This window comes from Nocardia sp. CWNU-33, assembly GCF_046764895.1.
GTDB lineage: Bacteria > Actinomycetota > Actinomycetes > Mycobacteriales > Mycobacteriaceae > Nocardia.
The window spans coordinates 228,146-284,366 of record NZ_JBKOQN010000009.1 but is presented as its reverse complement, the minus strand read 5'-3'; the positions used below and the strand labels follow the sequence as shown (position 1 = coordinate 284,366).

General features: G+C 67.0%; 60 protein-coding genes (2 of these 60 cut by a window edge). 28 read left to right on the top strand and 32 right to left on the bottom strand.

Annotation, left to right across the window (positions count from 1 at the left end):
• Positions 1-492, bottom strand: partial view of an MBL fold metallo-hydrolase gene (locus ACLMAL_RS15480; RefSeq protein WP_411999719.1) — the 5' portion only. 153 nt of this gene lie to the left of the window's left edge; 492 of the gene's 645 nt are visible here — the first part of the coding sequence; the start codon lies at positions 490-492; its stop codon lies beyond the left edge, outside the window.
• A gap of 90 nt (positions 493-582) precedes the next feature.
• Here ACLMAL_RS15480 and ACLMAL_RS15475 point away from each other — a divergent pair, with 90 nt between their 5' ends.
• Both ACLMAL_RS15475 and ACLMAL_RS15470 read left to right on the top strand, forming a co-directional pair.
• Positions 583-2,562, top strand: coding sequence for a TPM domain-containing protein (locus ACLMAL_RS15475; protein WP_411999683.1), 1,980 nt, complete (start codon positions 583-585; stop codon positions 2,560-2,562).
• A gap of 69 nt (positions 2,563-2,631) precedes the next feature.
• Positions 2,632-3,456 (top strand): MerR family transcriptional regulator, encoded by an 825-nt coding sequence (locus ACLMAL_RS15470; protein WP_411999682.1) that lies wholly within the window; start codon positions 2,632-2,634, stop codon positions 3,454-3,456.
• A gap of 118 nt (positions 3,457-3,574) precedes the next feature.
• Here the strand turns inward: ACLMAL_RS15470 and ACLMAL_RS15465 are convergent, their stop codons facing one another.
• Entirely contained in the window at positions 3,575-5,023 is a 1,449-nt protein-coding gene (locus ACLMAL_RS15465) for a molybdopterin-dependent oxidoreductase (protein ID WP_411999681.1), read from the bottom strand.
• Positions 5,024-5,295: 272 nt separating this feature from the next.
• Here ACLMAL_RS15465 and ACLMAL_RS15460 point away from each other — a divergent pair, with 272 nt between their 5' ends.
• Both ACLMAL_RS15460 and ACLMAL_RS15455 read left to right on the top strand, forming a co-directional pair.
• Positions 5,296-5,778: a hypothetical protein gene (locus ACLMAL_RS15460; RefSeq protein WP_411999680.1), complete on the top strand. Its 483-nt coding sequence runs from the start codon at positions 5,296-5,298 to the stop codon at positions 5,776-5,778.
• Between the two features lie 182 nt (positions 5,779-5,960).
• Positions 5,961-7,970, top strand: a complete 2,010-nt coding sequence (locus ACLMAL_RS15455) for a polyprenyl synthetase family protein (RefSeq protein ID WP_411999679.1) — start codon at positions 5,961-5,963, stop codon at positions 7,968-7,970.
• Between the two features lie 511 nt (positions 7,971-8,481).
• On the opposite strand, the gene ACLMAL_RS15450 is transcribed toward ACLMAL_RS15455, so the two are convergent.
• Positions 8,482-9,417, bottom strand: a complete 936-nt coding sequence (locus tag ACLMAL_RS15450) for a GlxA family transcriptional regulator (protein ID WP_411999678.1) — start codon at positions 9,415-9,417, stop codon at positions 8,482-8,484.
• A gap of 71 nt (positions 9,418-9,488) precedes the next feature.
• Here ACLMAL_RS15450 and ACLMAL_RS15445 point away from each other — a divergent pair, with 71 nt between their 5' ends.
• Both ACLMAL_RS15445 and ACLMAL_RS15440 read left to right on the top strand, forming a co-directional pair.
• Positions 9,489-9,824 carry a cupin domain-containing protein gene (locus tag ACLMAL_RS15445; RefSeq protein WP_328410712.1) on the top strand — a complete coding sequence of 112 codons (336 nt, stop codon included), beginning with the start codon at positions 9,489-9,491 and terminating at the stop codon, positions 9,822-9,824.
• Positions 9,825-9,929: 105 nt separating this feature from the next.
• Complete coding sequence (locus tag ACLMAL_RS15440; RefSeq protein ID WP_411999677.1) at positions 9,930-10,727, top strand: helix-turn-helix domain-containing protein; 798 nt, start codon at positions 9,930-9,932, stop codon at positions 10,725-10,727.
• Here the strand turns inward: ACLMAL_RS15440 and ACLMAL_RS15435 are convergent.
• Entirely contained in the window at positions 10,627-11,907 is a 1,281-nt protein-coding gene (locus tag ACLMAL_RS15435; protein ID WP_411999676.1) for a phthiocerol/phthiodiolone dimycocerosyl transferase family protein, read from the bottom strand. The two genes, ACLMAL_RS15440 and ACLMAL_RS15435, sit on opposite strands and share 101 nt — an antisense overlap.
• 70 nt (positions 11,908-11,977) lie before the next feature.
• Between ACLMAL_RS15435 and ACLMAL_RS15430 the strand changes: the two genes are divergently transcribed.
• Positions 11,978-12,586: a TenA family protein gene (locus ACLMAL_RS15430; protein WP_411999675.1), complete on the top strand. Its 609-nt coding sequence runs from the start codon at positions 11,978-11,980 to the stop codon at positions 12,584-12,586.
• 194 nt (positions 12,587-12,780) lie between these two features.
• On the opposite strand, the gene ACLMAL_RS15425 is transcribed toward ACLMAL_RS15430, so the two are convergent.
• Complete coding sequence (locus ACLMAL_RS15425) at positions 12,781-13,422, bottom strand: TetR/AcrR family transcriptional regulator (protein ID WP_411999674.1); 642 nt, start codon at positions 13,420-13,422, stop codon at positions 12,781-12,783.
• A 176-nt stretch (positions 13,423-13,598) separates the two neighbouring features.
• Entirely contained in the window at positions 13,599-14,375 is a 777-nt protein-coding gene (locus ACLMAL_RS15420; protein WP_411999673.1) for a TetR family transcriptional regulator, read from the bottom strand.
• Between the two features lie 91 nt (positions 14,376-14,466).
• On the opposite strand from ACLMAL_RS15420, the gene ACLMAL_RS15415 reads away from it, so the two are divergent.
• The 3 genes from ACLMAL_RS15415 (at position 14,467) to ACLMAL_RS15405 (ending at position 17,086) form a co-directional block, all read left to right on the top strand.
• Positions 14,467-15,678 (top strand): FAD-dependent monooxygenase, encoded by a 1,212-nt coding sequence (locus tag ACLMAL_RS15415; protein WP_411999672.1) that lies wholly within the window; start codon positions 14,467-14,469, stop codon positions 15,676-15,678.
• 80 nt (positions 15,679-15,758) lie between these two features.
• The gene (locus ACLMAL_RS15410) at positions 15,759-16,484 is read left to right on the top strand and encodes a DUF899 domain-containing protein (protein ID WP_411999671.1); all 726 of its coding nucleotides are present in this window, start codon (positions 15,759-15,761) and stop codon (positions 16,482-16,484) included.
• Positions 16,485-16,690: 206 nt separating this feature from the next.
• Positions 16,691-17,086, top strand: coding sequence for a DUF1707 domain-containing protein (locus ACLMAL_RS15405; RefSeq protein ID WP_411999670.1), 396 nt, complete (start codon positions 16,691-16,693; stop codon positions 17,084-17,086).
• A gap of 52 nt (positions 17,087-17,138) precedes the next feature.
• On the opposite strand, the gene ACLMAL_RS15400 is transcribed toward ACLMAL_RS15405, so the two are convergent.
• Positions 17,139-18,530, bottom strand: coding sequence for a glycine--tRNA ligase (locus ACLMAL_RS15400; protein ID WP_411999669.1), 1,392 nt, complete (start codon positions 18,528-18,530; stop codon positions 17,139-17,141).
• A 199-nt stretch (positions 18,531-18,729) separates the two neighbouring features.
• On the opposite strand from ACLMAL_RS15400, the gene ACLMAL_RS15395 reads away from it, so the two are divergent.
• Both ACLMAL_RS15395 and ACLMAL_RS15390 read left to right on the top strand, forming a co-directional pair.
• On the top strand, positions 18,730-19,080 hold the full coding sequence (locus ACLMAL_RS15395) for an ArsR/SmtB family transcription factor (RefSeq protein ID WP_328410690.1): 351 nt from the start codon (positions 18,730-18,732) through the stop codon (positions 19,078-19,080).
• 3 nt (positions 19,081-19,083) lie between these two features.
• Entirely contained in the window at positions 19,084-19,515 is a 432-nt protein-coding gene (locus ACLMAL_RS15390) for a Fur family transcriptional regulator (RefSeq protein ID WP_406237278.1), read from the top strand.
• Positions 19,516-19,629: 114 nt separating this feature from the next.
• On the opposite strand, the gene ACLMAL_RS15385 is transcribed toward ACLMAL_RS15390, so the two are convergent.
• On the bottom strand, positions 19,630-20,610 hold the full coding sequence (locus ACLMAL_RS15385; protein ID WP_411999668.1) for a hypothetical protein: 981 nt from the start codon (positions 20,608-20,610) through the stop codon (positions 19,630-19,632).
• Between the two features lie 102 nt (positions 20,611-20,712).
• Between ACLMAL_RS15385 and ACLMAL_RS15380 the strand changes: the two genes are divergently transcribed.
• Positions 20,713-21,333: a TetR/AcrR family transcriptional regulator gene (locus ACLMAL_RS15380; RefSeq protein WP_411999667.1), complete on the top strand. Its 621-nt coding sequence runs from the start codon at positions 20,713-20,715 to the stop codon at positions 21,331-21,333.
• 264 nt (positions 21,334-21,597) lie between these two features.
• On the opposite strand, the gene ACLMAL_RS15375 is transcribed toward ACLMAL_RS15380, so the two are convergent.
• The 5 genes from ACLMAL_RS15375 to ACLMAL_RS15355 form a co-directional block, all read right to left on the bottom strand.
• Positions 21,598-21,954 (bottom strand): YbjN domain-containing protein, encoded by a 357-nt coding sequence (locus ACLMAL_RS15375; RefSeq protein ID WP_328412832.1) that lies wholly within the window; start codon positions 21,952-21,954, stop codon positions 21,598-21,600.
• A gap of 85 nt (positions 21,955-22,039) precedes the next feature.
• Positions 22,040-22,870 carry an isoprenyl transferase gene (locus ACLMAL_RS15370; protein WP_328410677.1) on the bottom strand — a complete coding sequence of 277 codons (831 nt, stop codon included), beginning with the start codon at positions 22,868-22,870 and terminating at the stop codon, positions 22,040-22,042.
• Between the two features lie 137 nt (positions 22,871-23,007).
• A complete protein-coding gene (gene recO, locus ACLMAL_RS15365; protein WP_411999666.1) occupies positions 23,008-23,799 on the bottom strand; it encodes a DNA repair protein RecO in 792 nt (263 codons plus the stop codon).
• 110 nt (positions 23,800-23,909) lie between these two features.
• On the bottom strand, positions 23,910-24,512 hold the full coding sequence (locus ACLMAL_RS15360) for a TetR/AcrR family transcriptional regulator (protein ID WP_406237270.1): 603 nt from the start codon (positions 24,510-24,512) through the stop codon (positions 23,910-23,912).
• A complete protein-coding gene (locus tag ACLMAL_RS15355) occupies positions 24,499-25,365 on the bottom strand; it encodes an alpha/beta fold hydrolase (protein WP_411999665.1) in 867 nt (288 codons plus the stop codon). The genes ACLMAL_RS15360 and ACLMAL_RS15355 overlap by 14 nt, the downstream gene beginning before the upstream one ends.
• 179 nt (positions 25,366-25,544) lie before the next feature.
• Here ACLMAL_RS15355 and ACLMAL_RS15350 point away from each other — a divergent pair, with 179 nt between their 5' ends.
• A complete protein-coding gene (locus ACLMAL_RS15350) occupies positions 25,545-26,969 on the top strand; it encodes an amidase (protein ID WP_411999664.1) in 1,425 nt (474 codons plus the stop codon).
• Between the two features lie 90 nt (positions 26,970-27,059).
• On the opposite strand, the gene era is transcribed toward ACLMAL_RS15350, so the two are convergent.
• The 6 genes from era to ACLMAL_RS15320 form a co-directional block, all read right to left on the bottom strand.
• A complete protein-coding gene (era, locus tag ACLMAL_RS15345) occupies positions 27,060-27,959 on the bottom strand; it encodes a GTPase Era (RefSeq protein WP_328410667.1) in 900 nt (299 codons plus the stop codon).
• Positions 27,952-28,311 (bottom strand): cytidine deaminase, encoded by a 360-nt coding sequence (locus ACLMAL_RS15340; protein WP_328410665.1) that lies wholly within the window; start codon positions 28,309-28,311, stop codon positions 27,952-27,954. The genes era and ACLMAL_RS15340 overlap by 8 nt, the downstream gene beginning before the upstream one ends.
• Positions 28,304-29,671, bottom strand: coding sequence for a hemolysin family protein (locus ACLMAL_RS15335; protein ID WP_411999663.1), 1,368 nt, complete (start codon positions 29,669-29,671; stop codon positions 28,304-28,306). The genes ACLMAL_RS15340 and ACLMAL_RS15335 overlap by 8 nt, the downstream gene beginning before the upstream one ends.
• On the bottom strand, positions 29,668-30,222 hold the full coding sequence (ybeY, locus tag ACLMAL_RS15330) for an rRNA maturation RNase YbeY (protein ID WP_411999662.1): 555 nt from the start codon (positions 30,220-30,222) through the stop codon (positions 29,668-29,670). Before ybeY ends, ACLMAL_RS15335 begins: the two co-directional genes overlap by 4 nt.
• 124 nt (positions 30,223-30,346) lie before the next feature.
• Positions 30,347-31,408 (bottom strand): PhoH family protein, encoded by a 1,062-nt coding sequence (locus ACLMAL_RS15325; protein ID WP_411999718.1) that lies wholly within the window; start codon positions 31,406-31,408, stop codon positions 30,347-30,349.
• A gap of 153 nt (positions 31,409-31,561) precedes the next feature.
• Positions 31,562-32,467, bottom strand: a complete 906-nt coding sequence (locus ACLMAL_RS15320; protein WP_411999661.1) for a LysR family transcriptional regulator — start codon at positions 32,465-32,467, stop codon at positions 31,562-31,564.
• Positions 32,468-32,566: 99 nt separating this feature from the next.
• On the opposite strand from ACLMAL_RS15320, the gene ACLMAL_RS15315 reads away from it, so the two are divergent.
• Positions 32,567-33,814 (top strand): MFS transporter, encoded by a 1,248-nt coding sequence (locus tag ACLMAL_RS15315; protein ID WP_411999660.1) that lies wholly within the window; start codon positions 32,567-32,569, stop codon positions 33,812-33,814.
• On the opposite strand, the gene ACLMAL_RS15310 is transcribed toward ACLMAL_RS15315, so the two are convergent.
• From ACLMAL_RS15310 to ACLMAL_RS15295, 4 genes are all read right to left on the bottom strand, one after another.
• Positions 33,788-34,528 carry a 16S rRNA (uracil(1498)-N(3))-methyltransferase gene (locus tag ACLMAL_RS15310; RefSeq protein WP_411999659.1) on the bottom strand — a complete coding sequence of 247 codons (741 nt, stop codon included), beginning with the start codon at positions 34,526-34,528 and terminating at the stop codon, positions 33,788-33,790. The two genes, ACLMAL_RS15315 and ACLMAL_RS15310, sit on opposite strands and share 27 nt — an antisense overlap.
• 3 nt (positions 34,529-34,531) lie before the next feature.
• On the bottom strand, positions 34,532-35,680 hold the full coding sequence (gene dnaJ / locus ACLMAL_RS15305) for a molecular chaperone DnaJ (protein WP_328410656.1): 1,149 nt from the start codon (positions 35,678-35,680) through the stop codon (positions 34,532-34,534).
• Between the two features lie 104 nt (positions 35,681-35,784).
• Positions 35,785-36,816, bottom strand: a complete 1,032-nt coding sequence (gene hrcA, locus ACLMAL_RS15300) for a heat-inducible transcriptional repressor HrcA (RefSeq protein ID WP_411999658.1) — start codon at positions 36,814-36,816, stop codon at positions 35,785-35,787.
• Between the two features lie 491 nt (positions 36,817-37,307).
• Complete coding sequence (locus ACLMAL_RS15295; RefSeq protein WP_411999657.1) at positions 37,308-37,502, bottom strand: hypothetical protein; 195 nt, start codon at positions 37,500-37,502, stop codon at positions 37,308-37,310.
• 170 nt (positions 37,503-37,672) lie between these two features.
• Between ACLMAL_RS15295 and ACLMAL_RS15290 the strand changes: the two genes are divergently transcribed.
• Positions 37,673-38,086 (top strand): hypothetical protein, encoded by a 414-nt coding sequence (locus ACLMAL_RS15290; protein ID WP_411999656.1) that lies wholly within the window; start codon positions 37,673-37,675, stop codon positions 38,084-38,086.
• A 46-nt stretch (positions 38,087-38,132) separates the two neighbouring features.
• On the opposite strand, the gene ACLMAL_RS15285 is transcribed toward ACLMAL_RS15290, so the two are convergent.
• Positions 38,133-38,933, bottom strand: coding sequence for an alpha/beta fold hydrolase (locus ACLMAL_RS15285; protein ID WP_411999655.1), 801 nt, complete (start codon positions 38,931-38,933; stop codon positions 38,133-38,135).
• A gap of 10 nt (positions 38,934-38,943) precedes the next feature.
• Positions 38,944-39,156, bottom strand: a complete 213-nt coding sequence (locus ACLMAL_RS15280) for a hypothetical protein (protein ID WP_411999654.1) — start codon at positions 39,154-39,156, stop codon at positions 38,944-38,946.
• A gap of 78 nt (positions 39,157-39,234) precedes the next feature.
• On the opposite strand from ACLMAL_RS15280, the gene ACLMAL_RS15275 reads away from it, so the two are divergent.
• Positions 39,235-39,450 carry a hypothetical protein gene (locus ACLMAL_RS15275; RefSeq protein WP_411999653.1) on the top strand — a complete coding sequence of 72 codons (216 nt, stop codon included), beginning with the start codon at positions 39,235-39,237 and terminating at the stop codon, positions 39,448-39,450.
• A gap of 134 nt (positions 39,451-39,584) precedes the next feature.
• Positions 39,585-39,809 (top strand): helix-turn-helix domain-containing protein, encoded by a 225-nt coding sequence (locus ACLMAL_RS15270; RefSeq protein ID WP_411999717.1) that lies wholly within the window; start codon positions 39,585-39,587, stop codon positions 39,807-39,809.
• A 61-nt stretch (positions 39,810-39,870) separates the two neighbouring features.
• Here ACLMAL_RS15270 and ACLMAL_RS15265 read toward each other — a convergent pair whose 3' ends face one another.
• The 3 genes from ACLMAL_RS15265 to ACLMAL_RS15255 all read right to left on the bottom strand — a co-directional run bounded on the left by ACLMAL_RS15265 (position 39,871) and on the right by ACLMAL_RS15255 (position 42,233).
• Positions 39,871-40,092, bottom strand: coding sequence for a hypothetical protein (locus tag ACLMAL_RS15265; RefSeq protein ID WP_328410647.1), 222 nt, complete (start codon positions 40,090-40,092; stop codon positions 39,871-39,873).
• Positions 40,093-40,450: 358 nt separating this feature from the next.
• Positions 40,451-41,611, bottom strand: coding sequence for a radical SAM family heme chaperone HemW (hemW, locus tag ACLMAL_RS15260; RefSeq protein ID WP_328412826.1), 1,161 nt, complete (start codon positions 41,609-41,611; stop codon positions 40,451-40,453).
• Positions 41,612-41,825: 214 nt separating this feature from the next.
• A complete protein-coding gene (locus ACLMAL_RS15255; RefSeq protein WP_411999652.1) occupies positions 41,826-42,233 on the bottom strand; it encodes an SgcJ/EcaC family oxidoreductase in 408 nt (135 codons plus the stop codon).
• Between ACLMAL_RS15255 and ACLMAL_RS15250 the strand changes: the two genes are divergently transcribed.
• The 7 genes from ACLMAL_RS15250 (at position 42,169) to ACLMAL_RS15220 (ending at position 49,936) form a co-directional block, all read left to right on the top strand.
• The gene (locus ACLMAL_RS15250) at positions 42,169-42,537 is read left to right on the top strand and encodes an Ms4527A family Cys-rich leader peptide (RefSeq protein WP_411999651.1); all 369 of its coding nucleotides are present in this window, start codon (positions 42,169-42,171) and stop codon (positions 42,535-42,537) included. The genes ACLMAL_RS15255 and ACLMAL_RS15250 overlap by 65 nt on opposite strands.
• A gap of 134 nt (positions 42,538-42,671) precedes the next feature.
• Positions 42,672-44,483, top strand: a complete 1,812-nt coding sequence (locus ACLMAL_RS15245) for a nitrite/sulfite reductase (RefSeq protein ID WP_411999650.1) — start codon at positions 42,672-42,674, stop codon at positions 44,481-44,483.
• Positions 44,484-44,546: 63 nt separating this feature from the next.
• Positions 44,547-45,293, top strand: a complete 747-nt coding sequence (locus ACLMAL_RS15240; protein ID WP_411999649.1) for a phosphoadenylyl-sulfate reductase — start codon at positions 44,547-44,549, stop codon at positions 45,291-45,293.
• On the top strand, positions 45,272-46,252 hold the full coding sequence (gene cysD, locus ACLMAL_RS15235) for a sulfate adenylyltransferase subunit CysD (RefSeq protein WP_406237235.1): 981 nt from the start codon (positions 45,272-45,274) through the stop codon (positions 46,250-46,252). Before ACLMAL_RS15240 ends, cysD begins: the two co-directional genes overlap by 22 nt.
• Position 46,253: 1 nt before the next feature.
• Complete coding sequence (locus ACLMAL_RS15230) at positions 46,254-47,549, top strand: sulfate adenylyltransferase subunit 1 (protein WP_328410636.1); 1,296 nt, start codon at positions 46,254-46,256, stop codon at positions 47,547-47,549.
• Between the two features lie 322 nt (positions 47,550-47,871).
• On the top strand, positions 47,872-48,699 hold the full coding sequence (locus ACLMAL_RS15225) for a sirohydrochlorin chelatase (RefSeq protein ID WP_411999716.1): 828 nt from the start codon (positions 47,872-47,874) through the stop codon (positions 48,697-48,699).
• 238 nt (positions 48,700-48,937) lie between these two features.
• Positions 48,938-49,936: a hypothetical protein gene (locus tag ACLMAL_RS15220; protein WP_411999648.1), complete on the top strand. Its 999-nt coding sequence runs from the start codon at positions 48,938-48,940 to the stop codon at positions 49,934-49,936.
• A 119-nt stretch (positions 49,937-50,055) separates the two neighbouring features.
• On the opposite strand, the gene ACLMAL_RS15215 is transcribed toward ACLMAL_RS15220, so the two are convergent.
• The gene (locus tag ACLMAL_RS15215) at positions 50,056-50,691 is read right to left on the bottom strand and encodes a TetR/AcrR family transcriptional regulator (protein ID WP_411999647.1); all 636 of its coding nucleotides are present in this window, start codon (positions 50,689-50,691) and stop codon (positions 50,056-50,058) included.
• Between the two features lie 108 nt (positions 50,692-50,799).
• Between ACLMAL_RS15215 and ACLMAL_RS15210 the strand changes: the two genes are divergently transcribed.
• Both ACLMAL_RS15210 and ACLMAL_RS15205 read left to right on the top strand, forming a co-directional pair.
• Complete coding sequence (locus tag ACLMAL_RS15210) at positions 50,800-52,215, top strand: MFS transporter (RefSeq protein ID WP_411999646.1); 1,416 nt, start codon at positions 50,800-50,802, stop codon at positions 52,213-52,215.
• A gap of 8 nt (positions 52,216-52,223) precedes the next feature.
• The gene (locus ACLMAL_RS15205; protein WP_411999645.1) at positions 52,224-52,988 is read left to right on the top strand and encodes an SGNH/GDSL hydrolase family protein; all 765 of its coding nucleotides are present in this window, start codon (positions 52,224-52,226) and stop codon (positions 52,986-52,988) included.
• A 110-nt stretch (positions 52,989-53,098) separates the two neighbouring features.
• On the opposite strand, the gene ACLMAL_RS15200 is transcribed toward ACLMAL_RS15205, so the two are convergent.
• Together ACLMAL_RS15200 and ACLMAL_RS15195 are read right to left on the bottom strand one after the other, a co-directional pair.
• Positions 53,099-53,521, bottom strand: a complete 423-nt coding sequence (locus ACLMAL_RS15200; RefSeq protein ID WP_411999644.1) for a hypothetical protein — start codon at positions 53,519-53,521, stop codon at positions 53,099-53,101.
• A 297-nt stretch (positions 53,522-53,818) separates the two neighbouring features.
• On the bottom strand, positions 53,819-54,760 hold the full coding sequence (locus ACLMAL_RS15195) for a helix-turn-helix transcriptional regulator (RefSeq protein WP_411999643.1): 942 nt from the start codon (positions 54,758-54,760) through the stop codon (positions 53,819-53,821).
• Between the two features lie 96 nt (positions 54,761-54,856).
• Here ACLMAL_RS15195 and ACLMAL_RS15190 point away from each other — a divergent pair, with 96 nt between their 5' ends.
• A complete protein-coding gene (locus ACLMAL_RS15190; RefSeq protein ID WP_328410622.1) occupies positions 54,857-55,261 on the top strand; it encodes a VOC family protein in 405 nt (134 codons plus the stop codon).
• A gap of 114 nt (positions 55,262-55,375) precedes the next feature.
• Here ACLMAL_RS15190 and ACLMAL_RS15185 read toward each other — a convergent pair whose 3' ends face one another.
• Positions 55,376-56,221 carry the 3' portion of an HAD family hydrolase gene (locus ACLMAL_RS15185; RefSeq protein ID WP_411999642.1) on the bottom strand. Its footprint extends 3 nt past the window's final position, so only the last 846 of its 849 coding nucleotides appear in the window; the start codon falls outside the window, past its right edge — the gene reads right to left on this strand; its stop codon occupies positions 55,376-55,378.

Sequence of the window (56,221 nt, the reverse complement as noted above, 5' to 3'; positions counted from 1 at the left end):
TCCTGCCGTCTTCCCTACCCCACCCGGAAAGAGCGAATCACCAGTGAACAGGTGCGCGACACCGCTGTCGTCGATGAGAGCCAGCGCAACAGAGCCCGGAGTGTGGCCCCGGAGGTGGATTGCTTCGAAACTCAGGTCGCCGATGTCGATGAGGTCGCCGTCGTCCAGCAAGCGGTCGGGGCGAATCGGCAGGGCATCGGCGTCGAGGCGGTGGGCGGCTGTGGGAGCGCCGGTGGCGGCCGCGATGTCCTTCAGCGCCCACCAGTGGTCGCGGTGCAGGTGGGTGGTGACGATCAGGGCTATTCGACCGGGCGTTTCCTGCGTGATCAGCGCCTCGATGCGGTCGGGTTCGTTGGCGGCGTCGATGAGCAGTGCGGCTCCGGTGGCGGTGCACTGCACGAGATAACAGTTGTTGTCCATGCCGCCGACGGACATTTTGACGATTCGGCCACCGGGAATATCGCGCTGCTGCGGATTCGACCCCGGGGACATATGGCCGGTGTACGGGAGATCGATCGTGATCACCCCTCGATCGTATCCAGGGTGTCCGCGACAGGTGGGTGCTCGCGATACATTCGTGCCATGCTGCTGCCGCATCGTCGAGCCCGCTGGTCTGCCCGGGCGACGATCACCTTGCTGCTCGCGGGTATCGCACTGCTCGGCGCTGCGACCGCGGCGGCCGAGCCACCGACCCGGTTGGGCACCTATGTGGTCGACTCGGCGGAGGTACTCGACCGCGCACAGTTCGACGATGTGCGCTCGGCAGTCGACCAGTTGTACGCCAATCAGCAGGTTCGACTGTGGATCGTCTACGTGCAGGACTTCGACGGACTCGGTCCCGAGACATGGGCCGAGCGCACAGCGACGCTGTCCGGTTTCGGCAAGCGTGACCTGTTGCTCGCCGTGGCCACCCAGACCCGCGACTACTGGTTCTACGGCGACGTGCCGAGCGGTGTCAGCGATTCCGAGCTCGACAGCCTGCTCACGACGGGCGTCGAGCCCGCGCTGCGGGAGAGCAGATGGGCCGAGGCCGGGACCGCGACCGCCGGGGGCCTGGATTCGGCCATGCACGGCGATGGCGGTGTCAGCGTTCGCGCGTTGCTGATCGTCGGGCTGGTGATCGCGCTCGTCGTCGGCGGGCTGGTGCTGTATTCGCGCAAGCGGCGCAAGGACCGCAGCACCGCCGAACTGCGGGCCGCGCGGCAGTTGGATCCGGATAACAGCGTGGCGCTCGGGGCGTTGTCGCTGGCGGTGCTGCAGGTGCGGTCGCGGGAGGTGCTTGTCGAGATCGACAATGCGATCCGGACCAGCGGTGAAGAGCTGGAGCTTGCGACCGGCGAGTTCGGAGCCACCGCGGTCATCCCTTTCAGCACTGCGCTTGCCCACGCGAAAACGGCCGCCTCCAAAGCATTTTCGATCCGCCAGCAGCTCGACGACGACCTCCCCGAAACCCCAGACCAGCAGCGGACCATGCTCGTCGATCTGATCGGCACGGTCGGCCGCGCCGACCGGGAGCTCGACGCCCAGGTCACCGAGTTCGACGTGATGCGCGACCTGCTCATCAATGCCGCCGACCGGCTGGACGCGCTGACCAGGGATCTGGTCGAACTCACCGGACGCACACCGGCTTCGGAGACCGAGCTCACCCGGCTCACCACCGCCTACCCGGCCGGCGTGCTCGCACCGATCCGCGACAACGTGACCATGGCGCGTGCGCGAATTACCTTCGCGGAACACAACATCGACAATGGGCGCGCCGTTCTTGCCCAGCCGGTCGGCAAGCAGGGCGGCGCGGTCGCTGCGATCCGCGCCGCGGAGGCGGCGGTCGGCCAGGCCCGCGCCCTGCTCGATGCCGTCGACAATGCGGCCGCGAACATCCAGCAGGCGACCGACGGGCTGCCTGCCGCACTGCAGGAGCTGCGCTCCGACATCGCGACCGCGAAAACTCTTGCGTCCTACGGTGGTCCGGAATTCGCCGTCGCCATCACCGCGGCGGAGGCGGCATTGGCGAAGGCAACGGCCAACGCGACGAACGATCCGCTCGATGCCTTCCACGACGCGATAGCGGCCGATGCCGAACTGGACCGCGCCAACGCGGCGGCGACGGATCGGAAACTGGCCGTCGAGGACCTGCGACGCAGGCTGGAGCGGGCGCTGACCGACGCGCGCACCCGGCTCGATGCCGCGACCGACTACATCACCACCCGCCGCGGTGGCATCGACGCCGACGCGCGCACCCGGCTCTCGGAGGCCCAGCGCAATCTCGATGCGGCCCGGCAGCTCGATGCCACCGATCCAGTGCAGGCGCTCGCGCACGCGCAGGCCGCCGCCGACATGGCCGGGCGCGCGCTGCACGAGGCCCAGGCCAGTGTGCGGGCTTGGGAGAGCCGTCAGGGACCGTCTGGCACCGCGCAGGCGGGAGCGGTGCTGGGCGGCATCCTCATCGATGGCCTGTTGCGTGGTGCGGCGAGCGGTGGCCGGTCCGGGTCGGGCGGCTATCGCCCAGGCTCCTACGGCGGCTCTTCCGGGTCTCGCCGGACCAGCCGCGGTGGCCGATTCTGACGAACACCGGGTGGTTCCGACAACACCCTTGACCCTGACACCGTGTCAGGCCATAGACCAGGAGTCGTCATGTTCAGTATCGGAGACTTCGCCAGACACGGACGGGTATCGGTGCGCATGCTGCGGCACTACGACGCGACCGGGCTGCTGCGCCCGGATCGGGTCGACGCGGTGAGCGGCTATCGCTACTACGAGGCCGGGCAGTTGGCTCGGCTCAATCGCATTGTCGCGCTGAAGGATCTCGGCTTCACGCTGGAACAGGTGGGCCGGATCCTCGACGACCGGGTCGACAGCGCCGCGCTGCGCGGCATGCTCACGCTGCGCCGGGCGGAACTGGAGCAGCGGATCAGCGACGATCGCGCCCGGCTCGTCCAGGTCGAAACGAGGCTCCGCATCATCGAGAAAGAGGGCGCCATGCCTGCCAATGATGTGGTGATCAAGTCCATCCCCGCGGTACGAGTAGCCGAATTGACCGGCGTAGCCGGTGATTTCGAACCACAGTCGATCGGGCCTGTCGTAGGCCCGTTGTTCGAGGAAGTGTGCAAACGCCTGGGACAGGCCGGGGTGGCGATTACGGGTCCCGCGATCGCGTACTACGAGGAGAACACGACGGGCGACGGCTCGGTGCTCGTACATGCCGCCGTGCCGGTCGATATCGAGCCCGATGCCGCGCACGACTTCGCTGTCGTCGATCTGCCCGCCATCGCACAAGCGGCGACGGTCGTCCACCGGGGCAGCATGGACAACGTCCTGGAGCCGTGGCAGGCGCTGGGCCGCTGGATCGACGCGAACGGCTACAAGTCGGCGGGCTATGCCCGTGAGGTGACTCTCGAATACACCGAGGATCCGAGCGGCTGGGTCACCGAACTCCAGGAGCCGATCACTACCGTGTGACCATAATCAGCTCGGCCTCAGAGCTTTCGGTGGCGCGGGGCCGAATGTGTTCGGCTCAACCGGTAGTGCGGACGACCTGCCTCCGGACGAATGTCGTCCTTGGGCAGGAACGCCGCACTCAGACCCGAACCGTCACGGTGTGGAAGCCGCTCGGTCCGGCAGGGAACGCCGCGCGGTCCTGGCTGTCCTGAACCTCGCCGGAGCGGCTGATCGCGCGCGCCTGCACGGAGTGTGCGCCTGCAGGCAGTTCGATGGTGGTGCGCCAGCGACGCCAGGCGGCGGGGGCGAGTTCGGTGCCGAGATCGACCGCGCGCCACTCCCCCTCGTCGACTCGGATCTCGACACCCGCGACACCATGCGGCGGCGCCCAGGCGACACCCGCGACGGTGGTGGTACCCGCCGCCGCACGACCGGGCGCGGCAACATCGATGCGCGCCTGCGGCGTGACCCAAATCGGCTCCGAGGGCCAGCCGCGCCGCACCCAGTAGTCGACGTGGGTGTCGTCGGTGAGTTGCAGTTCGGCAAGCCATTTCGCGCCGGTGTACTGGCCGTAGAGACCGGGGACGAAGACACGAGCCGGGAAGCCGTGCTCCGGTGCGAGCGGTTCGCCGTTCATGCCGACCACCAGGTACCCGGGCCACGCCCCGGAGCGCAGCGGCTCGATCGGCAGCGAAATGGTGTAGCCGTCGACGGCCCTGGTCACCAGCCTGGTCGCGCCGACTTCCGGGATCGCATGCTCGAGTAGCTTCGCCAGGGGGACACCGAACCACCGAGCGTTGCCCGCCCGCCCTTCACCGGGACGGTTGTGCACGCAGACCATCACCGCATCGAATTCCACTGCGTCGGCAGCCAATTCGGCAAGCGAGAGCCGCAGCGGATGCGCGACCATGCCGGTGACCGACAGCCGCCAGCGAGTCGGGTCGATCCGGGGCGGACTCGGATTGACATCGGCCACATAGAAACTGCGGTTGCGGGTGATCAGCGACGACAGCCCCGGCTCGTCCTCGAGCCCGTCCTGCGGCACCGCGGCGAGACTGCCCATCGGGCCGACCTTCTGGATCGCCTCGTCCCGGCGACGGTCGAGGTCACGATGCAGCGCCCGCGCGGCCACGAAGAGCCCGGCACCCGCACCGGCCGTCGCCAGCGAGCCGATCAGTCCGCGCGGCTGCTTGCGTAGGCCGACACCGAGCACACCTGCGGCCGTGACCGCACTCGCGACGGTGGCCGCGGATCGGGTCGCCTGCCGCAGCCCGAGCGCGGCCGCGCCGGCGCCGAATACGGCGACAGCGGCGGTGCGCGCCCGATCTGGCAGTGCGCCGAGACCAACGGTGGCCGCGAGAGCGCCCGCACCGACTCCGATTCGAATGACGGCCTTGTCGTGCCTGCCGGACAGCGCGACGGTGGCCTCGACGACCGGAACCGGCGCCACATCGGTCAGCGCCCGGCCGATGGCATCGATCAGCGAATCGCCCCGTGTCGCGGCGATCACTTCGCCGAGGCCGAGCGCCGCGACACCGACGGCAGCGGCACCGAGCCCACCACGTCTCCGGTCTCTCTTGCTCCGCACCGTCGCAACACCCGCTTCCGTCGATCACCACCCGTGCCGTGCTATCCAGCATTCTCCACGAACCCGCCGACCCGACAGTCTTTTCCTCACACGGCGTCGGTGCGGTGATGCCGCCACCGCGGCCAGTGCGAGACGGAAGACCAGATCGGGCACCCGAGCGGCTTCCGGCACCGAGCACCATCAGTCGAGGTGCCTGGAGATTCGGATGAGGTGCCGATCCGCGCCCTCCACTTCTGTTACTCGTTACACCACACGCCGCTGAGCTTCAGCAGGTGCCGGAGGAAGCTGCTGTCGAGGCCGAAAAGCCGGTCACCGAAGCGCGCGAGCAGTTCGCTCTGCTCGTTGAGCAGTTCCAGGCTGCCGCTCAGGTGATTGCTCGGGCCGCCGAGTCCATCGCGTCAGATGCGCGCGCGGTTATCGAGGCAGCCGGAGCGGCGGGCGCGGCGGAGCGCGAGATCATCCATATGGTTACCGTCACCGATGAGGAGCTGACGCACGCGCACACCCAGCTTCGAATCGCCGAGGCGCTGGCCGAGGAGCGAAAAAGCTGGCCGACAAGCACGCCGATGAGCGGCATCGGATGGCCGTGGAGCGCGATGAAGCGCGGGCTGCCGCGACCTCCGCGAAAGCGGAACCTCGCACCATTCCCGACGGCCGGGCCTCGGTTGCCAGCGGCTCGGCCTTCTTCGGCCGGCCCGCCTTCGCCTCCGCCGAATCATGTATTTATACAACGGGTTTCAGGAGGGGGATGCTAGTTCGGCGACCAACTCGAGATCGGGGAGGTACTCGCCCCCACGGCACTCACCAACCGATCTCACCCAAGCTGCAGAGGCATCAAAAATGGCCGATACCAACCTCTTCCGCGCCAGGGTGGTGTCGAATTGCCATTGATCGGCGGTGTTGTAGATGACCGATGTAACCAGTCAGGAGTTCCCGCGTGCCACGTGAAATAGATTCCGCTGTCTTCCCGCACCTGGATGCCGACTTGGACCGTGTCCGTGACGTTCTCGGACCGGTGCGGTTCGAGGGCCGCCCCGAGTTGACTGCGCTCACCGATGAAGGGCCCGACACATCTCGTCGTCTGGTGCGTCCTACGTTGACGTTGCTGTCGTATTACCTGCTCACCGGTCCCGCGGCCCCGGCCAACGACCGGGTGGTGCGCGCCGCTGCTGCGGTGGAGTTGCTGCATCTGGGCTCGCTGTATCACGACGACGTCATCGATCACGCGGATCAGCGTCGCGGCCGCCCCAGTGCCAACACGGTGTGGGGTTCGCATATGGCCGTATTGGGTGGGGACTGCGTGACGTCCTCGGGCGGGCGCATACTGATCGAACTCGGCCAGCGCGAAGGGCTCGCGGGTGCGATCGCTAGTGAGCAGATGTGCGCGGGCATGGTGATCGAGGCCGCCGACCAGTATGTGGCCTCCCGCAGCGAGCAGTCCTACCTGGACTCGATCGACGGCAAGACAGCGGCGCTGCTCTCGCTGGCATGCCGGGTGGGCGCGATGCAGGCCGGCCGCTCCGATGAGCAGGAACAGGTGCTGGCCGGGTTCGGTCGACACTTCGGGCTGGCCTACCAGCTGTATGACGACATCCTCGATTTGACTTCGACTGCCGACGAGATGGGCAAGCCCGTCAACGCGGATCTGCCCGAGGGCATCTACACGTTGCCCGTGATCCGCGCGGCTGTCCGCGACCGAAGTCTTGCCCGCCTGCTGCGCAGAGCAATGACGGGTGAGCAGGCCGCACGTGCCCGTGAGCTCGTCATCGACTCCGGCGCCGTGGAGGAAGCACAGGCGATGGCCGAGGAATTCATGGATCAGGCTGCCGGTCAGCTTGCCGCGGTGGCCGTCGACCCGCGCGCCTGCCACGCGATGAGCACCTACGCTCGGTCCGTACTCGACCGGCGAACGCCCCGCTGTGTCGTCTCCGGGCCCTCAACGCAGTTACCCCACGCCGAAAGTAACCTCTTCTCGCCGCAGGCCATGTCATGGTTGAAGAGCTGGATGGTGGACACCGGCCTTGTCGCCTCCTCCGCCGAAGCCGACTACCACCGGTGGACAGGAGCGTTCCGGTTCCCGGCACAGGCCGCCCTGACCCCGTCGGACGCGGCCCATGAACAGACCTCCGTCGCCATCGCCGTGCTGATGGCTGTGTGGGACGACCTGTTCGAAGATCCGCAGCTGACCGACCCGGAAGCCGTCACCGCGCTGCGGCGGGGCACGGTGGCAATGCTGCGCCAGGACCCGGAGAACCCGTTGAGACCCGGCGCGCTCCCGACGGCGTGGGCGAGTTTGTGGCCGCGCCTGCGCGAGGGCCGCACCACCCGCTGGCAGGAGCGGTTCCTCGACGACCTCGAAGAGTGGTTCAACGCCTGCGAACGCGAAGCCCACCATCGCATCAACCGCTACATTCCCGCCACGGCCGACTACCTGCCGCTGCGGATGTCGACCAGCGGGTTCGGCATCATCCTCGCCGGCCTCGAGGTGTACCAGGACCGGGAACTGCCGTCGAAGCTGCGCAACCACCCCGTGATCCGCCGTATCGAGGAACACGTCTTTTGGGTGACCTTCATGGAGAACGACCTGGCAGGGTTCGATCGAGACGAGGCAGACCATATCCCCTACAACCTGGTACGGGCGATCCGTCACGAGACCGGCTGCACCCGGCGCGAGGCAGTCGAGCAGGTGCAGCGCCAGATTGCCGAGCAACGCGCCCAGCTCGACGCGGTGGTCCGCTACCTCCCCGCGCTCGTCCGCATGATTCCCGGCCTGCCCGGCCAGGTGAAGGAGTACGTGTCTGTCTACGAGAACGTGACAAACGTGCTCGAGGTGCATCACTCCGAGCGGTACACACAGACCTCGGCTTCCGCAGCGCCGGACCTGGAACGCTTGCGCCGCGAGATCTACTACTACCCGGCCGCCGACCCGGCTCCTACCGCGCCGTAAGCCCCCGCAGCCGGCAAAGCAGGGTGTGTCCCGCGCGATCCATCGTGGTGGTCGCGCGGGACGTCCCCTCAGTGCTTCGCCGACTGTGCGGCCTAGTCGGTCCGGGGATGCGAGGTCGGGGGATGCCGATCCGCATCGTGGGTCGAAGAGAGGGTGCGCAAACGGAAAGCAGCCGAGCCCATTACACGCGGCCGCGAGTCACCGCGAACGCGTCGCATCCCTGCACCGCGTTTTCGGGTCGACCCCAACAACCCGAAGGGGTCGACCCCAACATCCCGTATATACCACCTGGGGGTTGTCGGTGGAGGGGGAGTATTCCATCCTCGGTCTATTCAGCTGGGTTTGACTGTCTCGGTGGCGGATCGATGTGCGTGGTGGCCCCAGTTCGGTTATGCCAGCGAACTCTGACGTCGTTCGTCGGCGAAATCTGATCTCGCATGGGTTCGTGCGACGTGGTCGTGACGAGCCTGGGGCGGTCGGCGACTGCCGGCTTGCCATCACCGGATGTGTGTCAGGAGACCCTGAATGCTCGCCGGTAGGCGCTCGGGGTTGTGCCGACCTGAGCGCGGAAGCGGCGGCGCAGGTTGACCGCCGAGGTGAGCCCGACACGGGCCGCGATCGACTCCACCGGCAGGTCTGTCTCCTCCAACAGCGTGCGTGCCTCGGCCACTCGGCGCGAAAGCAGCCACGCGCCCGGGCTCGTGCCGAGCTGGTCAGCGAAGCGCCGGGCCAGTGTGCGGGACGAGACGCTGAGATACGCGGCCAGCGCGCCCACCGACAACGGTGTTTCCAGACGCGCGCCGGCCCATTCGAGGAGGCCGTCCAGCGCGTCCACGGGCGGTGGGGGTGGCGCGTACTGCGCCTGACCGCCCTCGCGGTGCGGCGGCATCACCATATGCCGCGCGACGAGGGCAGCATGCGCGGCGCCGTGGTCCTGCCGGACGAGGTGCAGGCACAGGTCGATTCCCGCACCTGCCCCGGCGCTCGTGGCGACATCGCCGTGGTCGACGTAGAGCACATCCGGCTCCACGCGCACCCGCGGGAACTCCTGGGCCAGCTGTGCGGCGCGCGCCCAGTGCGTGGTGGCCGAGCGGCCGTCCAGCAGCCCCGTGCGGGCCAGCGCGAACACTCCGGAGCAGATCGTGACCAGCCGTGCCCCACGGGCGTGCGCCCGCAACAGTGCGCGGCGCACGCAGGCCGACAGCGGCGCCTCCACTGGCGTCCAGCCTGGGATGAGCACGGTGTCCGCGCACGCGAGTGCCGAAAGGCCACGCGGCACGGACATCGCGTATCCGGCCGTCGTCGGCACCAGGCCGGGCGTCTCCGTGCACACCTCGAACTCGTAGTGCTGCGGTATCCCATCGCGCTGCGTACCGAACACCTCGACAGCGCAGCCGAGCTCGAACGTCGACTGGACCGGCCGCACCAAGGCCACCACGCGATGCATGGCAGAAAAATACCCTATGGTGTCTTACTCGACACTTTCTCGGCGTCGCCGCGCGCGGCACCGTGGAAGGTATGCACCCCGAGATCCTCGCCCAGGAGGGATACACCTCCGCCTCCGTTACCGAATCCCCCATCCGAGAGCTCTTCCCCGGGATCCGGGTACGTCCGCTGTGGAAAGGGCCGTCCGGTGCGCACGCCAACGTGTTGGAGATGGACCCGGGCACGTCGTGGCCGCGCCGTGATGTCCACGAACCCGGCCCGGAGGAGGTCTACGTGGTCGCGGGCACGTTCAACGACGGCGCTCGCGACTACCCCGCAGGCACATTCCTGCACGCACCAGCCGGGTCATGGCACGTGCCCGCCACCACAACCGGCTGCACCCTGTTCCTCTTCTACCCCGAAGGCTAGTTCGATGCTCAGGCAGCAGGCCGGCGTCATAGCAGGCCGTTGTCGACTGTCAGGGCTCAGTAGATGCTTGACCGCTTGTTCTCGAGAGACGCTTGACGTTTCGGCGTGATCGATGGTCTTCGGCTCGGCGTTGTCGACGATGCGGACGGGATCGGTGTGGATCAGCAGGCGGTAGCGGAGTACCGGTATCGGGCAGTGTGCGAGGCATTGGGTGATTCGCCGATCGGTGAGGTCGCGGCCCGTTACGGCACGACACGGCAGTCGCCGGATACGCGGCGGCGGTTCACTTCCGAAGGGATTGCGGGGCTGGCTGATCGGCCCCGGCGTCCGTACTCGAGCCCGACGAAGGTCAGCGCCGAGGTGGCAGCGTTGATCTGCCGGTTGCGGCGTGAGTATCCGCGGTGGGGTGCGCGCCGGATCAGCCATGAGCTGGCCGGCCACGACTTGGCGTGGGTGCCGTCGCGGGCGACGGTGCATCGGGTGCCGGCACGCAATGGGATGATCGATCCGCAGTCCCAGCACCACAAACGCAAGTACAAGCGGTGGCAGCGGCAGACGCCGATGCATCTGTGGCAGCTCGACATCGTCGGCGGGGTGCCGCTGGCCGACGGCCGCGAATGCGGACTGCTGACCGGCATCGACGACCACTCCCGGTTCATAGTGATCGCCACCGTGCTGGCCAGGCCGTCGGGTCGGGAGGTCGGTGAGGGTTCACCGCGGCGATGCGCCGGTATGGGTGCCGTCGGAAGTGTTGAGCGACAACGGGATCAGGATTGTCAAGGTATAGCCCCCACCATGGAGCTCATCCGTCGAGCGCTTCCTCCGACAAGGCCGTCAGTTCTTTGCGGACGGCTGAGAGGAGCCGGTCGGCGGTGGGGCCGCCGCCGAGTAGGCCGACGGTGAGGCGACCGGCGAAGGTGTAGACCAGGAAGGTGACGGCGGCGGAGGCGCCTGCGGAGGGTCGCGGATGGGCCGAGAGGTAGACGATTTCGTAGTCGGAGAGTTCGAGGTTCGCGGGGACTCGGAAGGTGGGGACGACGCCGGTGTTGGTCACGGCGATATGGCCGGCCAGCGAGTGAGCTCTGACGGGGCCGAAGAAGTCCGGGAAATGGAGCACCGACTGCTGGGTGATGCCCGCGGCCAGGTCGTGGTGTAGTCGGGACGAAATCCGTTGGGCGAGTTCGATGATTCCTGCCGAGACGTCGATGTCGGCGGCGAAGGAGGCCAGGCCCGCCATGTTGGTGCCCGCGGCGGCGGGGACGGGTGGGGTCAGGCGCGAGCGCATGTCCACGGGGTACAGACAGCCGACCGGGACCGGATCGCCTGCGGCTCCGTCCTTTTCGGACGCGTAGGCGCGCAGCAGTGCGGCGGTGACCAGCCCGTTGACCGTGACGCCCCGGTGGCGGCCGAGTCCGACGATGCGCGTGGTGGCCGCTCGGTCCAGCACGGCCCGCCAGGGTCGGACGAGCGCGCTCGGCGCGGGGGTGGCGGGGTCGGTGGGTACCGACCGCTCCTGCGGCGTGAGCGGCCGCGCGACGTCTTCGAACCCCGACAGCGTGCTCCGGCTGATGCCACGCGCCGCCGCATACCATTCGAGCGACTGCGGATACTCGTGCGGCACAACAGTTGTCGTTCCGGACTCGACATAATCGGTGTAGTGGGCCCAGAGCCGCGCCAACAGCTCGACGCAGTGGCCCGCGTCGGCGATGCTGTGATGAGCGAACAACGTGATGCGCGACCGTGCCGCGTCCGTCTGCACGACGTCCAGGTAAACGAGCTGGACCGCCGGATCGATCGGCTCGGCGGGCAACCGCACGGTATCGGGATCACCGAAGTTCGCCCAGACGCCGACCGGTGTCTGTGCCCCGGGACGCAGCAGATAGCCCGTGCCTGCTGCATCCTCCACAATGCGGCAGGTCGCCACCGGATAAGCCTGCTGCAGCGCGGCGAACGCGGCGCTCAGTGCGTCTATATCCAGATCGCCGACCACAGACACGGAGCGACCGGTGTAGGTCCCGTGGCGTACAAATCGCTCCTCCGAGGGTGCCAGTACCCGCACCACATCGTCCTCATCCCGCAACACACCGCAAGCGTGCGGCAACTGCGAGCCGGGTGCAAACCGGAAACCGCGCAGGCTGCGAGAGACTGCATCTATGAGTCTCGCGGCACATCTGGAGAAGCTCGGCCGTTCACTGGTCGAGCAACAACTCACGCACCCCACGGTCGCCGGTATCGCCACCGGCGACCTGGCCGAGCCGATCTTCCGATCCTGGCTCGAGCAGGACTACTTATTCCTGCTCGACTATGTCCGGGTGTTCTCCCGACTGGCCTGGCAGGCGCCCGCGGCGCACCTCGGCGACCTGGTGGATCTGGCCCACGCCACCTATCACGAGGAGCTGTCGCTGCACCGTTCGCTGGCCGCCGAGTTCAACGCCGACCTCGACGGCGCGACGAAAGGCGGTCCGTGCGTTGCCTATACGGCCTTCCTACTGGAGTCGGCCGCCGATTACGGCGAGGGACTTGCCGCGCTGTACCCATGTATGTGGGGCTACTCGACACTCGGCAGCATCCTCGCCCGCACCCCACCGGCCGAACCTCGCTATCGCCGCTGGGTCGACACCTATGCCGACCCGGGATTCGCCGCGCTGACCCGGCGCTGCGCCCAGATGCTCGATGAGGCCGACATCGAGCAAGCCCGCGCCGAAGAGCTCTTCCTGGCGGGCATGAACCACGAACTCGCCTTCTGGGACGTGCCGCGCTGATCTGCACAAAGCCCGAAGTCGTGCATCGTGATGGCCGACCCACCCGGTGACCGACTTCATCGCTGGCGTCCGAAGTCGTCCACGCTGACCCGCTGGGCTTTGCGCGCCGCATCGCTCAGCGGTCGTGCCGGCCGTTCGGCTTTCGACACGTTCTGGCCAGATTACGAACGGCCCGAATTATGGGGAGACGCCACCTAGTGGCCCACGGTGTAGTCGGCCAGTCCATGCTCCAGCACTTCGACCGCGCGCTCGCCCTGAGCGAGTACATCACTGATCAGGTCGGGGCCTCGGCGGCCGGCGAGCACCGCACGGTGGATGTATTTCTGCATGGCGCGTAGTACGCCGATCAGGCCGTTGGCCACTACCCATGCGGCGATATCGGCGTCGGTGGCGCCTGCCTCTTCGGCCAACAGGGTGGCGAGTCTGTCGGTGTTGGCGTCGAAGAGTTGCCGTTGACGGGTTTGCAGGGTGGTGCTGTCGTCGATTATTCGGGCCACCGCAGCCAGGCGTTCGATGGCGTCGGGGTCTTCAGCAGCCAGCAGGCCACGAGGTTGGACCACGAATTCGCCGAATGCGGCGAATGGCGATACACCGCGTGGCCGTTCCCGGATCGCCTGCAGGAGGGCGGCGCTGAAATCGTCCATTCCACTGAAGATCAGGTCTTCCTTGGTGCCGAAGTAGTTGAACACGGTCTTCTCGGAAACGTTTGCGGCGCGCGCGATTTCGGCCACCGTGACGTCGTCGAAGCCGCGTTCGGCGAACAGCGCCGCCGCCGCTTCGACGATCTGCTGCCTGGTTTGGAGTTTCTTGCGCGCCCGCAATCCGAGTTCGGTCACCGGTTCACGGTAGCACTTGACGTACAGTCACCAGATTTTTATAGTGAAAGCAATTTTCAGATTGCGGGAGAGAACCGGACCATGACGGCCACCGATGACATCCCGGAGCCGGGCACTCGCCCGATTGAATGTTAAGCACCCCTGGCCGATCTCACGTCTCACAAACCGTCTCATAATTACTCTCCCGGCGCGCGAGACGCCCCACCCACCGACAAGTGGCGATAGAGGGTCGCGCGCGAGACGCCCAGCTCGGCGGCTATGTCATCGACGGTGTACGCGCCGGACGCGCGCATCTGCCGCGCGGATTCGACCATCGCTGCGCTCATCGTGCCCGGTCTGCCTCGGAGATTGCGCCGATCCGAACTCGACAGCGGCGTCGTCGCGACGACCGGCAAATCGGTCGAGATTCCTTGTGGCACAGCCATATCAAGGAGACGACGTGCCCCGTCCAGGATCGCGGCGCGCAACTCGGCGGTCGGCTGATCGGCGAAGATGACCACCGGGTCGCTGAGTGCGGCATAGACCTGTGCGGCGTTCACCCGCGCAGCCAGGTCGGCGTCTGCGCCCGCGATCAGTTCTTGCGCGCGCAGGGCCGCATCACGCAGCCTGCCGAAGGTCTCGACGTGCGCCGACAGCGCCTGGTCTCGCATGTGCATCTGCAGCAGCAGGCCATGTGACAGCCACAGATCCAGCAGTCCGACCACAACCGCCCACCGCGCGCTCTCGGGATCGGACTGCCTGCCTGCCGTCGCGAGCACGGCGTCCATCTCGGTCAGCAGCGGCTCGGCCAGCGCGGGGATGATGTCGCTCTTGCTCGGAAAGTGATAGAGCACAGCAGTTTTCGTCAAACCGAGATGTTCGGCGATCTCCCGCACGGTGACGGCGTGATAGCCGCGTGCGGCGAACATGTCCAGCGCCGCCCGCAGGATGCGGGCGCGAGTGTCATCGGTCATCCGCGAAATTCTAGCCCTTGACTGACCCCCGGTCAGGAGCCTATGGTCACGACTGACCATAGGTCAGTATTTATGAGACGCAGGAGCGGACATGAAGAACGAGCGGATTCTCATCTCGGGTGCCAGCATCGCCGGGCAGACACTGGCGTACTGGCTTGCGCGACACGGGTTCCGGCCCACCGTGGTCGAGCGAGCGCCGCAACTGCGCTCCGGCGGACAGGGCGTCGACGTCCGCGATCAGGCCATCCAGGTCGCCGAGCGGATGGGCGTCATGCCGCAGATACGGGCGGCCGCCGCCGATGTCGCCGGCATGCGGTTCGTCGACGCGCAGGATCGCGGTCTGGCTCGCATCGATATGTCCGGTATCCAGGACAAGTACGGCAGCGGCGAGGTGGAGATCATGCGCGGCGACCTGGTCGGGATCCTGCACGACGCCAACGCCGATCCCGTCGAGTACCTCTTCGGCGATTCGATCCGATCCCTCGAGCAGGACGACGACGGCATCGCGGTCGCCTTCGAAAACGGCCGGCCCCGGCGCTTCGACCTGGTCATCGGCGCGGACGGCATGCATTCGACCGTGCGCGGTCTCGTGTTCGGTCCGGAATCGCGGTTCGTGCACCATATGGACCACTACTTCGCTTTCGGCAACGCCGATTCGGCACATGGCCAGGACCGGACGATGACGGTGTTCAACACGCCGGGAACGATGGCGGGCGTCTACCGCTCGGGCAACCACGCCCAGGCCAAGGCATACTTCATGTTCCGCAGCCCACAACGCGACTACGACCATCGCGATCCCGCTGCCGAGCGCCGCCTGCTCACCGACGCGTTCGCGGACCGAACCGATTGGCGGATACCGGAGCTCCTCGCAGGCGCGCTCGCGGACCCCGACCTCTACGTCGATGCCCTCAGCCAGGTGCGCATGGATTCCTGGGCGACCGGTCGCATCGCACTGGTCGGCGACGCCGCATACTGCGCATCGCCCGCCTCGGGCGCAGGTGCCGAGCTGTCGCTGATCGGCGCCTACCGGCTGGCGGGCGAGCTGGCGGCCGCGGGTGGCGATCATCGAACCGCCTTCCGTCGCTATGAGGAAACCCACCGCGAGTTGGTGGACCGCAAGCAGAAGATCGGCCCGAACCTGCGCCTCATGGCGCCCAAGACGCGGATCGGCATGGCGGTACGCAACACCATCGCGCGATCGCCGCTGCTGGAGTCCCTTGCCGGCATGGAGCGCATCATGGCGCCGTCGACGACCGCCGCGCTGCCCGAGTATCGACCAGCGCCCTCGACGTCGGCGATCTGATCGCCGATGCGATGACTTCTGCTCGGCTGGCCGGTCTACATACGCAGACGTGTGTTCATCGGAGCCCGAGGAGAATTGTCATGAATCGTCCGACCGTGGTTTCCCGCGACGAATGGCTGACGGCGCGTATGCAGCTGCTCGCCGAAGAACGGGAACAGACCCATCGCCAGGATGCGCTGGCCGCCCGGCGTCGCGAACTGCCGATGGTCGCCATCGACAAGAAATACGAATTCGAGGGGCCGAAGGGGAAGGTCGGCCTGGCCGAGCTTTTCGACGGGCAACGACAGCTGATCGTCTATCACATGATGTGGCGCTGGGACCTCGATGCGGGCTGTCCCAGCTGCGCGCTGCTGCTCGACAACGTCGGTCACACCGAGCATCTCGAATACAACGACACCAGATTCGTCGCCGTTTCGCGGGGGCCGTGGGACACGCTGAACCGCTACCGGGATCGCATGGGCTGGACCTTCCCGATGTACTCGTCCTTCGACAGCGACTTCAACTACGACTTCCACGTGACACAGGACGAGTCCATCGCACCCGTCGAATACAACTATGCGAGCAAGGCGGAAATGCAGGCCAAGGGACTCACCTGGCAGGCCGAGGGCGAACAGCCCGGCACCAGCATCTTCTGGCGTGACGACGACAACGCGGTCTTCCACACCTATTCGTCCTATGCCCGCGGCGGCGACATCCTCATCGGCACGAACAACTATCTGGATCTGACCCCGCTCGGCAGGCAGAAGCACGTCGCCGAATTCCCTCACCACGACCGCTACGGCAGCACCACAGACCACTGCCACTGACCACGCACCCACCGGGTCGTCATCGCTTGGAGCACAACCGAATCCATCGCCGGGACACCAGCCGACATCCGGACGGCGCGGTCGATTCTGTGACTCGAGTCCCGCAATTTCACCGAACCCACCGATCACTGTGTGCACGAGCTCGATGTGCCGTGGCCTGTCGAATCACGCTGCCGCCGAACACCTCAGCATCTAAGCTGACCTTCGTGGGTGAGGACAGGCTGCGCGCATCGGACGCAGACCGCGAAAAAATCGTCGAGCAACTGCGGCAAGCGATGGATGACGGGCGGTTGTCCCTGCACGAATACGACGACCGAATCCAGCAGGCCTATGCGGCCAAGACCTACGGCGAACTGACTCCGCTCCTGTCGGACTTACCTGTTCGCCAGAATCCGCCGAAGGCGGCGCCACGCATACCGCCGTGGGTCGTCATCATGTGGATTCCGTGGGTCGCGGTCAACGCGCTGTGCCTGACGATCTGGGTGACGACCGGCGCCGGGTATTTCTGGCCGTTCTGGGTGGCGGTGCCTTGGGGTTTCGCGTTGCTGATCCCGACCGCCATCGGGCTGACCGTCGGATCACAGACGACGTCGCAGCGTTGAAACAGCGAGGCCGCCAGCACCTCTGCTGACGGCCTCGACGGTTCTGCTGGTCTCAGGAACCGATCAGGTGCTGAGCGAGGTAGCCCTCGACCTTGTCCAGCGCGATCCGCTCCTGCGCCATCGAGTCGCGCTCGCGGATGGTGACGGCCTGGTCGTCGAGCGTGTCGAAGTCGACGGTGATGCAGAACGGAGTGCCGATCTCGTCCTGGCGACGGTAGCGGCGGCCGATCGCGCCCGCATCGTCGAACTCGACATTCCAGTTCTTCCGCAGCTGCGCGGCCAGGTCTTTCGCCTTCGGCGTCAGATCCGCGTTGCGCGACAACGGCAGCACGGCCGCCTTCACCGGTGCGAGCCTGCGGTCCAGCCGCAGCACCGTGCGAATATCCACGCCGCCCTTGGCATTCGGCGCCTCGTCCTCGCCGTAGGCATCCACGAGGAAGGCCATCAGCGAACGGGTCAGACCGGCCGCCGGTTCGATGACGTACGGGGTGTAGCGCTCGTTGGTGTTCTGATCGAAGAAGCTCAGGTCGGTGCCGGAGTGCTCCGAATGCGTCTTCAGGTCGAAGTCGGTGCGGTTGGCGACGCCCTCCAGCTCGCCCCACTCGCTGCCCTGGAAGCGGAAGCGGTACTCGATGTCGACCGTGCGGGTCGAGTAGTGCGAGAGCTTGTCCTTGGGGTGCTCGTAGAGCCGCAGGTTCTCCGGGTCGATGCCGAGGTCGGTGTACCAGGCCAGCCGGGTATCGATCCAGTACTGGTGCCACTGCTCGTCGTCGCCGGGCTTGACGAAGAATTCCATCTCCATCTGCTCGAACTCACGGGTGCGGAAAATGAAGTTGCCCGGCGTGATCTCGTTGCGGAAGCTCTTGCCGATCTGCGCGATGCCGAACGGCGGCTTCTTGCGCGCGGTGGTCTCCACGTTCTTGTAGTTGACGAAGATGCCCTGCGCGGTCTCCGGGCGGAGGTAGTGCAGGCCTTCCTCGGACTCGATCGGGCCGAGGTAGGTCTTCAGCATCATGTTGAAGTCACGCGGCTCGGTCCACTTGCCGACGGTGCCGCAATTGGGGCACGCGATGACGTCCATCGAGACGCTGTCCGGGTCGTCGAAGTTGTTCTTCTCGGCGTAGGCCTCCTGCAGGTGGTCCTGCCGGTGCCGGTGATGGCAGTTGAGGCATTCGACGAGCGGATCGTTGAACACGCCGACGTGGCCGGAGGCCACCCAGACCTGGCGCGGCAGGATCACCGAGGAGTCGAGGCCGACGACGTCCTCGCGGCTGGTGACCATGGAGCGCCACCACTGCCGCTTGATGTTCTCCTTGAGCTCGACGCCGAGTGGACCGTAGTCCCACGCCGATTTGGTGCCTCCGTAGATCTCACCGCACGGGTACACCAGACCCCGGCGCTTGGCGAGGTTGGCAACGGTGTCCACCTTCGACTTGGGTGCCACGCGAGAATTCTCCATCCACTGCGAGTCGGATTGGTAGTGACGACGGATTCGCGTAGTCACTACGCTGCAAGTGTCACCAGACTATCGGCATCGGCCAATGGGATTTCCACCGCACAGGGCGACACCGGCGGCGAGCCCGTTTGACATGCGCAACTGTGCATATCAAAATGGAATCGCTTTCCAATAAGGAGTTGGTTCGATGACCGCCGAGACCGCCACCGCTCATCCCCACAACCCGTATCGGTCGCCCGCGCCCGCCGCGGTGCCCGCACGGACCGTTCTGGAGGACGCGGGCGAACTGCTGCGCGCCCTCGCCGCCCCGGTCCGCATCGCGATCGTGCTGCAACTACGCGAGTCGCCGCGCTGTGTGCACGAGCTGGTCGATGCGCTCGGTGTCACCCAACCGCTGGTCAGCCAGCATCTGCGCATTCTCAAGTCCGCGGGCGTCGTGCACGGGGAGCGGTCGGGCCGTGAGGTGCTGTACGAACTCGTCGACGACCATCTTGCACACATCGTCGTCGACGCCGTGGCGCATGCCGAGGAAGGGTAATTCGTGACGGACAAGACGGTCTTCCCACAGAAGCCGGTGGGCATTCGCAGTACCCGCCAGCGCAGTGCGATCGCCGCGCTGCTCAGCGACATCGAAGAGTTCCGCTCCGCGCAGGAGCTGCACGACGAGCTGCGCCGCCGCGGCGAGGGCATCGGGCTGACCACGGTCTACCGCACCCTGCAGTCGCTGGCGGACGCCGGCCTCGTCGATGTGTTGCGCACCGACACCGGGGAGTCGGTCTATCGACAGTGCTCCACCGGACACCATCACCATCTGGTCTGCCGCCATTGCGGGCGCACCGTCGAGGTGGAAGGTCCCACGGTGGAGGCATGGGCCGAATCCATTGCGAGTGAACATGGTTTCACCGAGGTCAGCCACACGATGGAGGTCTTCGGCACCTGCAAGTCCTGCGCGAAGGCGGGTCGCACCGTCTGACAAGGATCAGGACCACGTGTTTTCGCGGTCCCCGGGTGGCCTTGCCTTGTTTGTTGAAGGCCACCAGCACTCGGCAGACCGAGCAGTGGTGGCCTTCGGGTTGTGCCGAGCGAGTCAGCCGGCCGCGACCGGCTCGGATGTGGCGGCCCGCGTCTGCGGGGTGTCCGCGCGGGTGCCGCGCAGTGCGCCGACACCGAGCAGAGCCAGCGCCGCAGCAGCCCAGATCAGCAGGACCACAAGGGGTTTCGTGGCACCAGCACCGTCGAAGTAGGCGACCGAGCGCAGTAGCGATGCGGCGGCGCCCGGCGGCAGCAGCTGACCGATGGCGCCCCACGGCTGCGGCAGCAGCTCCGGGGCCGAGGTGGCGGCGGAGAACGGGTTGCCGATGAGCAGCATGGTCAGCGCGGCCAGTCCGATGCCCGGTCGGCCGATGGCCGTGGCAAGGCCGACGACCGCACCCGAGACGGCGAAGGACACCAGTCCCGCGACCGCGGCCAGCCCGAGGTAGGGACCCGGCACCACCGACATCCACCCCTCGACGATCGCCATGCTGAGCAGGCCACCGGCGACACCGAAGGTCACCAGACCGACCACTCGGCCACCGACCGCCGGAATCAGCAGGCTGAGCAGCACGCCCGCTGCGATACCCGACATGACCAGGGGCAACACCATGGCCCCGAAGGCCGTGCCGCGCGGGTCGTCGGAGTCGGCCGCGACCACGTCCTCGACCTGCGTGGCCGGTGCGCCGGAGAGCTGCTGCGCGATCGCGGTGAGCTGCTGGGCAACGGCGGGGCTTGCGCCGGAGGCAACGAGCACCCGCGGCGCGCCACCACCGGTGATGATCGCGCCGTAGACCTCACGGTCTTCGATGGCGGCGCGCGCGGCGGCTTCGTCGGCAGGGTTCGAGATGTCGAAGGCATCGGGACTGTGCTGGCCGAGCTTGTCGGCGACCATGGCGGCCTGCGGTCCGGTGACGGCGAGCGGCACGTCGCGCGGCGCGATATTGGCGGCGGGCCAAGCGAATGCGATCAGCATCAACGCTTGGAGCAGGGCGGCGCCGAGGCCGACAGCGAGCGCCCGCTGGGTGGTGTTCATGTCAATCTCCCGAAAATCGAATGTTCGTTCTCTTTCGATGAGAACACCGTTACACGGGGCAGGAAAGTTGTCAAGAACGGACATTCGTTTTACTTTGGAGACATGCCCCGAGTCAGCGAAGAACACCTGGAACGCCGTCGCCAGCAGATCCTCGACGCCGCGCAACTGTGCTTTGCCCGTAGGGGCTTCCACGAGACATCCATGCAGGATGTCTTCGCCGAATCCGGGCTGTCCGCCGGGGCGGTCTACCGGTATTTCAAAAGCAAGAACGAGCTGATCTCGGCGCTGGCCACGCAGACCATGGTCGACGTGCGCGCGACCATGTCGACACTGATCCACGGCGACCCGCTGCCCACCCCGGCCCAGTTGGTCGCCGCTCTCGCCGAGCAGATCGTCGCGCAGAGCGGACCGGAGGGCACAATCCGACTTGCTCCGCAGGTCTGGGCGCTGGCCATGGTCCATCCCGAGGCGTCCGAGTACGTCAAAGACGCCATCCTCGCGATGCGCGGGCTGTGGCACGAGTACGCCGAGCTGATACACGTCGCGGGCTGGCTGCCCGCGGACGCCGACACCCACGCGGTGGCGACCGCGATGATCTGCTTCATTCCCGGATTCATGTTGCAGCACTTGATCATCGGCGATCCGGACCCCGAAACGCTGGCTCGCGGCGTCCGGACCATGCTCCCCTACGGCGAACCTGTCGCACAGCCCGTGACGACCTGACCGATCTCCACCGTGTCGGCGCGGGGCCGAGTTTCCGGCTCAGCGCCAGCCGAGGCGTTCGGTGGCGGGGACCGCTGTCGTGCGGGTACTCGTTCCGGGTGCGAAGCACAGCCGCTACTTCCGACCGCCCGATCATTTGCCGAGCATGCGGCCGCACTCGGCGATACCGCCCTGGCGAGCGTCTCTTCGACCGGACGCGGTCGACATGCTAGGCGCCGATCAGTCGCACACTTTCGACGACAGTGAGATCGGGCGGCCGACCGATCAGGGCAGCAGACCCTGCCTGGCCCGGCCCGCGCCCGACAGCACCAGCAACAGCATGGTCGCCAACGCCTGATCGTCCAGGCCCGCGGCCGGGAAGGTGTAGCGCAGAATCACATCGGCGAGCTGCCCGTGTGCAATCAGGGTGATCGAGCCGAACTGCAGCGCGCTGTTGCGTTCGGCGACGCGCTTGTGCAGCTGCGTTTTCAGCGGACGATCCCAGGCCAGCACGCAGGTCAGCGTCAGCACGTCCAATCCGGGCGCCAAGTTGACCGCGCGCAGCGAGCACAGCGCGCCTTCGTACTCGAATCCGAGTGAACCCTCCGGGTCGACACGCACATCGACGTCGTACAGCGACATACAGGCGCCGGCCCGCGCCTGTAGCTCCTGCTCCGGGGTGACCGCTGCGTCCATATCCGTGCCGCCGTTCAGTTGGTGCCGCCGTTCATTTGGTCCCACCGAAGCGGCGGTCACGCGAAGCGTACTGGAGGCATGCCTCCCACAGGTTGCGCCGGTCGAAATCGGGAAACAGGGTGTCCTGATAGACGAATTCGGCGTACGCCGACTGCCAGATGAGGAAGTTCGAACTGCGGAACTCCCCCGACGGCCGCAGGAAAAGGTCCACGTCCGGCATATCCGGCTCGTCGAGATACTTGGCGACCGTCGCCTCGGTGACCCGCTCGGGGTCGATCTCGCCGGCCGCAACTCGACGCGCGATTTCCCTTGCCGCATCGGCGATTTCGGCGCGCCCACCGTAGTTGACACACATGGTGAGGGTCATCACCGTGTTGTCCTTGGTGAGTTCTTGCGCGGTCTCCAGTTCGTTGATCACACTGCGCCACAACCGCGGCCGCCGGCCGGCCCACCGAACACGCACGCCCATCTCGTTCATCTCGTCGCGCCTGCGGCGGATGACGTCACGATTGAAGCCCATGAGGAAGCGCACTTCCTCCGGGCTGCGCCGCCAGTTCTCGGTGGAGAAGGCGTAGGCCGACAGCCACTTCACCCCGATCTCGATGCAGCCCTCGACGGTGTCCATCAGCACCGCCTCGCCGCGCTCGTGTCCGGCGGTGCGCGGCAGCCCGCGCTCCTGCGCCCACCGCCCGTTGCCGTCCATCACCAGTGCGACGTGGGTGGGCACCAACTCCGGCGGCAACTCCGGCGGCCGCGCCCCCGAGGGGTGCTGCGACGGCGGACGGACGGTGCGCTCGGCATCCGGCCGCGCGCTGTTCGACCTGGTCCCGGAAGAGTCTCGACGGAGGATCACGGCCTCCATCCTGCCTGATGCCACCCGCGCTTCGGAACGCCCTCCACCATCGCCGGCCGGGAGGCACACCGCTGTGCCGCCGGTGGCGTGGCGCACGCCATGAAGTGCCGCTCAGCCGGGGTATCCGGAGGGGTCGGGGCGGTTGATCAGCCGGTGTGGCCGGCGGCCGCGGGTTGCGGGGCCGCCCCGCCGAGCGCCTGCTGGGTCCGAGAGCGTTCGATGAGCGGCAAGGTGCGCAGCTGACGCTCGAGGTGCCACTGCAGGTGGGCCGCGACGAGACCGCTGGCTTGCCGGCGAACTCCGTCGGAGGTGGTCTCGATGTAGTCCCACTCGCCGCGGCGCAGTGCGATCAGCAGATCGAGCACTCCCGGCGCGGGGGTGGCCGCACCGGGCGGACGGCAGTGCACGCACACCGCGCCACCGGCGGCGACATGGAACGCTCGATGCGGACCGGGGGTCGCACACCGGGCGCATTCGTCCAGTGCGGGCGCCCAACCCGCGAAACCCATGGCGCGCAACAGAAATGCGTCCAGAATCAATTCGTGCGGCCGCTGTTTGGCCGCGATCGCCCGCAAGGCCGCCGCGGTCAGCGCATGCAACCGCGGCGCGGGTGCGCGCTCCTCGCCGGCCAGCCGCTCGGCAGTCTCCAGCACCGCGCACGCCGTGGTGTAGCGCCCGTAGTCGTCGACGATGTCGGAGGCGAAGGCCTCCATCGTGTGCACCTGGGTGACGGTGTCGAGATTGCGTCCCGGATGCAGCTGCACGTCCACGTAGGCGAAGGGCTCCAGCCGAGCACCGAACCGCGACTTGGTCCGCCGCACGCCCTTGGCCACGGCGCGCACCAACCCGTGCCGGCGGGTCAGCAACGTGACAATGCGATCCGCCTCGCCCAGCTTGTGCTGGCGAACCACCACCGCCTCGTCCCGATACAACCGCACCTGGCCATCCTCCCACGCCCACCCGACACCCACCCTCCGACGCACCCCACCGCTTCATCCCGCCGAGCAGGACATGGTGGCGCGGCCTCTCGACGTGTGCGCGGCCTTTGCTATCCGTTCTGGATGAGGCCGGCGACCAGCAGCATCAAAGATTGCTGGGCCTGGGAGCGGGCGGCGGCTTTGTCGGCGGCGTGGGCGACGATCAGTCCGGCCTCACTGACGGCGCTGAGGATCAGTTGGGCGAGCACAGTGATCGACACGTCGGGGATCAGCCCTTCGGCGCGGGCGCGTTCCAGTTCGGAGATGATCAGTCCGAGTCCGTGGCGGGCCTCGAATTCGCGCCAGGCCTGCCAGCCGAGCACGGCGGGGGCGTCGAACAACCCGATCCGGATCATCTCGGGTCGCTGGCAGATTTCCAGAAAGACGCCGAGGCCGATGGCCATGGAGGTCATGATGTCGTCGGGGCCTACCGCGCCGATGGCGTTTTCGATCTCTGCGGTGCTCTCGATCTCCAGTTGCTCCAGCACCGCGAGGAACAGACCGCGTTTGTCGCCGTAGTGGTGGTGGAGCGCGCCGCGGGTAACGCCTGCCTCGGTGACCAGTTCCTCCGCCGAGGTAGCAGCGAAGCCGCGCTCGGCGAACAGGCGGCGGCCTGCCTGCTCGAGCGCGGCTTTCGTGGTGCGGGAGCGATCCTCCTGGCTACGGCGTGGCATGCAGCCGAGTGAACTCCAGAATCGTTTCGGCGAGCAACTCGGGCTGATCTTCCGGCAGGAAGGTGTAGGAGTCGTCGATGAGTGTCATGGTGGCGTTCGGCAGGTCATGAGCCAGGCGCTCGGCGAAGGAGACCGGGAAGAATTTGTCCTCGCGGGCCCAGGCGACCAGGACAGGAATCCGGACCGACGCGAAATGGGTGGCAGCCTCCAGTGTGTAGCGGCGGTGCACCGAGGTGATGAAGCGCCGCAGATCCTTGCGGATGGCAGCGGAATTGCGGCTCGGCAGCAGATAGGAATCGACGATCTCGGGTGCCACCGGGTACTTGGCCGCCCACCCGAAGGCGATCGGCAGTCGGTGCAGTGCGCGGATGCGCATCAGCTCGGTCAACGGCCGCAGCGAGCCGGGGATGCGCGCGATCGCAGCCAGTGTGCTGAACGGCGGCGGGAAGAAGCTCTCATAGGAGTCGACGGAGGCCAGCACCACGCGGCCGATGCGGTCTGGTTTACGGGTCAGCAGGATCTGGGTGATCGCGCCGCCGGTGTCGTTGGCGACGATGGTGACGTCGATGAGGTCGAGTTGTTCCAGGAAGGCGGCGATGAGGTCGGCGACACCGGTCGGCGTGAGGTCCGCATCGGGGACCGGGATCGAATGCGCGCCGAGCGGCAGATCCGGACTCAGGCAGCGATAGCCCGCCGCGGCGACAGCCGGGACGACCTCCCGCCATAGATCAGCATTGACCAGGAGGCCGTGTACGAACACGACGGGCGGCCCCTCTCCCGTGTCGTGATATCGGATGCGGCCGCCCGGCAGATCCACCTCATGCGTGCGGCCGAGTGACGTACTGGTTCCCATGGTTCCTCCAGGTGCTCGCGGTACCGATCCACTGTTACATACATACCGTATGTATGTCTACAGATTCGCGACGAACCCCTGGGCCGGTGCGCACGTAGACCCGACAGATCGCACCGATGTGGACGGTTGACCAAATGCGCGCTACCGTGCATATGCAGAGAATTAGAGACGGAGCTCACATGTTCGTAGCGGACCCCACCCAACTGCCGACCGACGACCTCGGACTTGCCGACCTCGCGGCCGCGATCGCCAAGGGTGCCGTCGGCTCCGTCGCGGCAGTTGGTTCGGTCCTCGATCGCATCGAAGCAAGCCAGACGACGCTCAACGCCTTTCGTCATGTGCGCCGTGCAGAGGCACTCGCCGAAGCAGCCGAAGCGGATCGGCGACTGGCCGCGGGCGAGCGCCTGCCGCTGCTCGGTGTGCCGATCGCGGTGAAGGACGACACCGATATCGCCGGTATGCCGACAGCATTCGGCTGCGGTGGCGACTTCGCGTCGAAAACCGAAGACGCCGAATCGGTTCGGCGACTGCGCGCGGCCGGTGCGGTGATCGTCGGGAAGACCAACACCTGCGAACTCGGACAGTTGCCCTTCACCAGCGGCGCGGCCTTCGGCCACACCCGCAATCCGTGGAACGCCGCGCACACACCTGGCGGCTCCTCCGGTGGTTCGTCGGCCGCGGTCGCCGCCGGATTGGTGCCCGCCGCACTGGGTTCCGACGGCGCGGGCTCGATTCGGATCCCCGCCTCATGGACGAATCTCGTCGGCATCAAGCCACAGCGCGGCCGGATCTCCACCTGGCCGGAGGCCGAGGCGTTCCACGGCCTCACCGTGAACGGACCGCTGGCCCGGACCGTCGGCGATGCCGCACTGCTGCTCGACCTCGCCGCAGGCCCGCATCCCGGCGACAAGCACACCCCCGCCCCCTTGCGGGTCTCGGACGCGGTCGGCCGCGATCCCGGGCGGCTGCGGATCGCGCTGTCGCTGCGAATTCCCTTCACCGCCACCAGGACTGCGCTGCACCCCGAGGTCGAGGCCGCGGTCCAGGGCATCGCCACCGCGCTGCGCAGGCTCGGCCACACCGTCACCGTCGCCGACCTGAACTACGGCGTCATGATCGGCGCGACGTTCCTGCCACGGTCGATGGCGGGCATCAAGGCGCGGCACGAGCAAATGCCCGGCGCTGTCGTCGACCCGCGCACCAGCGCCAACATCCGCGTCGGTCAATTGCTCAGCGGCCCGGCCCTGTTCGCGGCCCGCCAGGCAGAACCGTTGCTGCACAAACAAATCGGCAGCTTCTTCCGCGACTTCGACGTCGTCCTGTCCCCGACCACCGCCACCCCGCCACCCCGCGCCGAAGACATCGACGGCATCGGCGTCAATGCCACCAACAACCTCATCACCGCGGCCTGCCCCTACACCTGGCCGTGGAACGTCCTCGGCTGGCCGAGCGTGAACGTCCCCGCCGGCTTCACTGACACCGGGCTGCCCGTCGGTGCCCAGCTGATGGGCACCGCGAACTCGGAGCCATTGCTCGTTTCCCTTGCCGCCCAACTGGAATCGGAACTCCGCTGGGACCGACACCGGCCCGACCCCTGGTGGTGAATCAACCCGCTGCGGGGTTTACCGCCGTGGTCGTGCGCCACGACCGGTCGTGACGCGGTGCGCCCCTGCCCACCAGGTGCGGGCGCACCGTCAGAAGCCGAGCTTGCCGAGCTGCTTCGGATCGCGCTGCCAGTCCTTGGCCACCTTCACGTGCAGGTGCAGGTAGATCCGGACGCCGAGGATGTGTTCGATCTGGTGGCGGGCATTGGTGCCCACCTCCTTGAGGCGCGCGCCGCCCTTGCCGATGACGATGGCCTTCTGGCTGGGGCGTTCGACGTAGAGCAGCGCGTGCACGTCGAGCATGTCCTCGTTCTCTTCGCGCGGGAGAACCTCTTCGATGACGACGGCAAGCGAGTGCGGCAGTTCGTCGCGGACACCCTCGAGCGCCGCCTCACGGATGAGCTCGGCCATCAGGGTTTCTTCTGGCTCGTCGGTGAGTTCACCGTCGGGGTAGAAGGCCGGGCCCTCGGGCATCTTCGAGGCGATAACGTCGACGAGGACTTCGACCTGCTCACCCTTGACGGCCGAGACCGGCACCACGTCAGCGTCCGGGCCGAGCAGTTGCGAGAGCGCCATCAGCTGCTCGGCGACCTGGTCGCGGCTCACCTTGTCGATCTTGGTGACCACGCCGAGGACGGTGGTTTTCGGCGCCATCTGCTTGATCTGCGCGACGATCCACTTGTCGCCGGGGCCGATCTTCTCATCCGCCGGGATGCACAGCGCGATGACATCGACCTCGGAATAGGTGTCGCGCACCAGGTCGTTCAGCCGCTGGCCGAGCAGCGTGCGGGGACGGTGCAACCCGGGCGTATCGACCAGGATCAGCTGGGCGTGCTCGCGGTGCACAATGCCGCGGATGGTGTGCCTGGTGGTTTGCGGACGCGAGGAGGTGATCGCGATCTTCGAACCGACCAGCGCATTGGTCAGCGTCGACTTGCCGGTATTCGGTCGACCGACGAAACAGACGAAACCGGAACGGAATTCAGCCACCGTGCACCTCGGTGGCCGCAGCGTCGTCGACGATGTCGAAGACCGCACCGTCACGATCGGTGAAGACGATCCGCGCCTCGGCGGACACTTCCCGAACCGCCGAGACTCCGGCGTCGGAGAACCGGCCGCCGACAACCACCGCCGCCTCGAATCCCTCCGCACCACTGGAGATCGCGGCGGCCACCGCGGCCTGCAGCGCGGTCAAGCGCAGCGATTGCAGTGCGACCTCGCCCGCCGCGTAGGTCCGGCCGTCGGTGTCGCGGATCGCCGCACCCGCACCACCACCGGTGCGGCCCAACGCGCCTCGCGCAAGAACCACGAGTTTGGTGTCCTCGGCATCCAATTCAGTCATCGCTGTCTCCATCCTGGTCCCGATCGGGCACGGTCTCCCGCTCCGATCCATTGGCTCTGCGTTTGCCGTTCGATTTCTCGGACTCGGCTTTGTCGCTGCGTGATTTCTCGAGTGCTCTGCGCACCACGATGGTGTTCACCCGCACCCGACCACGGGCATCCGGGCCGCCTTCACCGCGCAGCATCAGGCCGTGCACGACGACCTTCGAACCGGGCAGCGGTACCCTGCCGAGCGCGTGGGCGAGCAGGCCGCCGACGGTGTCGACGTCCTCCTCCTCGATCTCCATGCCGTAGATCTCGGCGAGGTCGTCCACCGACAGCCGGGCCGACACCCGGTAGCGGCCGTCGCCGAGATCTTCGATGGGCGGGGTCTCGTCGGTGTCGTACTCGTCGGCGATCTCGCCGACGATCTCCTCCAGCACGTCCTCGATGGTCACCAACCCGGCGATGCCGCCGTATTCGTCGACCAGGAGCGCCATATGGTTGCGCCTGCGCTGCATCTCGTCGAGCAGGCTGTCGAGCGGCTTGGAGTCGGGCATGAAGACGGCCGTGCGCATCACCTCGCGCACCTGCACCTTCTTGCTCCGATCCGCGTACGGCACAAGGTCTTTCAGATAGACGACGCCCAGAATATCGTCGACGTTCTCGCCGACCACCGGAACCCTGGAGTGGCCACTGCGCACCGCGAGCGACATCGCTTGGGCCGCGGTCTTATCGGCCTCGATCCAGACCATCTCGGTGCGCGGCACCATGACCGCACGAGCCGGGGTGTCGCCGAGTTCGAAGACCGACTGGATCATCCGGCGCTCGTCGTCGGCCACCACGCCGCGCTCGGAGGCCATCTCGACCACCTCACGCAGTTCGATCTCGGAGGCGAAGGGCCCGTTGCGAAATCCCTTACCCGGCGTAATCGCATTACCGATCAGAATCAGCAACCTGCTCACCGGGCCGAGCAGCGCGCCGATGAACTGCAAGGGCACCGCGGCCGCCAAGGCAATGGAGTACGCGTGCTGGCGACCGAGGGTGCGCGGGCCGACCCCGATCACGACATAGTCGATGAGCACCATGACGGCGGCGGTGAACAGCAGCGCCCAATCGTCGTCCCAGAGCGGGATCAGCGCCGCCGCAAGCAGCACCGTCGCACTGATCTCGCACAGGATGCGCAGCAGCACAAGGAGATTCACGTACCGAGGCCGGTCGGACACGATCCGGCTCAGCCGGACGGCGCCGGCCCGTTCGATACGGACCATATCGTCGAGACGAGCGGGTGAGACGGTATTCAATGCCGCATCCACCGCGGCGAACACGCCGCCCACCGGGACCAGCAGGACTGCCAACAAGATGAGGGTCAGCGAATTCACGCGGGGCCCAGCGCGTCACCCGGTGTAGTGAAACCCGCCTTCCCCAGCAACCTGGCGTCGCGGGCGGCGAGTTCGGCGCGGCGCTGCTCCTCGCGCAGGCTCTCGTACCACTCTTCGAGCAGCCGGGCCTGCAGCGCGAACATCTCTTTCTCCTCCTCCGGCTCGGCATGGTCGTAGCCGAGGAGGTGGAGCACGCCGTGCACCGTGAGCAGCGCTAGTTCGTGGTCGAGCGAATGGCCTGCCTTGCGGGCCTGGCCCGCCGCGAACTCGGGGCACAACACGATGTCGCCGAGCATCGAGGGGCCGGGTTCGGGGCTGTCGGGCCGTCCGCCCGGCTCCAGCTCGTCCATCGGGAACGACATCACGTCGGTCGGACCGGGTAGGTCCATCCAGCGCATGTGCAGGTCCGCCATGGTGTCGAGATCGACGAGCACCATCGACAGCTCGGCCGCCGGATGCACGTCCATTTGGGTGATGGCAAAGCGCGCGACACTGACGAGGTCTTCTTCGGGCACGTCCATACCCGATTCGTTGGCGATCTCGATACTCACCCGATAAGACTACGGCCCGACGGTTGTGCCGTCGGACCGGAGGCTGGGTGGCGCTTGGAAATCACCGCGGGCCACGAAAGGCCGACGCCGCCTCATCGAGGTGGCGTCGGCCTTCCTGCGCTGACTATCGCCGATCGTTGCGACCCGCGGCGCGGCGCTGTGCCCGGTTGCCCGCATAGTGCGGAGCGACCTGTGGCCTGTTCTCTTCCTCGAACCGGCCGTAGGCGTCCACGATGTCCGCGACCAGCCGATGTCGCACCACGTCGCTGCTGGTAAGCGTGGCGAAGTGGATGTCGTCGATCTCGGTGAGGATTTCGCTGGCCATCCGCAGGCCGGACCGCGCGCCGCCCGGCAGGTCGACCTGGGTGACGTCACCGGTCACCACGATCTTCGAGCCGAAGCCGAGGCGGGTGAGGAACATCTTCATCTGCTCGGCCGTGGTGTTCTGCGCCTCGTCCAGAATGATGAATGCGTCATTAAGGGTTCTACCACGCATGTATGCGAGCGGGGCTACCTCGATGACACCGGCCGCCATCAGCTTCGGAATGGCTTCCGGATCCATCATGTCGTGCAGCGCGTCGTAGAGCGGGCGCAGGTACGGGTCGATCTTCTCGTTGAGCGTGCCGGGCAGGAAGCCGAGACGCTCGCCCGCCTCCACCGCGGGACGGGTGAGAATAATGCGGGTGACCTGCTTGGTCTGCAATGCCTGCACGGCCTTGGCCATCGCCAGATACGTCTTGCCGGTGCCCGCGGGACCGATACCGAACACGACAGTGTTGGCGTCGATCGCATCGACGTAGCGCTTCTGGTTGAGTGTCTTGGGCCGAATGGTCTTGCCGCGCCGGGACAGGATGTCCAGGCTCAGCACCTCCGCGGGCGACTCCGAGGCGCCCTCGGTGAGCATCGAGAAGGTGTGCCGGACCGCCTCCGGTGTCACCACTCGATTACGCCCGGTCAGCGCGACGAGCTGTTCGATGACCCGTTCGGCGAGCGCGACATCGGGCGCCTTGCCGGTGAGGGTCACGGAGTTGCCGCGTACGTGAATGTCCGCATCCAGCAGCCGCTCGAGTTCACGCAGGTTCTGATCAGCCGAACCGAGGAACGGGAACACGGATTCTGGAGCGAGTTCGATGCTGGAACGCACGGTCCGTGCTGCGGGACCCGTACCGTTGTCACCGGCACCGATGCCTGCCGTGGGTGTGGATGGGTCGCCGATCTCGCCTTGTGTTCTCAAAAGTGGCTACCGCCTGCTTTCCGGTCTCGACTGCCTTGATGATGAAAGTTTAACGCGCCCCACTGACAACACACAGTGAATAAGTCGCTACCGCAGGGCACCCGATTACCGCCGCGGTAACTGGATTCCCCGCCTGCGCACCGCCCAATCCTCGGCGAAATCACGGAACCGTCGCACCGCGTCCGAGGACGGACCCGCCGCAGACCAGATCAGCCCGACATCCCGGGCCGAACCCGCATCGGCCAGCGGCAGCGTCATCAGTCCTGGCAGCGGGGCCGGATCTTCGAGCGGAACCACCGCGACACCGAGGCCCGCCGCCACCAAACCCGCAACGGTGACGAGATCGCCCGATTCGAATGCGACGCGGGGACGGATATCGGCCGCGGCGCACATTTCGTCGAAGATCCGGCGCATACCGAAGCCGGGATGCATCGTGATGAATTCCGCGTCGGCGACGTCGGCGAGCCGGATCTGGCGCCGCCCGGCCAACCGGTGGTCGGCAGGTACGGCCAGCACCAGCGGTTGATGCAGCAGGCTGCGCCAGCCGATGCCCGCCTCGGTCGGCCGCGGGGAGACGATGCCGAGATCGGCTTCCCCGTCGAGCACCTGCGCGGTCACCACTTCGGCGGCCGCCTGGCGCAGGGTGACGGTGATGCGGCCGGAACCACGGCGGAAACCACCGACGAGCTGCGGCACCAACCAGCCGCCGAACGAATGCAGAAAAGAAAGTCGCACAACACCTTTGGCTGGATTGGCCAGATCGGCAATGGCGTGTGCCGCGACATCCAGTTCGGCTCGTGCGCGGCGCGCGTGCTCGTAATAGATTCGACCGAAATCGTTGAGCGCGATGCGTTTTCCGTTGCGGTCGAATAATTCCACACCCAGCCTGCGTTCAAGTCGGCCGAGCATGCGCGACAGCGTGGGTTGGGCGATGTGCAGCCGCTCGGCGGCAGCGCCTACCCGCTCCAATTCGGCGAGTGTCGTGAACCACTCCAGATCGTCACCCAGCACGGCCTACCCTCTCTATATGCACTCAATGCATCAACAGACCAATTATTATTCATTTCCCTTCATAAAGGTGGATGGCAATCCTGGAGGCCAGGAGAAGCCATGACCACAACCACAATGCCCGGTGTCGCAACCTCGCACGAGCGCCGGATCACCACCGCACTCTTCGCCGCAGGGCTGACCACCTTCGCGTCGATGTACAGCGCTCAGGCGCTATTGCCGAGCCTTTCCAGCGCGTTCGGCGCCACGCCCGCCCGGGCCGCGCTCGCGGTTTCGCTCACCACCGGGTTCCTTGCGCTGGCCATCGTGCCGGTGAGCGCACTCTCGTCGCGGATCGGGCGGACCAGGGTGATGATCGGCTCCGCCGTCACCTCGGCCGTCATCGGGCTGCTGCTTCCGTTCAGTCCGTCGCTCGATGTGCTGCTGGCCGGGCGGGCGCTGCAGGGTCTCGCGCTGGCCGGAGTGCCCGCGGTCGCGATGGCCTATTTGGCCGAGGAGATCGGCGCCGAGGGGCTCGGCGCCGCCATGGGCATCTATGTCGCGGGGACGTCGATCGGCGGATTGGCGGGTCGGGTGATTCCCGCCGTCACCCTCGACCTGACGTCCTGGCGCTGGGCCGAAGCCGCGGTCTCGGTGGCGGCCGCGGCATGCACTGTCTGGTTCGTGCGCGGCCTGCCGGAATCTCGCGGTTTCCAGGCCCGCCCCGCCGGAATCCGCACCGTCCTGAGCGATCTCGGCACTCCTCTGCGCAACCCCGGCCTGCTTGCCCTCTTCGGCATCGCCTTCGTATTGATGGGCGCGTTCGTCTCGGTCTACAACTTCCTCGGCTACCGCCTGACCGAGCCACCGTTCGAATTGCCCGCCACCGTATCGGGATCGGTGTTCCTGCTGTATCTGGCCGGTACCGCAGCCTCGGCGGCTGCTGGACGACTTGCCGACCGACTCGGCAGACACCGGGTGCTCGCCGCCTCGGTGGCCACCATGGGCCTCGGGCTGGCACTGACCATCCCCAACCACCTGACCGCCGTCATCTTCGGCGTATTACTCTGCACGGCAGGATTTTTCGGTGCACACACCGTGGCGAGCGCCTGGGTCGGCAGCATGGCGACCGATAACCGCGGCGCAGCATCATCGCTCTATCTGTTTTCCTACTACCTGGGCAGTGCGATCATCGGCGGCGCGGCAGGCATCGCCTACGCCGACGCCGGTTGGATCGGCCTGGCCGTTTGCGTCGCCACCCTCATCACTATCGCCGCGGTCCTGTTGTGCACCTTGGCAACCCGGTCACGGCAGACACCACGCCACCTCGGCACCACACCGGAGCTACCAGCGCGGAGTCAGGGCGCCTAGGGCGCCGAGGGCTACGGCGGCGGCGGTCGAGGTGCGCAGGACGGTGGGGCCGAGCAGGGTCACCACGGCTCCGGCGTCGGCAAATGCCGTGAGTTCGGAGTCGTCGAGGCCGCCTTCGGGGCCGACGATCAGCATGATCTCGGCGGCCTCGGCAAAGGGCAGCTCGACGAAGCGGGCCGTGCCGGATTCGTGCAGTGTCACCACTAGTCCGCCCGAGTCCACGACCTTGCGGATCGCTTCGAGGAGCTCGCGGGTGCGGTGGAGGTCGGCGACCTCGGGGATATAGGCACGACGGGATTGGCGGGCGGCCGCGCGGGCGGCCGCGCGCCACTTGTCGACGGCCTTACCCGCTTTGCCTTCCCAGTTGGCGATACAGCGCGATGCCTGCCACGGGGTGATCGCGTCGGCGCCTGCCTCGGTCATCAGCTCGACGGCCAGCTCCGAGCGGTCCGACTTCGGCAGCGCCTGCACGACGGTCACCCGCGGTGTCGCCGGTGCGGCGAGCACGCGGTTGTCGACCCTCAGCTCGAGGCGATCTTTCTGCGCCGCAACGACTTCCGATTCGGCGAGCAGGCCGCGACCGTCGGAGAGGGTGATCGGCTCGCCGACCCGGGTCCGGCGCACTGTCGCGGCGTGCCGTCCTTCCGGGCCGTCGAGGACCGCGATGGAGCCGGGCTCCGGGATGTCGTCGAGGTAGAAGACCGTGGCGGCCAACGACTATCGCCCGCTGAAAGATGCCCGCAACCGGGCGAACAGGCCGCTGTTGTGCTCGGACTGGGCCGACATCACCTCGGCGCGCTCCCGCTCCCGGGTGCCCTTGTACTTGCGCAGCAGGTCGGTCTGCTTGGCGTCGAGCTTGGTCGGCACCACGATGTCCAGGTGCGCGAGCAGGTCGCCGCGCGCGCCGGAACGAAGGCGGGGCATCCCGTGGCCGCGCAGCACCGAGATCTCGCCGGGCTGAGTGCCTGCCGGGATGGTGAGCTCGGTGGGGCCGTCCAGAATGGTGTCGATGACCACGGTGGTCCCGAGTGCGGCGTCGACCATCGGGAGCCGGACGGTGCAGTGCAGGTCGTCGCCGTCGCGGACGAAGACATCGTGCGGCTGCTCGACGATCTCCACATACAGGTCACCCGCATGCCCGCCGCCGGGGCCGACCTCGCCCTGCGCGGCCAACCGCACCCGCATGCCGTTGGCGACACCGGCCGGAATCGGCGCGGCGATTTCGCGCCGCGCCCGCACGCGGCCGTCACCGCCACACTTGTGGCACGGGTCGGGGATCGTCTCGCCCGCACCGCGACAGGTCGGACACGGACGCGAGGTCAGTACCTGACCGAGGAACGAGCGCTGGACCGACTGCACTTCACCCGCACCGCCACAGGTTTCGCAGCGCACCGGCTTGGAATTGCCGTTGGTGCCCGAACCGGTGCACACATCGCACAGGATGGCGGTGTCGACCGTCAGGTGCTTGGTGACACCGACCGCGCATTCGGCCAGGCTCAACCTGGTGCGCAGCAGTGAGTCGGCGCCGGGCTGCACGCGGCCGCGCGGCTTGCGGGTGGCGCCGGTGCCGCTCATTCCACCGAAGAACGCCTCGAACACGTCGCCGAGACCACCGAAACCGGCGCCGGAATAACCCGCGCCGCCACCGGATTCGAGCGGGTCACCGCCCATGTCGACGATGCGCCGCTTCTCGGCGTCCGACAGCACCTCGTAGGCCGCGGACACTTCCTTGAACTTGGCCTGCGCTACCTCGTCTGGGTTGACGTCGGGATGCAGTTCGCGCGCCAGCTTGCGGTAGGCGCGTTTGATTTCCTGGTCGGTCGCGTTCTTCGCAACACCGAGCAGTCCGTAGTAGTCCCGTGCCACTTGAGTTCTCTAGTCCTTGGTCGCAACAGCATTAGTCGGATGCACTCAACTTTATCCGGCCGAAAGTTCGAGGGTAGCAGCGACGTCGGCAGGCGCCGCTCCTCTCAGCGCTCGGCGAGCACCTCACCGATATACCGGGCAACGGCCGCGACCGAGGCGATCGTTCCTGGGTAGTCCATGCGCGTCGGACCGAGCACACCCATACCGCCGAGCACCGCGCCCGCCGCACCATAGCCGGTCGACACTACCGAGGTCCCCCGCATCTGCTCGACCTGGGTCTCCTCACCGATGCGCACCGTCACGGTACCGGGGTGCTGCGCGGCGGCCAGCAGCTTGAGCACGATCACCTGCTCTTCGAGTGCCTCCAGCACCGCGCGCAACGAGCCGGGGAAGCCGAAGTCGGCGGCATTGCGGGTCAGGTTGGCGGTGCCGCCGAGAACCAGGCGCTCTTCCGGATGTTCCACCAGCGTCTCGACCAGCACGGTCGACACGCGCACCAGCACATCGCGCAGCCGCTGCGGAGCCCGCTCGGGCAGTTCGGCGACCGCCGCCGAGGCCACGGCCAGGCGCTTGCCGTCCATCGCGCCGCCGAGCATGCCGCGCAATGCGGCCAGGTCGTCGTCGCCGATGAGCGCGCCGAGTTCCACCAGACGCTGGTCGACGCGACCGGTGTCGGTGATCACGACCAGCAGCAGCCGGGCCGGATTCAGCGCGACGACCTCGATGTGACGCACCGTGGAGGCAGACACCGTCGGATACTGCACCACCGCGACCTGCCTGGTCAGCTGGGCCAGCAGGCGCACACCACGGCGCAGCACGTCGTCGAGGTCGACCCCCGATTCCAGGAAGTCCATGATCGCCCTGCGTTCGGCTCCCGACAGCGGCTTCACCTCGGAGATCCGGTCGACGAACTGCCGGTAGCCCTTGTCGGTGGGAATGCGGCCCGAGCTGGTGTGCGGCTGCATGATGTAGCCCTCGGCCTCCAGCACCGCCATATCGTTGCGGACCGTGGCGCTGGACACACCCAGGTTGTGCCGTTCCACCAGGGTCTTCGACCCGATCGGCTCCTTGGTCGCGACATAATCCGCGACGATCGCGCGCAGGACCTCGAAGCGCCGATCCTCGGTGCTCGACATCGACCCCACCTCCTCGCTTCGTCTACGGGTACGCCCCGCACTGATGGCGCAGCCGGAATTCCGGTTCGCTATTCACCCAGTCTAATTGCCGGGCCACCGACCGCCCGTTCACGCACCTGGGGATACCGGTCGAGCTCGGCCGATGCACCGACCTCCAGCGGTACACGGCCGACGAATCGTCTTTCGACGGAAGCCATACGGCTGATAGCGTGCCCGACATCGTTCGCAGGCACGATGATCAGCAGGGGGATCCTGATTTTGCTCCACGCGCGTGGTCGAACGCCGCCCGTGAACCGACCGCCGGTGTACCGAGAGCTGCGGTGATCCCGTGCCGGCGGCGCGGGCGTTGTGATGGCAACCGACGGCGCGATGACCGGAACAACTGCGTGCCCATCGAAGCCGGCCGCAGCTCGGTCTCCGAGCCGGCGGCTCGCACCCGCCAGACTCATCCGCGCCTCGACTTCGGCATCGCCGCCTCCAGGTCCCTGGAACTAGACGAAGAACCACCCACGGCCCATGGCCGACATCGCGGGCACCGGCAGCCCGATCGCTACTGACACAGCCGGATTCGAGACAGAGGTAGAGCTATGAGCAATCCCCTTGGTGAACAACAGAATTGGCAACCGAGCAGACCCGGTCCGCAGCCACACCAGCAGCACCCGGCGCAGCAGCACGACCCGCACCACCAGCTCACAGTGCGGCAACATCAGCCCCCGGCCGACTTCGGCCGGTATCAAGCCAGCACGACGCCGACCTATCAGAGCACTCCCCTGCCCGCTGACTTCGTCTTCCACACGGCGCAACCCCACAGTCGCCGATCCCGCAGTATCAGCCGGAGCCCGGCCAGACGGGGATCGTGGTGGAAACCTCATACTTCCCGTGGACCTTCCCGTACGTGTACCTACTCGCCCTCACGGGGCCCACGATTCTGGTCAATGGGCAGGTAGTGCCCGAAACACGATGGGGCACTACGCATATTCCCGTCCCGCCCGGCCTACACCACGTGCGGGTGTATTTGCGTAAATCACGAAGGGCGATGCTGTTGGGCGTCGCCCCGATGGGGCGCGATTTCGGATTCGCAGACGCGATGATCCCGGTAGCCACCGGTCACCGCACAAGCACCCACTACCGCGGGCCCATTGTGCCGATCCTGAATGGCGCACTCGCACCACAGCAGCCGAAATCGCCGGGTAGGACGTGGTACCTCATCGTGTGGGCCATCGTCCTCGTTCCCGTCGTGCTCGCTATCGTCGCCAACTTCACGAACTGACGCCGAGTGGCACACCCCCGGGGTGGTGTGCCACTCGTGCGCCGGATCAGTGCGCGGCGGTTTCGACCAAGGCCGCCACCTCGGCGGGGTGGGAGACCAGAGAGGCGTGGGATGAGTCGATTTCACGGGTCTGCGCACCCATGCGGTCGGCCATGAATCGTTGGGACGCAGGCGGAATGATGCGATCGGCGCCGGAGACCAGATACCAGCTCGGCGTCGATGCCCAGGACGGCGCACCCGACGGTTCGAGATTCGCGACAATTGCGATCGAGCGCTGGTGGGCGAACATGTCGGCAGCGGTCGCGTCGCTGACGTCTTGGGCGAAGACCTCGTGGAAGCTACCGGGCGCGACGTATCCATCGATGTTCTTGCCCGCGACGCCCTTGGGGTCGTCGACGACCGCGACCTGCAGCACCGGCGGCAGCAATCGGCTGCCGGGGAAGCGGATCGGGTCCAGCTCGGCTTGGGCGATCTCCGACTGCACCGGAGCGAAAGCCGCGATATAGACCAGCGATTCGACCTTGGGGTCGTGCACGTTGCTGATGACGAACCCGCCGTACGAATGCCCAACGAGCACAACAGGTCCCGAGATGGTATCCAACGTCCGCTGCACGGCCGCGGCATCGTTGACCGGGCCGCGCAGCGGGTTGTCCGGTGTCACCACCCGGTAGCCATCGGCGCGCAGCAGAGCCGCGACACCGTCCCAGCTCGTCGCGTCGGCGAACGCGCCGTGCACGAGCACGATCGTCGGCTGGTGCTCGGCAGTTGCGTGCGCGGCCGCCACGACGGGCGTCAGAGCGAGAGTCAGCGCGACCAGGCAGGCGCGCACGCTACGGGTGATGGTCATCAGTCCCTACCTATCCGTTCTTGATGAAGTCGAGCAGGTCGGTATTGAGGAAGGTCGTTTCGAAGTCTCCACACAATCCGTGCGGCGCATCAGGATAGGTCGGCGGCTGACCGTTGAGCGGTAGCCGCGCCGACTTCGTGCCCCGCCGCGATCGGCACGACCTGGTCGTTTCACCGAGTGCGACCAGCACCAGAACCTGGATGCCCCGCAAATCCCCGGGCAAGGCCTGCTTGGAACAACGGCAGCGCGGGCGCGGGGGTGGCATATCTGGCGCGGCGATGGCGCGGCGGCGTGCCTGCATGTGCCGCTCGACCAGCTCGGGCTGCCGGTCGAGATGATTCGCCGGGCCGCACCGCGCGTCCAGGACAGCCCGCACTACCGGCTGGTCGCCAACCACATCGCCCAGCTGACCCGCGATGCCGATTCGCTCAGTGACGATCCCGCCGCACCGCTATCGGGCTGCGCCAGTATCGAACTCGTTCGCGGGTTGTTGTTGTGCCGGCGGCTCCGGCCGTGACGGTGGCGTTGTCCCCGCCGAGATCATACTGAGCCGGATCCGAGCGTACATGCGCCGCAACCTCACCGACCCCGACCGCAGCGCCGAACAGATCGCTCGCGCGCACAACGTCTCGGTGCGGCACCTGTACAAATCTGCGTAGCGCCGAGTACAGCCTCGAACAGTGGATCATCAGCCAGCGGCTCGATCAGGTGCCCGCCGAACTCGCTCGCGCGGACAGCAGACACCGATCAATCGCGATGGTCGCGCGCCGGTGGGGTTTCCGCGATCCGTCGCATTTCGCGCGACGCTTCCGCGCTGCCTTCGGCATGTCACCCCGCGAGTGGCGCCGGACAGCACTGGAAGAAGCCATCCGCTGACCGCTCCGCGTGGAACGGGACACTCTACTTCGACTGTGTCCCGTTCGCGGCGCGGGTGGAACTACAGCTCAGGGCCGGTGGTGACCCTGGCGAGCTTGCCGGCGAGGGCATCCAGACCGAGCATCGCCAGGAGGGACACGCAGTCCTCGGCGTTCTCGGAATGGCTGGCGACCGTCCTGGCCGCGATCGCGCTCTGTCGCGCGGTTTCTGCTTTTTCTGCGGCCCGCGCCTCCGCGAAGTCGCTTTGTTCGTGAATCAGAGTGATGTGTCGTGCCGGGGGCATAAGACTCCTTGGGTTACTTCGGAGCCTACGCGGGTTGACCGAACCGTGATAGTGCAACCATCGCAACACGCCCGCGATCGGCAACAGATAGGCAGCGTCGGGCGCTCGGCCCGCCGACGACAGCGCGGTCGTCGAGGCGCCGCAGGCAGATGACCTTGCGCCACCGGATGACGCGCCGCGAACTCCACATAGTCGCACGGCAGCGATCGGCTCGCACCGTGCCGAAACTGCGGCCACGCCAGGACGCGCCGCGACCGCTGTCCAACGCGCACGAAGGCACCGCCCGATGCCCACGGAGGCAATGGATTCCGGTGCCTGGAAACGACGCGGCGCCGCAGGCGAACAGCGGCGGCACTGCTCAGTCCAACAGCGTCCGCACCACACCGTCGGCGAGCAGGCGACCGCGATCGGTCAGCACCAGATGATCGCCCGAACGGACGGCGAGGCGGTCGGCGACAACACGTTCGGCCGCCGCGGTTTCCACCGCGTTCAGCTCGGCCAACGGCAGTCCGCTGCGCAGCCGGGCGGCCAGCATGACGCGTTCGGTGTGGCGCTCCTCGTCGGTCAGTTCCTCCCAGCCCGCGGCAGGCAGGCCGCCGAGCGCGACGCGATCGGCATACCGTGCGGGGTGCTTCACGTTCCACCATCGGACGCCGCCGACGTGGCTGTGCGCGCCGGGGCCTGCGCCCAGCCAGTCGCCACCGTCCCAATAGCCGAGGTTGTGTCTGCAACGCGCGGAATCGCCTGCCGCCCAATTGGATACCTCGTACCAGGTGAGTCCGGCCGCGCTCAGTCGCGCGTCGATGCGTTCGTAGCGGGCGGCGAGCACGTCGTCGTCGGGAGCGGGCAGTTCGCCGCGGCGGACGCGGCGGGCGAGGGCGGTGCCGTCCTCGACAATGAGCGAATACGCCGAGACGTGGTCGACGCCGGCGCTGAGTACCGCGTCGAGGCTGGCGTCGAGGTCGCCGTCGCGCTCGCCGGGGGTGCCGTAGATCAGGTCGAGGTTCACGTGGTCGAACCCGGCCGCGCGCGCTTCCCTGGCTGCGGCGACGGCCCGGCCGGGAGTGTGTGTGCGGTCCAACACCTTCAGCACGTGCTGTGCCGCCGACTGCATACCGAGCGACACTCTGGTGAATCCGGCCGCGCGGATCCGCTCGAAGAATTCGGGCGAGGTCGACTCCGGATTCGACTCGGTGGTCACCTCGGCATCGGACTCGAGGGTGAAGTTCGCCCGCACCGCATCGAGGACCGCGGCGAGCCCGTCACCGCCGAGCAGCGAGGGCGTGCCACCGCCGACGAAGATGGTGGCCACCTTCGGAGTCGCCGTCGGCAGCGCGGCAAACCGCTCGGCCGCCGTGGCGAGTTCACCGCGCAGCGCCTCCAGCCAGGACTGCGGCGATGCCGACGTACCGAGCTCCCCCGCCGTGTAGGTGTTGAAGTCGCAGTACCCGCACCGCGTCGCACAGAACGGCACGTGCACATAGATCCCGAATGCCCCGCCCCCGAAATCACGCAGCACGAGGTCAGCGGTCTCGGCATCGGTCGCGGTAGCAGCAGAACTCACCCCACCAGTGTGAACGCCGCCCACTCGGCCTTCGCCCCGGGGCAGCCCGACCGCCGGCCCGACACGCAGGACACCGCGACCATCATCGAGATCCGCCGCCTTGCGGGTGCCGGGAAGAGGACGGATCTCGATACAGGTGCGGCCGTGGACCCGGTATCGACGGCGGGCGTCAGGAATCGGCGACCACGGTGTTCTGGTTGGCGGTGAGCATCCAGCGGCCGTCTTCTTTGGACATGACGTACATGGGGCTGCCCTGGCCGGCCTGCTGGCCGTCCTCTGCGAAATAGCGCTGGACGACTTTGACGGCGGCGACGTCAGGGCGGATGAACAGCACGTGTTCGACCTCGTAGGTCGCGGTGCCCGTACCCATCGCGCCGGGCAATACCTGGGCCGTGAATTCGGCGATGGCGCTACGACCGAACAGGCGTTTGCCGCCGCCGGTGGTCAAGATGGCGTCGGCACGGAACAAGCCGACGAATTCGTCGACGAGTTCGTTCTGCTGGGAATGCTGAATGGTGGCGACCACCTGGCGGATCGCTTCGATGTCGGTGTCTACGTCGACGGCTGCTGTGCTCATGGCACCGAGCCTGCTACCTCGAGTTAACTTCAGGTCAATGGACGTGCGCCAGTTCACAGCGGATCCCTCTGACATATCACCGCCCGCATTCGCGCCGCGAACTATGACAGCCATCACAGTTGCCACCATCGGTCCAGGGAATTTCCCTCGAATCTGCGGGAAATATGGCCGCACGGTCGGAACGTCCACCCTGACGTGGCACAATAGGCGCATGCGCGGATCCGGAGTACGACTTGTGGCACGTCGCCACGTCGACTTCAAGCGCGTCTGTAGCGCCTGCTGTCTGCCCGGTTGTCCCCGGTAGTTCAGCGGCGCGCATTCCCGGGTCTCCCCGGCGATCTTCCGATTTCGATGACATCGGCCCGCTGATACCGCAGGCGTGAGTCAGCCCCTCGCGCCCTCAGCACGGATGTTCACTCACCCCGCAGGAGCGACCCCATGACGTCGAGCACCGACGCCGGTCCAACCGATCAGCCTTCGCCGGAGTCCCGGCCCGGGCATCACACCCGCCCGGACCGCCCGGCCTCCGAGCGACGCGTGCGGCCGGACCGGCCACGCGCCGAGGCCGGTGCTGCCCCGCGCGCCCGCACCGGTAAGCCCGTTCGCCGCAAGGCGGAGGGCCAGTGGGCGCTCGGCTACCGCGAGCCGCTGAACCCGAACGAGCAGTCCAAGAAAGACGACAACCCGCTCAACGTCCGCGCCAGGATCGAGAACATCTACTCGAAGCAGGGCTTCGACAGCATCGATAAGGGCGATCTGCGTGGCCGGTTCCGCTGGTGGGGTCTCTACACCCAGCGCGAGCAGGGCTACGACGGCAGCTGGACCGGCGACGAGAACATCGACATTCTCGAGGCCAAGTACTTCATGATGCGCATCCGCTGCGATGCGGGCGCGCTCAACGTCGAGCAGCTGCGCACCCTCGGCCAGATCTCCACCGAGTTCGGCCGCGACACCGCCGACCTGTCCGACCGCGAGAACGTCCAGTACCACTGGATCGAGGTGGAGAACGTCCCCGAGATCTGGAAGCGGATCGAGGCGGTCGGGCTGAAGACCACCGAGGCGTGCGGCGACTGCCCGCGTGTGGTGCTCGGTTCACCGCTGGCCGGTGAATCGCTGAACGAGATCATCGACCCGACGCCCGCGATCGACGAGATCGTGCGCCGCTACATCGGTAAACCGGAGTACTCCAACCTGCCGCGCAAGTTCAAGTCCGCGATCTCGGGCCAGCAGGACGTGGTGCACGAGATCAACGACATCGCCTTCATCGGTGTGAACCACCCCGAGCACGGACCAGGTCTCGACCTCTGGGTCGGCGGCGGTCTCTCGACCAACCCGATGCTGGCTCAGCGGGTCGGCGCGTGGGTGCCGCTCGACGAGGTGCCGGACGTGTGGGAGGCCGTTGTCTCGTTGTACCGCGACTACGGCTACCGCAGGCTGCGCACCAAGGCCAGGCTGAAGTTCCTCATCAAGGACTGGGGCATCGAGAAGTTCCGCCAGGTGCTCGAGGACGAGTACCTCGAGCGCAAGCTGATCGACGGTCCCGCGCCGGAACAGCCGACCAAGCCGATCGACCACGTCGGCGTGCAGAAGCTGCGCAACGGGCTCAACGCCGTCGGCTTCTCCCCCATCGCGGGCCGGGTGTCGGGCACGATCCTGACCAAGGTCGCCGACGCGGCGGCCAAGGTCGGCTCGGATCGGATCCGGTTCACGCCGTACCAGAAGCTGATCGTGCTCGACGTCGCCGACGACAAGGTCGATGAACTCATCGACGAGCTGGCACCGCTGGGCCTGCAGGCCCGCCCGTCGCTGTGGCGGCGCAACCTGATGGCCTGCTCCGGCATCGAGTTCTGCAAGCTCTCCTTCGCCGAGACCCGCAAGCGATCCCAGGTGCTCGTTCCCGAGCTCGAGGTGCGGCTCGCGGATCTCAATGCGCAGCTGGATGTTCCGGTGACCATCAACATCAACGGCTGCCCGAACTCGTGCGCGCGCTCACAGATCGCCGACATCGGGTTCAAGGGTCAGCTCGTCGATGACGGCAGCGGGAATCACGTCGAGGGCTTCCAGGTTCACCTGGGTGGCAGCCTCGGATTCGACAGCGCTTTCGGGCGCAAGCTGCGCCAGCACAAGGTGACCAGCGACGAACTCGGTGACTACATCGAGCGGGTGGTGCGCAATTTCATCAAGCATCGCGAGGACGGCGAACGGTTCGCGCAGTGGGCGGTTCGCGCCGACGAGGCCGACCTGAAGTGATGAGCGCGGCGAACAGCGGCGATCGGGCAGAGCTGTGCGACGGCTCGGTACGGGAGATCTGACATGACAACACAGTTGGTGGGCAAGCTGTCCGAGGACGAGTTGCGGGCGATCGCCGAGCGCGGCGCCGCGGAGCTCGACGGCGCTTCGGCCGCGGAACTGCTGCGGTGGACCGAGGACAACTTCGGCACCGGGTCGAACGGAGCGCAGGGCGATCGCACCGGCTACATCGTCGCCTCGAACATGCAGGACGGCGTGCTGGTTCACCTTGCCGCGCAGGTCCGTTCGGGAGTCGAGGTGTTGTTCCTCGACACCGGCTACCACTTCGCCGAAACCATCGGCACCCGGGACGCGGTCGAGGCCGTATACGGCGTGAACGTGATCAATGTGCGGCCCGAGCACTCGGTGACCGAACAGGATCAGCTGCTCGGCAAGGATCTGTTCGCGCGCGATGCCGCCGAGTGCTGCCGGCTGCGCAAGGTAGTGCCGCTGAAGAAGTCGCTCGCCGGCTACAACGCCTGGGTCACCGGCATCCGCCGGGTGGAAGCACCGACTCGGGCCAACGCGCCACTCATCTCGTTCGACGAGGCGTTCGGCCTGGTGAAGATCAATCCGATCGCCGCCTGGTCCGACGACGAGATGCAGGCCTACATCGAGCAACACGGCATCCTCGTCAATCCTCTGGTGGAAGAGGGATATCCGTCCATCGGCTGCGCTCCGTGCACACGGAAGCCGGAGCCGGGTTCCGATCCGCGAAGCGGCCGCTGGGCCGGCCTCGCCAAGACCGAATGCGGGTTGCATCAGTCATGACCGAAACCATCGTGGGTGAATTTGTGAACGAATCATCGAACACCGCCGAACGTGCCCTTGGCATTACCGAATTCGACACCCTCGCGGCGCTCGAATCCGAGTCGATCCATATCTTCCGTGAGGTGGCAGGCGAATTCGAGCGGCCGGTGATCCTGTTCTCCGGCGGCAAGGACTCGACGGTGCTGCTGCATCTGGCGCTGAAGGCCTTCTGGCCTGCGCCGCTGCCGTTCGCGCTGCTGCACGTGGACACCGGGCACAACCTGCCCGAGGTGCTGGAATTCCGCGACAAGATCGTCGAGAAGTATGGTCTGCGGTTGCACGTCGCGAAAGTCGAGGACTATCTCGCCGACGGACGGCTGACCGAGCGGCCCGACGGCATCCGCAACCCGTTGCAGACCGTCCCGCTGCTGGACGGCATCGCCGAGCACCGCTTCGACGCGGTATTCGGCGGCGGTCGCCGCGACGAGGAACGCTCCCGCGCCAAGGAACGAATCTTCTCGCTGCGCAACGCCTTCGGACAGTGGGATCCCAAGCGGCAGCGTCCCGAGCTGTGGAACCTATACAACGGGCGGCACGCACCCGGCGAGCACGTGCGGGTGTTCCCGCTGAGCAACTGGACAGAGCTCGATATCTGGCGCTACATCGCGCGCGAGGACATCGACCTGGCGAGCATCTACTACACCCACGAGCGCCCGGTGTACCAGCGCGACGGCATGTGGATGACGCCCGGCGTGTGGGGCGGCCCACGCGAGGGCGAGGTGCTGGAGACCCGTTCGGTGCGCTACCGCACCGTCGGAGACGGATCCAGCACCGGCGCAATTCTTTCCGAGGCGGCCGACAACGAGGCGATCCTCGCCGAGGTGGCCGCCTCCCGATTGACCGAACGCGGTGCAACGCGCGGTGACGACCGAGTGTCGGAAGCCGCGATGGAGGACCGCAAGCGAGAGGGTTACTTCTGATATGTCCGACCTATTGAGGCTGGCCACCGCCGGTTCTGTCGACGACGGCAAGTCCACTCTGGTCGGACGCCTGCTCTACGACACGAAGTCCGTGCTCGCCGATCAGATCGACGCCGTCACCCGCGCGTCGGTGGACAAAGGTCTGGCCACTCCGGATCTTTCGCTGCTCGTCGACGGGCTGCGGGCCGAACGCGAGCAGGGCATCACGATCGATGTCGCCTACCGCTACTTTGCTACGCCGCAGCGGTCTTTCGTGCTCGCGGACACCCCCGGGCATGTGCAGTACACCCGCAATACCGTGTCGGGCGCGTCCACCGCACAGCTGGTGATCCTGCTCGTGGATGCCCGCAAGGGTGTCATCGAGCAGACCCGTCGCCACGCCGCGGTGCTTGCACTGCTCGGCGTGCCCAAGCTGGTGCTCGCGGTGAACAAGATCGACCTGGTCGATGACGCCGCGACCGTGTTCGCCGAGATCTCCGCCGAGTTCAATCAGCTCACCAGCACACTCGGGTGGGCGAGCGAGGACGTGCAGGAGATCCCGGTGTCCGCGCTGAACGGCGACAATATCGCCACCCGCTCGGCGAACACCCCGTACTACGACGGACCTTCGCTGATCGAGCATCTGGAGTCGGTGCCGGTGGATGCCGACAGCTCGGGTGCGCACGCGCTCGGGTTGCGTTTCCCCGTGCAGTACGTGATCCGGCCGCGCACCGCCGAATACCCCGACTACCGCGGTTACGCCGGTCAGATCGCAGCGGGTTCGGTCGCACCCGGCGACGAAATCGTGGTGCTGCCTTCGGGTATCCGTTCCACGGTCGAGCGGGTCGACACCCCCGACGGCGAACTCGCGGTGGCACAGACCGGGCGCAGCGTCACGCTGATACTCGCCGACAATGTGGACATTTCCCGCGGCGACATCATCGCCTCGGTAGCCGACGCCCCCGAGCCGATCGATGCCTTCGATGCGACCGTGTGCTGGTTGGGCGACCGGCCGCTGCGCCCCGGCGCCCGGCTGCTGCTCAAGCACGGCACCCGCACCACCCAGGCCATCGTCGGCGCCCTGCTGGAGCGGTTCGACGAGCAGCGCCTGATCGCTGACCCGAACCCGGAGTCGCTGGAACTCAACGACATCGGCCGCATCTCCGTGCGCGTCGCCGAGCCCGTCGCGGCCGACGACTACCGCGTGAACCGGCACACCGGCAGCTTCCTGCTCATCGACCCCGCAGGCGGCAACACCCTGGCCGCAGGCCTGGTCGGCGACGTGCTGTCGGCGGTCGAGGTCGGTACCGGGGTCTGATATGCGGTCCGCGCCAGCTCTTTTCGACCCCGCGCAGGCGCGGACCGCTGCCACACCGCACACCACGTTCGGTCTCCCCGCATCGACGCACACCGCCACGGCCCTGTGCGCTTGCGAACCGATCGAGCCCACGCCACCGCAGGCCGCCGCAACGCCCTCGGCCAATTCCACACTCGCCGTGTCGACACCGACGTGGACTATTGAGACCCACCTGCAGGCGCCTTACGTCGATCTCTCCACGTCGACTCGGCCCGGTGCGAAACTCCACGCACCCGCGGCGACGTTCCCGACGGCCGCGTGGACGGCGGCACCGCGACCGGCACTGATCGCCGTTGCCCACGGCAGCCGCGACCCGCGCTCGGCCGCAACCATGTCCGATGTCGTCGCGCTGATCGCCGCAGCGCGCCCGGACGTCGATGTGCGGCTGGCTTTTCTCGATCTGAGCACCCCTTCGGTCGAGCAGGTCGTCGATGCCGTGGCGGCAGACGGCCACACCCATGCCGTGGTCGCACCCCTATTGCTCGGCAATGCCTTCCACGCCCGAATCGACCTACCCGGTCTCCTGGACACCGCCCGCACCCGCCACCCCCGCCTTCACCTCACCCAGGCCGACGTCCTCGGCCCCGACCCCCGCCTCGTCGCCGCGCTCCGCGACCGAGCTCTGGAAGCCCTCGCCTCCCACCCCACCGGCGCCCCGCACCTCGCCGATGGCCACCCGGTGAGTGGCACACGGCTGCGGCATATCGCGACAGACGCCCATGATGGCGTGCCACTCAGCACCCGCACGGAGCTACTCGCGCGGGTCGGGATTGCGGTGGCGGCGGTGGGGTCGTCGTCGGGGGCGGCCAATGGACGGACGGCACTGGTTGCGCAGCGGCTGTCCGCTGTGACCGGGTGGCGCACCGAGATCTGCTTCGCCACAACCGAACCCGGAGTCACCGAGGCGGTTTCGCGCCTCCGGTCACGCGGGGCGGACCATGTCCTGGTGGTCCCCTGGTTCCTGGCCCCAGGCCTGCTCACCGACCGACTGGCGGCCGGCGCACCGGAACTCGTCCACGCCGAGGTCATCGGCGCGCACCCCGCCCTCGCCGACATCGTGTGGAACCGCTACGACGCCGCCTTCGCATCCACACTGACCCTCTCGGCCTGAACGAGAGCTCGTCGACGCCGAGGTCAACGGCCGGAACCTCGCTCTCGCCGGCAAGTCCGGACGCGGCGCACCGGTGATGTATTCCGTTGCGCCGACCACTGATCGATGGTGCGACCTGCGCGGCCGACGATGCAGAACCCGCGTGAGCCACCTCACACGAGCCAGCCTTGCCTGATACCCCCAGGGGGTATATTTTCGATTCTGTCGAAACGAAGAACAAGATCAGAGAGGCCGAGCAATGAGCACTCAGGCGAATACCGCGCAGCACAACACCCCCCTGGACCACGAGGCCACTGCCGCCCCTTCGACGCAAGCGACTTCTGGCGCTCACACGGATCACGGAACCCACGCAGGTCATGACATCCACGCGGGTAGCGGCAACCACAACGCTCATGCAGCGCACATCGCGGGGATCAGTGGGCAACAGATCGCCCAGAACGGAATTCACGGCGACCACGCAGGCCACGGCGACCACGCAGGCCACGGCGACCACAGCGCTCATGCGGCGACGGGGCCCGGCGGGCTGCAGATCACCCAGGATGGGTACACGTTGGAGTTGGCGAGCACGATTGCGCAGGCGGGTGAGATCGACTTCCGGTTCCGGATTGTCGGGCCCGACGGGCTGCCGGTCACCGAGTACGCATCAATCCATGACAAGGAGTTGCATCTGATCGTTGCGCAGCGGGAGCTGACCGGGTTCTGGCATGTACATCCCGAGCGTGCCGCCGACGGCACCTGGTCGGTGCGGCTGAATCTGCCTGCAGCGGGGGCATATCGGGTGTTCACCGACATCGCGCCGCGAGCACTCGGGCGAACGATCACGCTGGGTGCGGATCTCGCGGTCGCGGGTGACTACGCGCCGCAGCCCACACCGGAGGTGGCTCGCACCTACGTGGTGGACGGATACGAGGTTGCACTGGATGGAGAGCTGGTTCCCGGTGCCGGCCGCCTGATCACGCTCACCGTGCGCAAGGACGGCGAGCCGGTCACCGACCTGCAGCCCTATCTCGCCGCATTCGGGCACCTCGTGGTGCTGCGCGCGGGTGACCTCGCCTACGTCCACGTCCACCCGAACGGCGAACCCGGCGACGGAGTCACCGCGCCCGGCCCCGAAATCACCTTCCACACAGTGGTTCCCGGCCCCGGCACCTACCGCCTCTTCCTCGATTTCAAGCACGGCGACACCGTCCGCACCGCCGCATTCACCCTGGCCACCACTGCCACCCACGAACACTGAACCACTGCGGGTGCAGGGCTCCAAACGAGATCCGAACAGCTCACCACTACTGAAATATCCGCGAGCGGGCGCCCATTATCGGGCGCCCGCTTCGGTTTTCGCCGATCGAGGTCGGCCGATCAGGGCGCCGGCTCACCCATGAGGTTGTCGACGATGGCACGAGCGGTGGCGACACCCCAGTCCTCGCCCATCTGCTGGGCGGTGTTGGCGGCGCTGAGCACGGCCTCGATTTCGAAGGCGATGACATCCGCGTTGCGCTCGCCGAGATGACCTTGCTCCTGGGCCCGGCGAATCTCTTTGGCCAGGAACGCGAGCCAGTCCCTACGGTCCTCGGCGATGACGTCACGGACCGGGCCAGGCTTACTGTCGAATTCGGCGATGGTGGCGACGCGGAAACATCCGCCGGGGAAGGTCGGGTCGGTGATGTGTCCGAACCACAGCTCGATCAGGACCCGGAGGCGGGCGTAGCCCTGCGGCTGGGACATGCTCGGCGCGATGACCCGTTCGACGAAGGCTTCGCGGGCCGACTTCACCGCGGCTACCTGCAGCGCCTCTTTGGTGCCGAACAAGGTCGCAATGCCGCTCTTACTCAGTCCGAGATCGGCGGCGAGCCTGCCGATGCTGACCCCGGTCAACCCTTCGACGGAGGCCACTTCCGCGGCGTGCCTGGCGATAGCCGCCCTGGCCCGTGCGCCCTTGGCCAGGCGCCGGTCGGTGCCGGGCAGCAGCTCTGGAGGGGTTATCGACTCAGCCATGACTGCCATTGTTCCACCTAGGGGTTGCAAATACGAACGTACGGTCGTACGTTAATTGCACGAACGATCGTACGCTTTGTTCGTCCTCCTCGCTAAAGGATCTCCCCCATGACCGAAGTGACCGCGCGGATCGACAACCCGCTGACCACGAACACCGCAGCACGCACCCTCCTGATCGCATCCGGCGCCGCGTTCATCGCCTTCCTCGACCTTTCCGTCGTCAACATCGCCTTCCCCTCGATCGCTCGTGACTTCCCCAGCACCCCGGCCACCACGCTGACCTGGATCGTCAGCGGCTATGCAGTCGCGTTCGCCGCGCTGCTCACCCCGGCGGGCCGGTTCGCGGACACCCTCGGCAGGCGCAAGCTCTTCTTGATCGCCATGGCCGGTTTCGCGCTGACCTCCCTACTGTGCGGACTCGCGCCGAGCGCGCCGTGGCTGATCGCCGGCCGCCTACTCCAGGGGGCGACAGCGGCACTCATGGTGCCGTCCGCGCTCGGGCTCGTACTGAGCGTCACTCCCCGCGAGAAGATCGGCGCGGCGATCGGAGCCTGGTCTGCCGCAGGCGGATTCGCCGCCGTAGTCGGTCCCGCGATCGGCGGTGCGTTGGTCGAGACGTTCGGCTGGCGCTCGGTATTCATGATCAATATCCCGATCGCGATCGCGCTCATCGTGCCCGGTCTGCGCATTCCGGTGCCCGACACTCGGCAGCCAGGCGGCGCCATGCCCGACCCGCTCGGCACGATCGCCATCGCGCTCGGACTCGGCGGCCTTGTCGTCGGAGTCACCGAGGGACAAGAGTGGGGTTGGAACGCACCGGTCACGCTGATCGCGCTGATCGGCGGAGCCCTGCTGTTCCTCGCCGCACTGCTCCGCTCGACCCGCCACCACAATCCCGCCATCACCGTCCGGTTGTGGCGCAGCAGGCCGTACGCGCTCGCTACGGCTTCGACCTTCGTGTTCGGCGGGAGCATGTTCGCCTGGCTCTTGGCGGGACCGCTTTTCCTGGATGCGATTTGGCAGTACTCGGTGCTGGAATCGGCCGGTGCGCTGACCGTCGGCGCGGTGTCCTCGATGGTGACCGCCACCATTGCCGGTCGTATCACCTCCCCCACCACGCGGCGCTGGGTCGGCGTGCTCGGCGCGCTGATGTACACCGCCACCACGGCGTGGATGAGTACTGATGCATTCGGTTCGACACCGGCGCTGTGGTCGGCCTGGATCCCCGCAGGTCTGCTCGGCGGCGGCGGCGTCGGGATCGTCGTCACGGTGCTCGGCACCGCTGCGGCGAGTTCTCTTCCGCCGCAGGAGTTTGCCGCGGGTATCGGGATGAACCTGACCGCGCGGCAGGTCGGCGGTGCGCTGGGCATCGCGGTGCTGGCCGCAGTGTTCGCGGCGCATCCCGGCGATCCGCTCGGCGGATTCCATACCGTGTTCGCCGTCTCCGCGGCCATCGGCGTTGCGGCTGCGCTGCTCATCGCGATCCCGAGTCGCACGCCCGCAACCGCACCCACGGCACAGTAGGAGCAAGCATGCCGCACCACAGCATTCGGCCCGCCGACGTCGCCGAACCCTCAGCTCGAGAATTGGGAGTCACCGTGACCGACAACATTGTTCGTACTGAAGCCGACGACCCTATGCTGCTGCCCGCCGACGAAGCGCGGCGCCTACTGGTCGGCGCACCGTGGCAGCGTTACGCGGTGCTCGGCGACTCCATCGCCCAGGGCGTCGGCGATCCGAGCCCCGGCTATACGAGCACCGCGTGGGCCGACCGTGTCGCGGGAACGCTTTCGTCGGTGAATCCCGGTCTGGCGTATCTGAATACCGGCCGGATCGGCGCCACCACCGCGCAGGTGCTTGTCGAGCAGCTGCAGCCGGTTCTCGATTTCGAACCCGACCTGGTGCACCTCAGTTGCGGCGGCAATGATTTGTTCCTGCCCGGCGGCAGTGTCGAGGAGTTGCGCACGAATCTCGATGCGCTCTTCGGCGCGCTGGCCCGCAGCGGCGCTCAGGTATGCACGTTCACGCTGGCCGATGTGTGGGAAGTGGAGCGAATGCTGCCGATGCGTCCGATGCGGGATCGGATGGCAGCGCTCAATGATGTTGTGCGTGAAATGGCCGCGCGCTACGACGCGATCCTGGTGGAATTCTGGGATCACCCACTGCGGTTGCGCCCCGACGTAATGAGCGCCGACCTCATCCACTTCACGATGAGCGGACATGCCGTGGTGGCAGCCGAGATGGTGCGCGCACTCCACAGCCGCTTCTCCACGCGCGCCGAAGAGCACGCACACTAATTACCCGCATGGCCGTACCTATTCGAAGAATGCGCCCCGCAACGACACTGGGCCGTGCCAGGACATTTCTGTCCGGGCACGGCCCAGCGTTCGCTAATTCGCCCCCGGAATCAGGGCAGCACCTGCGGCACCATCTCCGGAGCGAGCGCACCGACCAGCAGACCGATGACCGTGCCCCACAGCGCACCGTTCAGTGCACCGCTGATCGCACACGGGATCGCGCCGACGATGAAGGCGGGCAGGCACGCGACACCCGCGAGGACGCCCGAGCCTGCGGCGCCCGCGAGAGCACCGCCCGCCGCACCGTTGGCCAGCGGATCGTGGTTTGTCGCTTCCGGATTGGTCGCGACCTCTTCCAACGGGATCCCGGCGGCCACCGGCGCAACGACCGGCTCGGCGACCAACTGCACAACCGGTGCAGGCGCCGGAGCCAGCTGCCCCGGATCGGCCGATGCCACACCGGCGACGGTGACCGCAACCGCCAACGGCATCGCCGCGGCAACCAGCTTGTTCACAAAGGTCCGACGGACCATGTCTTTCTCATTTCTCCCCGACCCCGATATCGAATCGAACGTCTCCGAATTGCCGTTCGGCTCAGGATGATCCGAACAGCTCAACGTAACGGACGACTGTTCAGATTTCAAACCGTTCTGCCGCACCCCTTTTCAGGTTTGGGAACCCCGCTGCCGAGATCACGGCGACACTCCGCCGAATCAGATCGGGCACGACCGCGCCGATCGAGAATCCCTGGGCCACGCCAATTCATTGCCGATGATTCGAAGACGAAATCTTGATGATTCGATGTGCAGGACTCATTCTGCGAATCCGATTCAGGTCCGATATCTGTCGACGAGTTCGGTGCCGAGCACCGCAAGCTGGTCACGCACCGACTGGGGACCGAGCACTTCTATTTCGGCCCCCCAGCCCGCCAACTGCTGGGCGATCATGCGCGGTGTCGGCGCGGTGACACGGACTTGGATGCGGCCGTCCTCGACCGGGCCGTCCACCACACAGTGCCTACCCTGCTGATTGCGCAAGACGGGCACTAGGTGCTCCGCGATCAAGGCTGTTGCGGAGGTGGCCGCCCGACGTTGCTCCATCTCACCGACCACTTCGCCCCATGCCTCGGACAGATCGAAATCGGCGGGGCGAGGGGCTGTTTCGTCGGTGACGAGCGCGTCGAGGATGCGGTCGACACGGAAGGTGCGCTTACCGCGATCGGTGCCCGCGATGAGGTACCAGGTGCCGTCTTTGTCGACCAGACCCCACGGATCGACCAGCCGCTGCGTTTTCTCACCCTTGCGGTCGTAGTCCAGGCGCACCTTGCGGCGTTCGACGACGGCCCGCTGCAACCGGGTGACCATTTCCGGGCGCGTCGGATCATGGGCGCCCCAGCGCGCGGGATCGAGGACCACGGCGTCGGCCGCGGCCTGCGCATCGTTGCGAAAGGTCTGCGGCAGGGCGCGCACCAGCTTCCGTAGCGCGGACTTCAGTTCGGGTACCGCGTTCGCCGACGGGCCTGCCAGGAGGAACAGTGCGCGCGCTTCCGATTCGTTCAGGCCGCTGAGATCGGTGCGTGCGCCGCCGATCAAGGACCAACCGCCGCCGCGCCCCATCTGTGGGTACACCGGAACCCCCGCCGCCGACAGCGCTTCGAGGTCGCGACGCGCGGTGGCGACCGAGACCTCGAGTTCCTCGGCGATCTCCGCCGCTGTCACCCGTCCACGCGCCTGCATCAACAGCAGGGTCGCCACCAATCTGTCCGCTCGCATGTTTTTCATTCTGCCCGTAAAAGTGCTCATTCCGTGAGCACTTTGGGTTGGATGATGGTTTTTACCAGAAGACGACCACCGACGAAGGAGACCGAAATGCTGCGTGGAATGGCGACCGTGACGTACTGGGCCGAGGACTTCGAGGGCGCGAAGGACTGGTACACCGAACTGCTCGGCGTCGAGCCCTACTTCCACGTGCCCGGCGCGTACTACGAGTTCCGCATCGGCGACTACCAACACGAACTAGGCATCCTCAACCGGCAGTTCGCTCCCGAGGGCGCACCCACCGAGCCGGGTGGCCAGGTCTTGTACTGGGCCGTCGACGACCTGCAGGCCGCCCTGGATCGGCTGATGGAACTGGGTGCGAAGGAGTACCAGCCGGTGCGGACACTCACCCAGGGATTCGCTGTCGCCTCCGTGGTCGACCCGTTCGGCAACGTGCTCGGCGTGATGAGCAACCCGCACTACATGGAGGTGCTGGCCGAGACCGCACCCGCGTAGCCGACTCGGGCAGTAGTCATCGGCGGTAGTGGAATGGCGGTTGCGTCAGTCTCTTCGAGCCGCCATTTCACTACCCTCGATGCCGAAAACGACGTGTCCGACAAGGCCGGTTCGTCAAGCGCCGAACCAGCGCTCGAGCACCTTTGCGACGCCGTCGTCCATGACGTCGTCGGCGATTTCATCGGCGAGTACTCGAATTTCGTCGGGTGCGTTTGCCATCGCCACGGAATGTCCGGCCCAGCGCAGCATTTCGCGGTCGTTGTAGCCGTCTCCGATCGCCAGGGTTGCGGCGCGTGGGATGCCGAGGGATGTGCGCAGGCGTTCCAGGGCCCAGCCCTTCGAGACACCCTGGCGCGAGACCGTCAGCCACGGACCGAATTCACCGTGTACCCAGCTCGCGCCGGGCACCTGCAGCGAACTCAGCAATCGCAGCATTTCCTCCAGCGAGCCGTCGGGCCACCAGCCGTTCAGTCGCGGCGTCGGCTCCTTGCTCAATTCACCGTCGTCGACCAGCAGGTATTCACCGATAGAGAACTCCCCTGGGCTCATACCGGTCGCCCAGGTGCCGATGCCGACCTTCTCCACCGCGAAGATCATGTCCGGGAACAGCGCACGCAAAGCGGTGACGGCGGGCGCCGGATCGAACGCCTGCACGGTGACCGGCTCGCCCCTCGCCACATCTATGTGGACGGCGCCGTTGGAACACAGCGCATGCCCTTCTATCAGTCCGATCTGCTCCAACACTGGACGCGTTGTCAGCAATGTCCGCCCGGTCGTCACGACCACATGCGCACCCGCCACGACCGCTGCCCGCACGGCATCGGTCACCCGTTCGGAGACCGGCGATCCCGTCTGCAGCAGCGTCCCGTCCACATCCAGCGCAATCAGCTGGGGCCCCCCGACTACAACCACCCACCCATTGTGCATCGGCGCGCCGCCGGGCGTCATCCGATCAATTGT

Coding starts and splice junctions, on each gene's coding strand:
- ACLMAL_RS15375 (WP_328412832.1), bottom strand. CDS start 21,954: ATGTCGCTGTACGACGTCGATGTGCGTGTCGACCCGGAGGGTTCACTC.
- ACLMAL_RS15240 (WP_411999649.1), top strand. CDS start 44,547: ATGACAACACAGTTGGTGGGCAAGCTGTCCGAGGACGAGTTGCGGGCG.
- ACLMAL_RS15360 (WP_406237270.1), bottom strand. CDS start 24,512: ATGCCACGCCGTAGCCAGGAGGATCGCTCCCGCACCACGAAAGCCGCG.
- ACLMAL_RS15220 (WP_411999648.1), top strand. CDS start 48,938: ATGAGCACTCAGGCGAATACCGCGCAGCACAACACCCCCCTGGACCAC.
- ACLMAL_RS15410 (WP_411999671.1), top strand. CDS start 15,759: ATGAATCGTCCGACCGTGGTTTCCCGCGACGAATGGCTGACGGCGCGT.
- cysD (WP_406237235.1), top strand. CDS start 45,272: ATGCGGGTTGCATCAGTCATGACCGAAACCATCGTGGGTGAATTTGTG.
- ACLMAL_RS15370 (WP_328410677.1), bottom strand. CDS start 22,870: ATGGAGGCCGTGATCCTCCGTCGAGACTCTTCCGGGACCAGGTCGAAC.
- ACLMAL_RS15450 (WP_411999678.1), bottom strand. CDS start 9,417: ATGCATCGCGTGGTGGCCTTGGTGCGGCCGGTCCAGTCGACGTTCGAG.
- ACLMAL_RS15350 (WP_411999664.1), top strand. CDS start 25,545: ATGTTCGTAGCGGACCCCACCCAACTGCCGACCGACGACCTCGGACTT.
- ACLMAL_RS15205 (WP_411999645.1), top strand. CDS start 52,224: ATGCCGCACCACAGCATTCGGCCCGCCGACGTCGCCGAACCCTCAGCT.
- ACLMAL_RS15475 (WP_411999683.1), top strand. CDS start 583: ATGCTGCTGCCGCATCGTCGAGCCCGCTGGTCTGCCCGGGCGACGATC.
- ACLMAL_RS15340 (WP_328410665.1), bottom strand. CDS start 28,311: ATGACTGAATTGGATGCCGAGGACACCAAACTCGTGGTTCTTGCGCGA.
- ACLMAL_RS15380 (WP_411999667.1), top strand. CDS start 20,713: ATGCCCCGAGTCAGCGAAGAACACCTGGAACGCCGTCGCCAGCAGATC.
- ACLMAL_RS15255 (WP_411999652.1), bottom strand. CDS start 42,233: ATGAGCACAGCAGCCGTCGACGTAGACACCGACATCGAAGCGATCCGC.
- ACLMAL_RS15210 (WP_411999646.1), top strand. CDS start 50,800: ATGACCGAAGTGACCGCGCGGATCGACAACCCGCTGACCACGAACACC.
- ACLMAL_RS15230 (WP_328410636.1), top strand. CDS start 46,254: ATGTCCGACCTATTGAGGCTGGCCACCGCCGGTTCTGTCGACGACGGC.
- ACLMAL_RS15195 (WP_411999643.1), bottom strand. CDS start 54,760: ATGCGAGCGGACAGATTGGTGGCGACCCTGCTGTTGATGCAGGCGCGT.
- ACLMAL_RS15420 (WP_411999673.1), bottom strand. CDS start 14,375: ATGACCGATGACACTCGCGCCCGCATCCTGCGGGCGGCGCTGGACATG.
- hrcA (WP_411999658.1), bottom strand. CDS start 36,816: ATGTCGAGCACCGAGGATCGGCGCTTCGAGGTCCTGCGCGCGATCGTC.
- ACLMAL_RS15385 (WP_411999668.1), bottom strand. CDS start 20,610: ATGAACACCACCCAGCGGGCGCTCGCTGTCGGCCTCGGCGCCGCCCTG.
- ACLMAL_RS15200 (WP_411999644.1), bottom strand. CDS start 53,521: ATGGTCCGTCGGACCTTTGTGAACAAGCTGGTTGCCGCGGCGATGCCG.
- ACLMAL_RS15190 (WP_328410622.1), top strand. CDS start 54,857: ATGCTGCGTGGAATGGCGACCGTGACGTACTGGGCCGAGGACTTCGAG.
- ACLMAL_RS15245 (WP_411999650.1), top strand. CDS start 42,672: ATGACGTCGAGCACCGACGCCGGTCCAACCGATCAGCCTTCGCCGGAG.
- ACLMAL_RS15265 (WP_328410647.1), bottom strand. CDS start 40,092: ATGCCCCCGGCACGACACATCACTCTGATTCACGAACAAAGCGACTTC.
- ACLMAL_RS15250 (WP_411999651.1), top strand. CDS start 42,169: ATGGTGGCGACCACCTGGCGGATCGCTTCGATGTCGGTGTCTACGTCG.
- ACLMAL_RS15445 (WP_328410712.1), top strand. CDS start 9,489: ATGCACCCCGAGATCCTCGCCCAGGAGGGATACACCTCCGCCTCCGTT.
- ACLMAL_RS15285 (WP_411999655.1), bottom strand. CDS start 38,933: ATGACCATCACCCGTAGCGTGCGCGCCTGCCTGGTCGCGCTGACTCTC.
- ACLMAL_RS15315 (WP_411999660.1), top strand. CDS start 32,567: ATGACCACAACCACAATGCCCGGTGTCGCAACCTCGCACGAGCGCCGG.
- ACLMAL_RS15395 (WP_328410690.1), top strand. CDS start 18,730: ATGACCGCCGAGACCGCCACCGCTCATCCCCACAACCCGTATCGGTCG.
- ACLMAL_RS15215 (WP_411999647.1), bottom strand. CDS start 50,691: ATGGCTGAGTCGATAACCCCTCCAGAGCTGCTGCCCGGCACCGACCGG.
- ACLMAL_RS15415 (WP_411999672.1), top strand. CDS start 14,467: ATGAAGAACGAGCGGATTCTCATCTCGGGTGCCAGCATCGCCGGGCAG.
- ACLMAL_RS15430 (WP_411999675.1), top strand. CDS start 11,978: ATGAGTCTCGCGGCACATCTGGAGAAGCTCGGCCGTTCACTGGTCGAG.
- ACLMAL_RS15470 (WP_411999682.1), top strand. CDS start 2,632: ATGTTCAGTATCGGAGACTTCGCCAGACACGGACGGGTATCGGTGCGC.
- ACLMAL_RS15355 (WP_411999665.1), bottom strand. CDS start 25,365: ATGGGAACCAGTACGTCACTCGGCCGCACGCATGAGGTGGATCTGCCG.